Origin of the sequence: Salinigranum rubrum (genome assembly GCF_002906575.1) — an archaeon.
GTDB classification, from domain to species: Archaea; Halobacteriota; Halobacteria; order Halobacteriales; family Haloferacaceae; genus Salinigranum; species Salinigranum rubrum.
This window is the reverse complement of record NZ_CP026312.1, coordinates 57,672-112,985: the sequence shown is the minus strand read 5'-3', so window position 1 is coordinate 112,985 and position 55,314 is coordinate 57,672. Positions and strand designations below refer to the sequence as shown.

At 58.1% G+C, this 55,314-nt stretch carries 63 protein-coding genes and 3 pseudogenes; 40 read left to right on the top strand and 26 right to left on the bottom strand.

What is annotated here, in order from left to right:
• Positions 1-604 precede the first annotated feature (604 nt).
• From C2R22_RS23780 to C2R22_RS23765, 4 genes are all read right to left on the bottom strand, one after another.
• Positions 605-1,303: a carbohydrate ABC transporter permease gene (locus C2R22_RS23780; RefSeq protein WP_103428236.1), complete on the bottom strand. Its 699-nt coding sequence runs from the start codon at positions 1,301-1,303 to the stop codon at positions 605-607.
• Positions 1,304-1,459: 156 nt separating this feature from the next.
• A complete protein-coding gene (locus tag C2R22_RS23775) occupies positions 1,460-1,639 on the bottom strand; it encodes a sugar ABC transporter permease (RefSeq protein ID WP_162562655.1) in 180 nt (59 codons plus the stop codon).
• A 53-nt stretch (positions 1,640-1,692) separates the two neighbouring features.
• Complete coding sequence (locus C2R22_RS23770) at positions 1,693-2,286, bottom strand: carbohydrate ABC transporter permease (RefSeq protein WP_103428234.1); 594 nt, start codon at positions 2,284-2,286, stop codon at positions 1,693-1,695.
• 84 nt (positions 2,287-2,370) lie between these two features.
• A complete protein-coding gene (locus tag C2R22_RS23765; protein WP_103428233.1) occupies positions 2,371-3,876 on the bottom strand; it encodes an ABC transporter substrate-binding protein in 1,506 nt (501 codons plus the stop codon).
• A 96-nt stretch (positions 3,877-3,972) separates the two neighbouring features.
• On the opposite strand from C2R22_RS23765, the gene C2R22_RS23760 reads away from it, so the two are divergent.
• On the top strand, positions 3,973-4,797 hold the full coding sequence (locus C2R22_RS23760) for a sugar phosphate isomerase/epimerase family protein (protein ID WP_162562654.1): 825 nt from the start codon (positions 3,973-3,975) through the stop codon (positions 4,795-4,797).
• A 2-nt stretch (positions 4,798-4,799) separates the two neighbouring features.
• Positions 4,800-5,948 carry an ABC transporter ATP-binding protein gene (locus C2R22_RS23755; protein ID WP_103428231.1) on the top strand — a complete coding sequence of 383 codons (1,149 nt, stop codon included), beginning with the start codon at positions 4,800-4,802 and terminating at the stop codon, positions 5,946-5,948.
• Between the two features lie 805 nt (positions 5,949-6,753).
• Here C2R22_RS23755 and C2R22_RS23750 read toward each other — a convergent pair.
• Complete coding sequence (locus tag C2R22_RS23750) at positions 6,754-7,770, bottom strand: substrate-binding domain-containing protein (RefSeq protein WP_103428230.1); 1,017 nt, start codon at positions 7,768-7,770, stop codon at positions 6,754-6,756.
• A 121-nt stretch (positions 7,771-7,891) separates the two neighbouring features.
• On the opposite strand from C2R22_RS23750, the gene C2R22_RS23745 reads away from it, so the two are divergent.
• The 6 genes from C2R22_RS23745 to C2R22_RS23720 all read left to right on the top strand — a co-directional run bounded on the left by C2R22_RS23745 (position 7,892) and on the right by C2R22_RS23720 (position 13,824).
• Entirely contained in the window at positions 7,892-9,169 is a 1,278-nt protein-coding gene (locus tag C2R22_RS23745; RefSeq protein ID WP_162562653.1) for a substrate-binding domain-containing protein, read from the top strand.
• Between the two features lie 21 nt (positions 9,170-9,190).
• Complete coding sequence (locus C2R22_RS23740; protein ID WP_103428229.1) at positions 9,191-10,168, top strand: ABC transporter permease; 978 nt, start codon at positions 9,191-9,193, stop codon at positions 10,166-10,168.
• Positions 10,165-10,920, top strand: a complete 756-nt coding sequence (locus C2R22_RS23735; protein WP_103428228.1) for an ATP-binding cassette domain-containing protein — start codon at positions 10,165-10,167, stop codon at positions 10,918-10,920. Before C2R22_RS23740 ends, C2R22_RS23735 begins: the two co-directional genes overlap by 4 nt.
• Positions 10,921-11,105: 185 nt before the next feature.
• Positions 11,106-12,476: a beta-agarase gene (locus C2R22_RS23730; protein WP_103428227.1), complete on the top strand. Its 1,371-nt coding sequence runs from the start codon at positions 11,106-11,108 to the stop codon at positions 12,474-12,476.
• Positions 12,469-12,756 carry a winged helix-turn-helix domain-containing protein gene (locus C2R22_RS23725; protein WP_103428226.1) on the top strand — a complete coding sequence of 96 codons (288 nt, stop codon included), beginning with the start codon at positions 12,469-12,471 and terminating at the stop codon, positions 12,754-12,756. The genes C2R22_RS23730 and C2R22_RS23725 overlap by 8 nt, the downstream gene beginning before the upstream one ends.
• A gap of 33 nt (positions 12,757-12,789) precedes the next feature.
• Positions 12,790-13,824 carry a zinc-dependent alcohol dehydrogenase gene (locus tag C2R22_RS23720; RefSeq protein ID WP_103428225.1) on the top strand — a complete coding sequence of 345 codons (1,035 nt, stop codon included), beginning with the start codon at positions 12,790-12,792 and terminating at the stop codon, positions 13,822-13,824.
• A gap of 24 nt (positions 13,825-13,848) precedes the next feature.
• Here C2R22_RS23720 and C2R22_RS23715 read toward each other — a convergent pair whose 3' ends face one another.
• The 3 genes from C2R22_RS23715 to C2R22_RS23705 all read right to left on the bottom strand — a co-directional run bounded on the left by C2R22_RS23715 (position 13,849) and on the right by C2R22_RS23705 (position 16,170).
• Positions 13,849-14,664 carry an IclR family transcriptional regulator gene (locus C2R22_RS23715; RefSeq protein WP_103428224.1) on the bottom strand — a complete coding sequence of 272 codons (816 nt, stop codon included), beginning with the start codon at positions 14,662-14,664 and terminating at the stop codon, positions 13,849-13,851.
• A gap of 66 nt (positions 14,665-14,730) precedes the next feature.
• Positions 14,731-15,342, bottom strand: coding sequence for a DDE-type integrase/transposase/recombinase (locus C2R22_RS23710; RefSeq protein WP_103428223.1), 612 nt, complete (start codon positions 15,340-15,342; stop codon positions 14,731-14,733).
• A gap of 75 nt (positions 15,343-15,417) precedes the next feature.
• A complete protein-coding gene (locus C2R22_RS23705) occupies positions 15,418-16,170 on the bottom strand; it encodes an IS6 family transposase (RefSeq protein WP_103428222.1) in 753 nt (250 codons plus the stop codon).
• Between C2R22_RS23705 and C2R22_RS23700 the strand changes: the two genes are divergently transcribed.
• On the top strand, positions 16,157-17,329 hold the full coding sequence (locus C2R22_RS23700; RefSeq protein WP_103428221.1) for an IS701 family transposase: 1,173 nt from the start codon (positions 16,157-16,159) through the stop codon (positions 17,327-17,329). The genes C2R22_RS23705 and C2R22_RS23700 overlap by 14 nt on opposite strands.
• Before the next feature lie 217 nt (positions 17,330-17,546).
• Here C2R22_RS23700 and C2R22_RS23695 read toward each other — a convergent pair whose 3' ends face one another.
• Positions 17,547-18,545 (bottom strand): transposase, encoded by a 999-nt coding sequence (locus C2R22_RS23695; protein WP_103428220.1) that lies wholly within the window; start codon positions 18,543-18,545, stop codon positions 17,547-17,549.
• 259 nt (positions 18,546-18,804) lie between these two features.
• Entirely contained in the window at positions 18,805-19,413 is a 609-nt protein-coding gene (locus C2R22_RS25480; protein ID WP_162562652.1) for a hypothetical protein, read from the bottom strand.
• Between the two features lie 123 nt (positions 19,414-19,536).
• Between C2R22_RS25480 and C2R22_RS23690 the strand changes: the two genes are divergently transcribed.
• The 14 genes and pseudogenes from C2R22_RS23690 (at position 19,537) to C2R22_RS23630 (ending at position 27,406) form a co-directional block, all read left to right on the top strand.
• Positions 19,537-19,917, top strand: a complete 381-nt coding sequence (locus C2R22_RS23690; RefSeq protein ID WP_103428219.1) for a hypothetical protein — start codon at positions 19,537-19,539, stop codon at positions 19,915-19,917.
• Between the two features lie 82 nt (positions 19,918-19,999).
• Positions 20,000-20,440, top strand: coding sequence for a hypothetical protein (locus C2R22_RS23685; RefSeq protein ID WP_103428252.1), 441 nt, complete (start codon positions 20,000-20,002; stop codon positions 20,438-20,440).
• 105 nt (positions 20,441-20,545) lie between these two features.
• Entirely contained in the window at positions 20,546-21,037 is a 492-nt protein-coding gene (locus tag C2R22_RS23680; RefSeq protein WP_103428218.1) for a hypothetical protein, read from the top strand.
• A gap of 3 nt (positions 21,038-21,040) precedes the next feature.
• Positions 21,041-21,406: a DUF7568 family protein gene (locus C2R22_RS23675; protein ID WP_103428217.1), complete on the top strand. Its 366-nt coding sequence runs from the start codon at positions 21,041-21,043 to the stop codon at positions 21,404-21,406.
• 76 nt (positions 21,407-21,482) lie between these two features.
• Positions 21,483-21,878, top strand: coding sequence for a DUF7567 family protein (locus C2R22_RS23670; RefSeq protein WP_103428216.1), 396 nt, complete (start codon positions 21,483-21,485; stop codon positions 21,876-21,878).
• A gap of 78 nt (positions 21,879-21,956) precedes the next feature.
• Positions 21,957-22,361 (top strand): DUF6166 domain-containing protein, encoded by a 405-nt coding sequence (locus C2R22_RS23665; protein WP_103428215.1) that lies wholly within the window; start codon positions 21,957-21,959, stop codon positions 22,359-22,361.
• A 17-nt stretch (positions 22,362-22,378) separates the two neighbouring features.
• Positions 22,379-22,660: a DUF7389 domain-containing protein gene (locus C2R22_RS23660; RefSeq protein ID WP_103428214.1), complete on the top strand. Its 282-nt coding sequence runs from the start codon at positions 22,379-22,381 to the stop codon at positions 22,658-22,660.
• A gap of 37 nt (positions 22,661-22,697) precedes the next feature.
• Entirely contained in the window at positions 22,698-23,363 is a 666-nt protein-coding gene (locus C2R22_RS23655; protein ID WP_103428213.1) for an RNA polymerase subunit sigma-70, read from the top strand.
• A 2-nt stretch (positions 23,364-23,365) separates the two neighbouring features.
• Positions 23,366-24,059, top strand: a pseudogene (locus C2R22_RS23650) (nucleotidyltransferase family protein).
• Between the two features lie 122 nt (positions 24,060-24,181).
• A complete protein-coding gene (locus tag C2R22_RS26755; RefSeq protein ID WP_103428212.1) occupies positions 24,182-24,403 on the top strand; it encodes a hypothetical protein in 222 nt (73 codons plus the stop codon).
• Positions 24,404-24,556: 153 nt separating this feature from the next.
• Positions 24,557-25,971, top strand: a pseudogene (locus tag C2R22_RS23640) (ATP-binding protein).
• 78 nt (positions 25,972-26,049) lie between these two features.
• A complete protein-coding gene (locus C2R22_RS23635) occupies positions 26,050-26,733 on the top strand; it encodes a DUF6166 domain-containing protein (RefSeq protein WP_103428211.1) in 684 nt (227 codons plus the stop codon).
• Positions 26,733-26,873, top strand: coding sequence for a hypothetical protein (locus C2R22_RS25755; RefSeq protein ID WP_173862850.1), 141 nt, complete (start codon positions 26,733-26,735; stop codon positions 26,871-26,873). Before C2R22_RS23635 ends, C2R22_RS25755 begins: the two co-directional genes overlap by 1 nt.
• Positions 26,870-27,406, top strand: a complete 537-nt coding sequence (locus C2R22_RS23630; protein WP_103428210.1) for a hypothetical protein — start codon at positions 26,870-26,872, stop codon at positions 27,404-27,406. The genes C2R22_RS25755 and C2R22_RS23630 overlap by 4 nt, the downstream gene beginning before the upstream one ends.
• Before the next feature lie 174 nt (positions 27,407-27,580).
• On the opposite strand, the gene C2R22_RS23625 is transcribed toward C2R22_RS23630, so the two are convergent.
• Positions 27,581-27,925, bottom strand: coding sequence for a winged helix-turn-helix transcriptional regulator (locus C2R22_RS23625; RefSeq protein WP_103428209.1), 345 nt, complete (start codon positions 27,923-27,925; stop codon positions 27,581-27,583).
• Between the two features lie 78 nt (positions 27,926-28,003).
• On the opposite strand from C2R22_RS23625, the gene merA reads away from it, so the two are divergent.
• Entirely contained in the window at positions 28,004-29,563 is a 1,560-nt protein-coding gene (gene merA / locus C2R22_RS23620; protein WP_103428208.1) for a mercury(II) reductase, read from the top strand.
• Positions 29,564-29,566: 3 nt separating this feature from the next.
• Here the strand turns inward: merA and C2R22_RS23615 are convergent, their stop codons facing one another.
• Complete coding sequence (locus tag C2R22_RS23615) at positions 29,567-30,121, bottom strand: ArsR/SmtB family transcription factor (protein ID WP_103428207.1); 555 nt, start codon at positions 30,119-30,121, stop codon at positions 29,567-29,569.
• Positions 30,122-30,252: 131 nt separating this feature from the next.
• Here C2R22_RS23615 and C2R22_RS23610 point away from each other — a divergent pair, with 131 nt between their 5' ends.
• Positions 30,253-32,529, top strand: coding sequence for a heavy metal translocating P-type ATPase (locus C2R22_RS23610; RefSeq protein WP_103428206.1), 2,277 nt, complete (start codon positions 30,253-30,255; stop codon positions 32,527-32,529).
• Here C2R22_RS23610 and C2R22_RS23605 read toward each other — a convergent pair.
• Positions 32,526-32,732 (bottom strand): heavy-metal-associated domain-containing protein, encoded by a 207-nt coding sequence (locus C2R22_RS23605; protein ID WP_103428205.1) that lies wholly within the window; start codon positions 32,730-32,732, stop codon positions 32,526-32,528. The genes C2R22_RS23610 and C2R22_RS23605 overlap by 4 nt on opposite strands.
• Before the next feature lie 141 nt (positions 32,733-32,873).
• Here C2R22_RS23605 and C2R22_RS23600 point away from each other — a divergent pair, with 141 nt between their 5' ends.
• From C2R22_RS23600 to C2R22_RS23565, 8 genes are all read left to right on the top strand, one after another.
• Positions 32,874-33,077: a hypothetical protein gene (locus C2R22_RS23600; protein WP_103428251.1), complete on the top strand. Its 204-nt coding sequence runs from the start codon at positions 32,874-32,876 to the stop codon at positions 33,075-33,077.
• A gap of 121 nt (positions 33,078-33,198) precedes the next feature.
• Positions 33,199-34,200, top strand: a complete 1,002-nt coding sequence (locus C2R22_RS23595) for a DUF6610 family protein (protein WP_103428250.1) — start codon at positions 33,199-33,201, stop codon at positions 34,198-34,200.
• A gap of 72 nt (positions 34,201-34,272) precedes the next feature.
• Complete coding sequence (locus tag C2R22_RS23590; protein ID WP_103428204.1) at positions 34,273-34,620, top strand: hypothetical protein; 348 nt, start codon at positions 34,273-34,275, stop codon at positions 34,618-34,620.
• 88 nt (positions 34,621-34,708) lie between these two features.
• Positions 34,709-35,641 (top strand): ArdC-like ssDNA-binding domain-containing protein, encoded by a 933-nt coding sequence (locus tag C2R22_RS23585; protein ID WP_103428203.1) that lies wholly within the window; start codon positions 34,709-34,711, stop codon positions 35,639-35,641.
• Between the two features lie 116 nt (positions 35,642-35,757).
• On the top strand, positions 35,758-36,735 hold the full coding sequence (locus tag C2R22_RS23580) for an IS1595 family transposase (protein WP_103428202.1): 978 nt from the start codon (positions 35,758-35,760) through the stop codon (positions 36,733-36,735).
• A gap of 57 nt (positions 36,736-36,792) precedes the next feature.
• Positions 36,793-37,605 carry a hypothetical protein gene (locus tag C2R22_RS23575; protein ID WP_103428201.1) on the top strand — a complete coding sequence of 271 codons (813 nt, stop codon included), beginning with the start codon at positions 36,793-36,795 and terminating at the stop codon, positions 37,603-37,605.
• Between the two features lie 839 nt (positions 37,606-38,444).
• Positions 38,445-39,770 carry a Cdc6/Cdc18 family protein gene (locus C2R22_RS23570; RefSeq protein WP_103428200.1) on the top strand — a complete coding sequence of 442 codons (1,326 nt, stop codon included), beginning with the start codon at positions 38,445-38,447 and terminating at the stop codon, positions 39,768-39,770.
• Between the two features lie 336 nt (positions 39,771-40,106).
• Complete coding sequence (locus C2R22_RS23565; RefSeq protein WP_103428199.1) at positions 40,107-40,430, top strand: hypothetical protein; 324 nt, start codon at positions 40,107-40,109, stop codon at positions 40,428-40,430.
• A gap of 79 nt (positions 40,431-40,509) precedes the next feature.
• On the opposite strand, the gene C2R22_RS23560 is transcribed toward C2R22_RS23565, so the two are convergent.
• Positions 40,510-41,091 carry a DUF7509 family protein gene (locus C2R22_RS23560; RefSeq protein ID WP_394342409.1) on the bottom strand — a complete coding sequence of 194 codons (582 nt, stop codon included), beginning with the start codon at positions 41,089-41,091 and terminating at the stop codon, positions 40,510-40,512.
• An 80-nt stretch (positions 41,092-41,171) separates the two neighbouring features.
• Here C2R22_RS23560 and C2R22_RS23555 point away from each other — a divergent pair, with 80 nt between their 5' ends.
• The 4 genes from C2R22_RS23555 to C2R22_RS25475 all read left to right on the top strand — a co-directional run bounded on the left by C2R22_RS23555 (position 41,172) and on the right by C2R22_RS25475 (position 44,676).
• Positions 41,172-42,470, top strand: a complete 1,299-nt coding sequence (locus C2R22_RS23555; RefSeq protein WP_103428197.1) for an IS4 family transposase — start codon at positions 41,172-41,174, stop codon at positions 42,468-42,470.
• A gap of 224 nt (positions 42,471-42,694) precedes the next feature.
• Positions 42,695-43,087, top strand: a complete 393-nt coding sequence (locus C2R22_RS23550; RefSeq protein WP_103428196.1) for a winged helix-turn-helix domain-containing protein — start codon at positions 42,695-42,697, stop codon at positions 43,085-43,087.
• A 294-nt stretch (positions 43,088-43,381) separates the two neighbouring features.
• The gene (locus tag C2R22_RS23545) at positions 43,382-44,179 is read left to right on the top strand and encodes a ParA family protein (protein ID WP_103428195.1); all 798 of its coding nucleotides are present in this window, start codon (positions 43,382-43,384) and stop codon (positions 44,177-44,179) included.
• The gene (locus C2R22_RS25475) at positions 44,179-44,676 is read left to right on the top strand and encodes a hypothetical protein (protein WP_162562651.1); all 498 of its coding nucleotides are present in this window, start codon (positions 44,179-44,181) and stop codon (positions 44,674-44,676) included. Before C2R22_RS23545 ends, C2R22_RS25475 begins: the two co-directional genes overlap by 1 nt.
• Before the next feature lie 126 nt (positions 44,677-44,802).
• On the opposite strand, the gene C2R22_RS23535 is transcribed toward C2R22_RS25475, so the two are convergent.
• Positions 44,803-46,086, bottom strand: a complete 1,284-nt coding sequence (locus C2R22_RS23535; protein ID WP_103428249.1) for a tyrosine-type recombinase/integrase — start codon at positions 46,084-46,086, stop codon at positions 44,803-44,805.
• 563 nt (positions 46,087-46,649) lie between these two features.
• Here C2R22_RS23535 and C2R22_RS25470 point away from each other — a divergent pair.
• On the top strand, positions 46,650-47,039 hold the full coding sequence (locus tag C2R22_RS25470; RefSeq protein ID WP_162562650.1) for a hypothetical protein: 390 nt from the start codon (positions 46,650-46,652) through the stop codon (positions 47,037-47,039).
• Between the two features lie 542 nt (positions 47,040-47,581).
• Here C2R22_RS25470 and C2R22_RS25465 read toward each other — a convergent pair.
• Together C2R22_RS25465 and C2R22_RS23530 are read right to left on the bottom strand one after the other, a co-directional pair.
• A complete protein-coding gene (locus C2R22_RS25465) occupies positions 47,582-47,998 on the bottom strand; it encodes a hypothetical protein (RefSeq protein WP_162562649.1) in 417 nt (138 codons plus the stop codon).
• Between the two features lie 168 nt (positions 47,999-48,166).
• Positions 48,167-48,955 carry a hypothetical protein gene (locus C2R22_RS23530; protein ID WP_103428193.1) on the bottom strand — a complete coding sequence of 263 codons (789 nt, stop codon included), beginning with the start codon at positions 48,953-48,955 and terminating at the stop codon, positions 48,167-48,169.
• Between the two features lie 103 nt (positions 48,956-49,058).
• Between C2R22_RS23530 and C2R22_RS23525 the strand changes: the two genes are divergently transcribed.
• Positions 49,059-49,472 (top strand): CopG family ribbon-helix-helix protein, encoded by a 414-nt coding sequence (locus C2R22_RS23525; RefSeq protein ID WP_103428192.1) that lies wholly within the window; start codon positions 49,059-49,061, stop codon positions 49,470-49,472.
• Between the two features lie 56 nt (positions 49,473-49,528).
• Here C2R22_RS23525 and C2R22_RS23520 read toward each other — a convergent pair.
• Both C2R22_RS23520 and C2R22_RS25460 read right to left on the bottom strand, forming a co-directional pair.
• Positions 49,529-50,478: pseudogene (locus C2R22_RS23520) on the bottom strand (cation diffusion facilitator family transporter).
• A gap of 157 nt (positions 50,479-50,635) precedes the next feature.
• On the bottom strand, positions 50,636-50,806 hold the full coding sequence (locus C2R22_RS25460) for a cupredoxin domain-containing protein (protein WP_162562648.1): 171 nt from the start codon (positions 50,804-50,806) through the stop codon (positions 50,636-50,638).
• A 33-nt stretch (positions 50,807-50,839) separates the two neighbouring features.
• Here C2R22_RS25460 and C2R22_RS23515 point away from each other — a divergent pair, with 33 nt between their 5' ends.
• Positions 50,840-51,256: a hypothetical protein gene (locus C2R22_RS23515; protein WP_103428191.1), complete on the top strand. Its 417-nt coding sequence runs from the start codon at positions 50,840-50,842 to the stop codon at positions 51,254-51,256.
• Here C2R22_RS23515 and C2R22_RS23510 read toward each other — a convergent pair.
• The 7 genes from C2R22_RS23510 to C2R22_RS23480 form a co-directional block, all read right to left on the bottom strand.
• Positions 51,237-52,010, bottom strand: a complete 774-nt coding sequence (locus C2R22_RS23510) for a plastocyanin/azurin family copper-binding protein (RefSeq protein WP_173862849.1) — start codon at positions 52,008-52,010, stop codon at positions 51,237-51,239. The genes C2R22_RS23515 and C2R22_RS23510 overlap by 20 nt on opposite strands.
• A gap of 21 nt (positions 52,011-52,031) precedes the next feature.
• On the bottom strand, positions 52,032-52,340 hold the full coding sequence (locus tag C2R22_RS23505) for a thioredoxin family protein (protein ID WP_103428189.1): 309 nt from the start codon (positions 52,338-52,340) through the stop codon (positions 52,032-52,034).
• Between the two features lie 123 nt (positions 52,341-52,463).
• Complete coding sequence (locus C2R22_RS23500) at positions 52,464-52,817, bottom strand: SHOCT domain-containing protein (protein WP_103428188.1); 354 nt, start codon at positions 52,815-52,817, stop codon at positions 52,464-52,466.
• A 2-nt stretch (positions 52,818-52,819) separates the two neighbouring features.
• Complete coding sequence (locus C2R22_RS23495; RefSeq protein WP_103428187.1) at positions 52,820-53,239, bottom strand: DUF302 domain-containing protein; 420 nt, start codon at positions 53,237-53,239, stop codon at positions 52,820-52,822.
• A 524-nt stretch (positions 53,240-53,763) separates the two neighbouring features.
• Entirely contained in the window at positions 53,764-54,123 is a 360-nt protein-coding gene (locus C2R22_RS23490; protein WP_103428186.1) for an SHOCT domain-containing protein, read from the bottom strand.
• A gap of 58 nt (positions 54,124-54,181) precedes the next feature.
• Entirely contained in the window at positions 54,182-54,478 is a 297-nt protein-coding gene (locus C2R22_RS23485) for a hypothetical protein (RefSeq protein WP_103428185.1), read from the bottom strand.
• Positions 54,479-54,657: 179 nt separating this feature from the next.
• Entirely contained in the window at positions 54,658-55,251 is a 594-nt protein-coding gene (locus C2R22_RS23480; protein ID WP_103428184.1) for a helix-turn-helix transcriptional regulator, read from the bottom strand.
• Positions 55,252-55,314: the final 63 nt, after the last annotated feature.

The following is a 55,314-nucleotide window of genomic DNA, read 5'->3' as shown; positions in this document are numbered from 1 at the left end:
TCGACTCCCTTGGACACCCAAAATTTCAAGATATTGTTTTGTATTCTAGAGTGACAGACTAGCAAGGAGAAGTTGAATACCCACTGGAAACGCGAACTCGAGGTGTCCGCTGCCGCTTCACAAATTCCAAGTCGATCCGTTCGATAGCTTTGTTGAGGTGGTCGATTTCACGAATAGAGCATTCGAACATCAACCGTCTCACTCCTAAGTTAACACAACCGGTGGATTCGAGGTCGATGTTAATACCGTTCCGAACTTCGCACCGCGGTGCAGGGCGACCTACTGACCGTCCTGATAGCCGAAACCTCGGTTCCAGATCCACTCGAGTCTCGATGGGATTGTCACGACTTCTGACCCCGACGGTCGCGAGGCGGGAGTGTTGGACACGACGGCGTCCACACCGAGCGTAGCTGACGACATCGCGGTCCAGCGAGTGCTCGGCGCACTCGAACGGAGCGACGTACGTAGCGTGTGATAAGGACTGCTGCGACTGTTTATCGGTGCGAGCGCGCGCTGTACCGCGGTCGTCCCCGACATGACTCGTAACAATTCTTATGAGGACCGGACGGATCGGTCGAGGTCGTGAAAGACTCGCCGGAGACGGTTACTCCTTGACCGCTCCTTTGGTCAGTCCGGAGATGATGTACCGCTGGGTGAGGAGGAGGAAGACGGCGACGGGAGCGATGGTGATGACGAGTCCCGCGGAGAGTTCGTTCCACGCGATGTTGTACTGTCCGACGAACTCGGTAGTCGCGACTGACAGCGGCTTGGCCTCCCGACGGGTCAGCACCAGCGCGAAGAAGTATTCGTTCCATGTGAGAATGAAGCTGATGATGGCCGCGGCACCGATGCCGGGCTTGATGAGCGGCAGGTAGACGTAGTAGAATGTCTGGAACTCGCTCGCACCGTCTACTTCGGCGGCCTCGCCGAGGCTCTCGGGGATGTCGTCGATGAAGCCGCGCGTGAACCAGACGATGAGCGGGAGCGTAAAGACGGCGTAGACGAGTCCCAGCCAGACACTGCTGTCGAGCGCGCCGAGTGCCTGGAAGATGTTGAAGTAGGGAATGGTGGCTGCGATGGGCGGGAGCATGAAGATCGAGAGGAAAAAGAACCCTAGGTGATGGTCGAGATTCAGGGGGAAGTCGTACCGGACGATCACGTAGGTCGCCGGGATGCCGAGCAGCAGCCCCAGCCCGACCGCGATAGAAGTCGAGACGACACTGTTGACGACGTAATCGAAGTACGGGCCCTGGACGAGGATGGCTCGGTAGGCGTCGATGGTAATCGTCTCCGGAATCCACACAGGGGGAGGCGGAATGAGGCGCGAGTCGTCATCAACGAGCGCGTGACGATCCAGTAGACGGGGAACAGTGCGATGAGCGACGCGACGGCGATCAAGACGCTGCCGAGCCTGTCGACTAGGGCATCCACACTCCAGGGAAACATCGTTCTCAACATGTTATCGCGTCTCCTTGACTCGCCCGAGCAGGGCGATGAACACGTTACTCACGACGATGATGAACACTAAGAACAGGAACGACATCGCAGCCGCGTCCGCGGTGTTGAGGAACGAGAAGGCGTTCTCGTAGATGTGCATGGTGAGCGTCTTTGTCGACCCTCCTGGACCTCCTTCTGTCATGGCAAAGATCTTGTCCCCTCCCTTGAACGCCATAATGAGTCGGATGAGCGCCGTCACCACCAATACCGGATACAACTGGGGAGGATGATGTACCGGAACCGCTGGATGCGCGATGCACCGTCGATGGTGGCCGCCTCGATGAGGCTCTCGGGGATGGTCTGCAGGCCCGCATAGACGAGGACGAACACGAACGGCGTCCACTGCCAGACGTCGGCGACGACGACCGTCACCATCGCGAACTGCGGGTCGCTGAGCCACACGGGTCCGGAGATGCCGACTAGGCCCAGCAGGTAGTTTACGACGCCAAGGTCAGAACTGAAGAACCACCGGAACATCAGGCCGACGGCAAACGTGCTCAACACCATCGGCAGGAGGAGGATCGTCTGGGTGACCCGCTCGAACCGCGATACCGAGTTGTACGCGACGGCCAGCACGGTCCCAAACACCAGTTCGACCCCCACAGCGGGAACGGCGAAGGCGAGCGTCGCGGCGACCGCGTCGTAGAAGTCCGCACTCGACAACACCTTCGCGTAGTTCTCGAACCCGACGAACGCACCGCCGACTCCCTCCGAGAGACTCAACCGAAGCAGAAACACCATCGGGTAGACGATCCAGGCGACAGCGTAGATGAACGCTGGCAGGACCATCCGTACTTGAACGCCGTGCGACGCGAGACGGTCGTCAGTGAGAGCCCCGTGAGCGACGGGAATGTTCGGGTCGACATCGGTCCGTCAGTACCCCTGCTCATCGAGGAGTTGCCGCGTCTCGTTCGCGGCGTTTGAGAGTGCCTTCTGCGGTTCCATCCCCTCCGTGATGGACCGGGTCAGCCACTTCTGCATCGTGCTGGACCACTGGAAGTAGCCTTTGATCTTCGGTCGGCCGATGCCGTATTGGGTGAGACCGTCGTACAGCGCCTGGAAGAACTCGGGTGACGACCGGAACACCTCGTTCTGCGACTGCGTGAGCTGGTCATAGGCGGATTGGCGACTCGGCTGTGCGCCATAGCTCGCGCGCTCGACCTGAATCTCGGTCGACGAGAGCCACTCGATGAACTTCCACGCCGCCTGCTTCTTTTTCGAGTTCTTCGGGATCGCAAGCGACCAAGTCCCGTAGTGTGGCCGACGCAGCATCGTCCCCGACACGTCCGACCCCGGGTACGGCGCGTAGCCCACCTTCCCGACGACCGCCGATTTGTCGGGGTCGTTAGCGACTCGGGCCGTGCTCGAGAACGCCTGTCCGGTGGCGAGCCGACCCTGGATGAAGTTCTGTGTGACGTTCGTCCAATCCCAGCTCGTCACGCCGTCGGGCGTGTAGTCCGCCTCGATCAGTTGCTTGTAGTACTTCAAGGTCTCGACGCCAGTCTGGTCGTCGAACACCGGATTCCACGACTCGCTGATACCGAACGGTGCCTCCTTGATCGTCTCCCCCTCGAAGAACCGCCCGCCGCGGCTGTACAGCATGCTTTTCCACTCGACGAGCAACGACTCGTGTTCCTTCGCCATCATCGCCATCCCCCAGACGTTCTCGTCCGGGTTCGTGAGTTCCCGCCCGACGCGCTGGTAGTCCGAGAGCGTCTGCGGCGGAGAGAGTCCCGCCTCGTCGTAGAGGTCCTTGCGGTAGTAGAGTGTCAGCACGTTGGGCTGGTAGGGAATGCCCATGACGTTGCCCGCGTCGAGGTTCAGGTAGTCGTCGGGGCCACCCCACACGACGGTGTCGTTCCAGACGCGCTGGAGGAACTCCGACTGCCGGAGGCTGCTCTGTTCGAGCATCCCATTCAACGGCTGGATCCAGTCGTTGCTGACGAAGGCTGGCCAGTAGGGTACGTCGACGTCGATAACGTCGTAGCTCCCCGAAGAGCCCTTGAGCGACGTGAACTGCTTCGAGATGAGATCGCCGTACGGTGCCGTTTCGAGATTGACCGTGATACCGGTCTCCTCCTCGAACTGTGGCAGTACCTGTCGGGTCGCCTCGGCCTGAGCAGCCGCGTACTCCAGCATGTTGATGGTCGTTCCGGAGAGGTTGGTGTCACTCGAGGGGGTTCCGGTACTCGCGCCGTTAGCCTCACTTCCACCTCCGGTACTCTCGCTACTGCCGCTACTCCCACCGTCGCCCCACCCAAGACACCCGGCGAAGAGCGCGGCGGTTCCTGCAGCTCCGGTTTTCAGGAACGTTCGACGTCTTTTCGAACCGCTCTTCGAAGTACACTCTGCTGTGCGCTGGCTGTCACTCTGTCGCATGGCACAGAAGTCAGTACTTTAGCATATAAACATTTTGGTGCAACCCGATCTGTTGGCGACATTTTAAATAGAATGAGCGGACATGTAGGATTTGCCATGGTCAGCATAGGCATCAATACCTGGCTCTACGCCAGTTTCCCGGTCTGGACGCCGAGCTACACGCTCGAAAGCACGATCGATCACATCGACGCCGCTGGCTTCGACTCCATCGAGTTCGGAGCGGCATCACCCCACGCCTGGCCGCAGTACATGGACGAGGAGCGGCAGGCGTCTATCCAAGAGCGCCTCGACGCGAGCGACTTGACAGTGTCGAGCATCTGCCCGGCACTGGGTGGCGGCCCCGGTCCGAACCCGGCCAGCCCACTCGAAGTCGAACGCGAGGCGGCGCGCGAACACTACCTCGGCTGCCTCGACGTGGCCGAGGCGTTCGACAGCGACATCGTGATCTGGGTCGGCGGCTGGCGGCTCCAGGGACAGCGCTACGAGGACGCCTGGGCGAACCAGCGTGCCGTCTTGAACGACGTCCTGGAGGCCGCAGAACGGATGGAGAAGACGGTCGCCATTGAGGCGAACGCCGCGGACGTCAACCTCATCGAGACGACGCAGGACCAGCTGCGCCTGCTCGACGAGGTGGACTCTCCGAACGCTGGGGCGATGATGGACACGGCACACGCCGCCCATCGTGGCGAGTCGCCGACCATCTACGTGGAGGAGCTGGCAGACGACCTCGTCCACCTGCACCTCGCGGACACCGACCGCCTCCCTCCAGGTGAGGGGGGCCTCTCGTTCCAGGCGATGTTCGAGAAGCTGGACGATGTCGGCTACGACGGCCACTACACAGCCGAGATCTTCGGTGGACACCTCAATCCCGACGAGGCGGCACTCACCACCCGACAGAACCTCGCGGCGATGCTGGAGTGACGATGGCGTCCGTCACAGTCGACAGCATTTCGAAGGTGTACGACGACGACGGGTCGGATATCGTCGCGGTTTCCGACATGGACATCGAGATCCACGACGGCGAGTTTCTCGTCCTCGTGGGACCGTCGGGCTGTGGGAAGTCGACGACGCTCCGGTGTATCGCCGGGCTCGAATCGGTGACAGACGGCGACATCTACATCGGCGATGAGCGAGTCACAGACCAGGGGGCGAGCGAGCGCAACATCGCGATGGTGTTCCAGAACTACGCGCTATACCCTCACATGACTGCCCGTGGGAACATGTCGTTTGGTCTGAGGATGTCGACGGACTACTCCGACGCGGAGATCGAAGACCGGGTGGCGACGACGGCCTCTCTCATGGGCATCGAAAACCTCCTCGACAAGCGGCCCGGAGAACTCTCCGGTGGGCAGCAACAACGTGTTGCCCTGGGACGAGCCATCGTCCGTGATCCCGCTCTGTTCCTGATGGACGAGCCGCTCTCGAACCTCGACGCCAAGCTCCGGACAGAGATGCGGACCGAACTCCAGAGCCTCCAGGAGGAGCTGGGAACCACGACCGTCTACGTCACACACGACCAGACGGAAGCGATGACGATGGCCGACCGCATCGCCATCCTGAACGACGGAGAACTCCAGCAGATCGGGAGTCCTCTCGAGTGTTACTACCAGCCGGCCAATCAGTTCGTCGCGAGCTTCATCGGCTCGCCGTCGATGAACTTCCTCGAGGTGGCGGTCACCGAGGAAACGTTCGAACACGATGCGTTCAGCCTACCGATTCCCGCGACGCTGCGTGATACCGTCGCGGGGATGGAACGGGTCGTCCTCGGTGTTCGACCGGAAGACGTCGTGATCGAAGCCGAACCGAACGACGAGCCGGAAACCCTAGCGGCGACTGTCGACGTCGTCGAACCGATGGGCGATCTCTCGTACGTCTACCTCTCCATCAGCGACGCCGACGTGACTGCCACGGTCGAGGGGAAGCGGGTGTTCACCACCGGACAGACAGTCGCGATGCGGTTCCCGCCGGATCATCTGCACCTGTTCGATCCGACGACCGGTGACGCATTCCGAACGCAACAGGTGCCGGACGACCAGACGACGGCGAGGAGTGGAGAGGAAATCACCAGCTGACAGGGCGCTTCCACACCCACTCCAACTAACAGCGCACGGACGGCGGTGCCAGGGAACGACACCCAAGGCGACTTTTTGCGGCGAGAACACGGATGGATCGCGTTGACTGTCGTTACCAGCCACGGTTATTGCAGGCGTTTCCTCAGTGCGAAAGCGCAGAGAGGTGCCACCGGACCGAAAACCGGACTTAACACCGATAAGACAGTAGCAAATGCCCTCAGGTGACGGGACGAACGAGTCCGATGAATCGGCCGCGTTCTCCAGTGAGAAACCCAGAGTCGAATAGTAATTGATACCGTAGAACCACACGAACGACGGTGATACTTTGACGATACGTGTTTCATCAGAGATCAGAGCGGATAACTCAACAGCGAATCTCGTTCTCCCATCGGAAACAGCTCACATACTACTCAATTCCCCGCTGAAAACTCTCTGAGCGTCGCTGAGAGACGCAGAACCGGGATGACGAGTATTCCGCCGGAAGGACGAATCTCGAACACCCTGTGCGCCCCTCTGCGTGTCCCGTTACTCTGGACATGTGGGCCGTACGAGCCCCCCTGTTCGTGGGAGTGGACCTCCCACCGGTGGAACGAATCAGTTACAAGTATAATGCTGTAATCGCCTGAAACACGCAGCTGTCGCCCCTCCTACCGGTGGACCGTCGTGTTGAATCACGCCCCGTGTATCGTTCAGCTGGTGCAGATGGCTCTGTATTACGGATCTATGTGTGTAATTACTCTCTGTTGAATCAGGTACTGGACCGCGGAGGTGAGGGGAGAACGCACGCCGGGAGTGACGGGACCACTCACTCGTAGTGTGATCTGATTTCCGTCGGTGCTTCCTCCTGGAAGTATGTCGGATAGAGATCAAGAAGATTGCCGCGGTGGATTGGGAGGACGCCGGAGACGATGAACTGCGGAGTGTTGTTCGCGAGGAGCGAATTTCCGATCATGTTGGCTTCGATGTGTCCCTGTTGATACGGGAACTGCGCGCCCGTGGCCTTGATGGGGCCGTTTCGCGCGATGTTCGTCGCCGTCTCCACACTCAGGTCGGTGGTGGTGATCACGATGTCGTCCATGCCCAGGTCGAGGGCGGCTGCTGCGGCCTGCGTCCCCGGTGGGTCGCCCCAGCTGACGAACAGCCCCTCGATGTCAGGGTTGGCAACGAGCAGCTCCTGGGTGCGCTGATAGACGTCGTCGGGATCTGTGAACCCGGCCTCGGCGACGAGTTCGATACTTCCAGCAGCTTCCAGGATGTCGCGCGCCCCTCGCTCACGCTCGGACGTCACGTAGAACGGCGCGTCGAACTTGACGATGCCGACCCGTCCGGACGAGAGCGTATCGCGGAGGATCCGCCCGGCGAAGATACCGAGCCCTCTGTTGTCCGAGGAGACGGTCCCCGCGTAGTCTCGCGGGTGTTCGAACCCCCGCGGGACGTTGTCGATGAAGACGATGTCCGTTCCGGATTTGGCGACGGCGCGGTACGCGTCGGCCGTCGCGATCTGATCGATGGGGATCGAGACGAGCGCGTCGATGTCCCGTTCGGCGAGTGACTCGAGGATCTCGGCCTGATTACTCGCGTCGAACTCGGGATTGTAGACGCCCTCGATCTCGATACCGAGCTCACCGAACCGTTCTTCCAGACCCATCCGCTGGAGTCTGACGTAGTCGGTCTTGAGGTAGTGGAAGACGATGGCAGCCGTGTACTCGCCGGTACGGAGCGCCTCGACGTCTGCGGGAGTGAGTTCGACACTCTCAGCAGGTTGTGGGGCTGCACCGTTCGGCCCCTTCCCGATTGGATTCCCCGACAGGATCGTTCTCATTGTGCCCTCGTTTCTGTGGTGTACTAATAGATTTTGTGGAGGGCGGCGTGTTCGACGTCCGAAGGGTGACGTTCGGACAGGAGACGCCGTTTTCGATGGATGTTCGTGCCAGGACCGAGTGATGCACATCTACTCGCGTCACGCTCTGATACAGTCGATAATTATAAATAACTGGGCGGAACAGTACTCGTTGTGGAAGCTTAACATGAGAGATAACCACAGTCGTCGTAGGTTCATGAGAGCTCTCGGTGCAACTGGTCTCGGCGTCGGCCTCGCAGGCTGTGCGGGCAGCGGGGGCGGGAGCAACGGAGGCGGCAGCTCCGGTGAAGGCGACAGCTCCGGTGGCAGCAGCGGAAGCGACAGTTCAGGCGAGGTACTGTTCGACCTTGACGCGATCGAACCGGATGAACTCGTTGGAGAGGGACCGTTCGGTAGTGACGCTAGCCCCCCCAGTTCGGTCGAACTCACCGACGAAGAAGTCAAAGAGATTCAGGAGGGAGACTACTCCGTCGAAATCGTCTTCCAGTTCAAGCAAGACACGTGGGTCCGACTGCAAGAGAAAGCTATCAGACAACGGTGTGACGAGTTGGGGATCGAAATAACAGGCGTCCAGTATCCGGATTTCGATCCTGAACAACAGAGTAATATGCTCCAAACGGTTGCCCAGAAATCCGACGTCGACGGGATTTTCTCGATACCCGTCGATACTGCGGCGACGAAAGGAGCGTATCGCGCCGTCGCTGATGCCGGCAAAGAACTGGTTTTCATGGACAACGTCCCTGATGGATTCGAACATCCAGAGGATTATACGGGGGTGGTAGCTGCTGATAACCGGGCGATGGGATTGATCGGCGGTCGGATGTTGGAATCGCTCGTCGACGGCGGTAAGATCATCGTGCTCGAATTCGACGTGCCCTTCTACGTCGTCGACGAACGGGAAGCCGGAATGAAGAGCGTCCTCGAGCCGAACGACGACTATCAGCTCGAAACGTTCGGGTTCACCGATCCCGGAAACGTGACGTCGCTCGCACAGAACGCGCTCACTGCGAACCCCGACGCTGTCGGAGTCTGGGCGCCGTGGGTTGACCCTCCCGGTGCACAGGCGGTCCAGGCCCTCGAAGAACAGGGGATGGACATACCCCTCGTGTCCTGCGACCTGGGTCGACGGGGTGCTGTACTGATGGCAGAGCGTTCCCCGTTGAAAGGCGTTGGCTCACAGCAACCGTTCGCGCAGGGTCTCGCGGAGGTGGATATGATGGCCAAAGGGCTCCTCGGTAAAGAGACGCCACCCTACGTCGCACTGCCGTCACCGGCTGTTGCACGCCAGAACTTGTTAGAGATGTATGAAAAGATCATCCGCGAAGAGCCCCCGGAGGAAGTCACTAAGCACTTCCAGTGACGATCGACGAGAAAACCACACATGGCAATACAAGAGAAATCCACTTACGGACGGATCATCGAGAACACCGTCAGTAGAGCAGGGGAACTCGGGCTCTTAGCCGCGGCGATCGTCGTTCTGGGTGCCTTCTTCACCGTTGTAAGCCCGGTATTCCTCTCCGTTGGAAACTTCGTTAACATCATCCGGGCGACTTCGATCGTCATCGTCCTGGCGCTGGGAATGACGTACGTCATCGTGAGCGCCGAGATAGACGTGTCCATCGGCGGCATCATGGCCTTCAGTGGCGTTCTTGCGGGCTTGACTATCAACGAGTACGGTGCGGTCGCTGGCGTCCTCGTTGCGCTCGCCGTCGGTCTCACGTTCGGGATACTGAACGGTGTCATCACCGTCCGGTTCGGTATTCCGTCGTTCATCGTCACTATCGGCATGCTCGGGGTAACCCGCGGAGGAGCGTTCATCGCATCCGGTCAGTCCACGGTGATCGTGCGAAACGAGGCTGTAACGTCGGTGTTCGGCGGGAATCTTGCTGGGCTTCCGAACCTGATCATCTGGGCACTCGGGCTTTCGGTCGTTGCAGCGGTGGTTCTCTGGAAGACGAAGTTCGGGAGACACGTGTATGCGACCGGTGATTCGGAACAAGCAGCGAGGTACTCCGGTATCAACACGACCAAGGTAAAAGTTCTAACGCTAACGATGGCAGGACTCTGTGCGGGTATCGCCGGCCTCCTGTTCATCGGTCGACTCGGTGTCGCTCGGCCAGGGATGGGAGGCGGAATCGAACTGGCTGTTATCGCGGCTGTGATCATCGGTGGTACGTCGTTGTTCGGTGGTCGAGGGACGATCCTCGGGACGATCCTCGGAGCACTGCTGATCAGTGTCATCGACAACGGCCTCGTACTCCTGGGTTACGGTTCGAGCTGGCAACAGCTCATTCGAGGCATCGTGATCATCGTTGCGGTCGCGATTCGAGCCAAGGATCAAGAGGGTGGTTGGCTATGAGTGAGATAATTCGCGTCGACAACCTGTCGAAACAGTTCGGACAGGTGCAGGCACTCGAAGACGTCTCGTTCAGCATTAACGAGAACGAGGTCTTTGCTCTCCTCGGAGACAACGGTGCCGGTAAATCGACGCTGATCAAGATCCTGAGCGGCGTTCTCCAGCGAACGAGCGGTGAGATATACATCCACGGCGAACAGGTCGACCTCGAAGACTACAACGATGCCGAGGAGATGGGAATCGAAACTGTCTATCAGGACCTTGCTATTGCCCCCAACCGAACGGTTGCCGAGAACATCTACCTGGGGGACGAAATCCTGCTTGAGGGGCCACTCGGCCGCTTACTAAACTTCGTGGACGACGATCGGATGGAAGCCGGGTCACGTGAACTGCTCTCCCGACTAGAATTAGATCTGAACCCGCGGAGCGAAGTCAAGAACTTCTCCGGTGGAGAACAGCAAAGCGTCGCAATCGCGCGAGCGCTCCAATCGGATCCAGAGATCGTAATAATGGACGAGCCGACGAGCGCACTCTCTATCGAAGCAACACGACGGATACTCGAGCTCATCAAACGGCTTAGAGACCAAGGGGTGACAATCATCCTCATCAGCCACAACCTCGAAAACATCTTCGAGGTTGCCGACCGTGCCGCAGTACTTGCGTCAGGGCGCCTGATAGGCGTGGAGGACCTGGAAGGAGTAACTGACGACGAGTTAGTTGGGATGATGATGGGGAGGGAACGACGCAGCTCATAAGTTATCCGCCCTCGGCGACCAGCACGGTCGTCCGATAACCATCTGAAGGCAGACCAGTCGGCCTGATCGTCGGTCGCCGGGGATCCGCTTGACTCCGACGATACATATATCAGAAAAAATATATTAACAGCACTACCATGCCGAAGAAACCGAAGTTTTATATGAGCTCAGACTGATATAATCGTATGGTGTTAAGAGACAATAGTAACGCCAAGGAGGTGCCGGAAGACGTCGTCACAGTCGAACAGATCGATGGAACGTGGTGGTTTGTCGGTCCCGATGGTGACAGGTTCGTCACATTAGGTGTCAATCATATCGAGCCACATCTCTGGCTTGGGTCGTACAACGAAGCGGAAACCCTCGAACGCCACGGAGAGGACTTCACGACGATGTACGACACGTTCAATCCGTACGGCGATGCCGCCGAAGACTGGATCGAGACCATCGTCGAGAAAGTGACCGCACTCGGTTTCAACTCGTTCGGGCGACACGTGCAAGCGGGCGTTCCTCACCAGTACTACGCCGACGATATCTACTACGTTGCGCCGATGAATACGGCGCCCATCGCGTCGTGGAAACAGGTACAGGAGAACGCGTTCAAACTGTTCGGTCCGTTCCCAGACCCGTTCTCCGACGAGTTCGAACGTGACGTCGCGCATCGAGTCGAACAGGTCTGTCTGAAGCATCGCGCGGAAGAGAACTTGTTGGGGTACTTCTACGCTGACCTGCCGTGGTGGCAACTCCGACCGGACGAGCAGCGCGATTACGACGAGCACACGTTTATCTTCCCGTGGGCGACGGCAATCATTCAGATGGACGCCGACGCGGCCGGCAAGCAGCGCTGGGTCGAGGTCCTACAGGACGCTTACCACAGCGCAAGTGAGGCCGCAGACGTCTATAACATCGATGCAGACTCGTGGGACGACCTGGCTGAAACGAAAGACTGGTTCGATCCTACCGACGACGAGTCGGTCTACGAGGACCTGCTAACGCTGATGAGGGGTGTTGCCGACCGCTGGTACGGACTTCACGAAGAGTACATCCGCCAGTACGACGGCAAACACCTCATTCTGGGTGATAAACAGAACTTCATCCCGGAGTGGCTCTTCCCGTTCCTCGAAGAGTACGTCGACGTCACGCTCATCCAGAAGTACGAGCCCTTCGAGGCCCATCACGAGACGGTCGAGCGACTCTACGAGAAGACAGGGAACCCGATCGTCAACGGCGACGGGTCGTTCAGCATCGTCAGAGACGAACAGTCAGTGGCGGGATCGAAAGGTTATCACTTCGACACGGAAGAAGAAGTCGGCGAGGCGTACCGACAGTACGTCCGAAAGAGCCTCGAACAGCCGTACATGCTTGGCTGGCACCATTGTGGGGTCATCGAACAGTGGGACGATTCCGAGCGCGGCGACATCGAAACGAGCGAAACCGGTTTCCTGGACCCGTACGAAACCGAATACGACGTAATCACCGATCACATCGAAGAAGCGAATCGAATGGCAGCGCAGTGGCACGGAGACGTCGCTGCAGACGGAGGTGTCGAGGATGAGTAATCCCACAACCGCGCAGGATGATGTCCGTGAATCCCTCAGCCGCACGCTCGAAGATCCCGTTCAGTCGGGGATCCTGTCTGTCCTGATCCGTGCGGCAGGGTCCGAACTCAACCCGTCGCGAATCTGCAAACGGGCTGGAATCGACCTCGAAACGTTTTACGAAAACATCGACGAATTAGAAGAATCCGGTTTGGTGCAGTACACTTACATCGTGGGTAATGGACCGGTGTACGAAGTCGATCGGAGCAACCTCGCGTCAGCGATCGAAGCACTCGCGTAAGCGAATTAAGCAAACCACAACTACAACACGAACATGAAAGGAGTTGTCCTCCCCGGAGACAAAGAAGCGTACGTACAGGAGTGGGACCGTGCGTCCCTCGAAACCGACGAAGTCCGTGTCGGAATCGGCGCGGCAGCGCTCTGTCGCAGCGACATGAGCCTCTACTACGGGAACCCTCTCGTTGGGAGCAAACCCGCCGGCGAGGTGATCCCCGGCCACGAACCGGCGGGGACCATCGTCGAGGTCGGCGACAACGTCGACCACCTCTCGGAAGGAGACCGCGTCGCGATCAACTGCTTTGCGGGCTGTGAGCACTGCGAGTACTGTCAACGAGGAGAACCGAACCTCTGTCCCCACGTCGAAATTCTCGGATTCGACCGCCACGGCGGCGACGCCGAGGAGCTCGTCACTCCCGCGTCGACCTGTCACCTGATGCCCGACGAAATGAGCATGGGGGTCGGTGCCATTGCGACGGACGCGCTCGGGAACCTCTACAGTACCCTCAACGAGTGTAACGTCAACGGGACCGACACGGTCGGCATCATCGGTCTCGGTCCGATGGGTCTCGCAGGCGTCGTCAATGCCGATGCGATGGGGGCAGACGTCGTCGTGTACGAACTCGTCGACCACCGCCGCGAGAAAGGGCTCGAACTCGGGGCCGAGTACGCCATCGATCCGAGCGAGGAGGACGCCCAGGCACGCACCGACGAGATTACGAACGGCCGTGGACTCGACCTCGTCGTCGACTGCTCGGGCGCTCAACCCGGAATTGAGATGGGCTTCGGCCTCGTCAAAAAGAACGGAACGTTCGCCCAGATCGGGGAAACTGATAACGTGACGTTGAACCCCAGCGAGGATCTCATCCACAAGAAGGTCAACTACATGGGATCGTGGTACTTCCGGACGTGGGAGTGGCCGGAGATCGCCGATTTCATCGTCAACAAGATCGGAAACGACCGCGCCGGCCAGATCATCTCTCACGAGTACCCCCTCGAAGAGGAAAGCGTCCAGGAGGCGTTCAGGAAGTTCGACAATCGGGAGACTCAGAAGGTCATCTTCACCCCGTAGGTCGGTCGGAAGGCGCACAGAGCGCTAGTAGAAATCTCGGGGAATGTGAGAGCCCTCTGCAAGGGGGTCTCTCGACTCCAGCGAGAATTTCACCTCGATAAAGTTCTTCGTCTGGAGGATGAGCGACGGCAGTTCTTCTTTGAAGTGATCGTCAGACAGCAACGAGACCGGTCCAGATAGACCGACCGCACCGACGACGGCGCCTCCTTCTGGAACGACCGGGGCTCCGATGCCGCGAATCCCGGGGACGGCTTCTTCGTCCTCAAAGGCGATCCCCTCGTTCCGGATGGTTTCGAGTTCGTCGGCTAGCGCGTCCCGGTCGGTGATCGTGTTCTCCGTCTTCGCTGCGAGCGGCCGTGAGAGGAGCGCGGACCGCTGGTCGTCAGGCAACTCCGCTAGCATCGCTTTGCCTGCCGCTGAACTGTGCAGTGAGATCTGTTTTCCGACACTCAGATTTGGCGCAACCGCGTCCTCACCGTGTGCAGTGTGGATGCAATACGCGTGGTCCTGTCCCAGCGCCGTGAGATACGCAAAGTAGCTGCTCTTCTCTGCGAGCTTGTCCACCTCAGCAGCACCGATCTGATACAGCTGACTGTTGCTCTTGACGTACTCGCCCATCAACAAAAAACGGTAGCTCAGCTGATACTCGTTGCCGTGTTTGGCGACGAACCCGGACTTGACTAGCGTCGAGAGCTGTTTGTACGCGCCGCTTTTGGACATTCCCAGATACTCGGCGACCTCCGTGACTCCCGCACCGTTGAGCGCCCTCAGGGCGTTGATCACACCGACTGCCCGCTCGACCGCTCCGACCGTATCAGGGGGCTGTCGGTTGTCATTCATGGATGAGGGAGGATGAAACGGGAGACCACTTAGGTATTCGGGAGTCCAAACAGGAGGGTGTCAAGGTTAGAGCGACGCATTGTGAAGAGCAGCGAAGGCTCTGAGCCACGATCTCGTTGAGCTGGCGGTGCTTCGATAGGGAAATCGGTGCCAGAAGCGCCTGGTTCGGTACTTGAACAGACCGAACCAGGCTTCGATGAGTGACCGATTTCCCCACGTTTCACGCTCGTAGTCGCAGTCGAGGCGTTCGAGCGGCCAGTCGTACCAGGGGCCGCGGTCGGCCCGCACCAGCGGGCGACCGCGGCACTGTTTGAGCACCTCTTTGAGAAACAGCAATGCGTCGAGGCTTGAGCGGCCGGGCGAAACGTCGACGGCTAGGACCTCTAACGTCTCACAATCGACTGCCGCCCAGACGTAGTACTCCTCGCCGTCGATTTCGATCTTCGTCTCGTCGACGGCGACTTCCTGGCGAGGCTGGCAGTCCGGCTCGAACAAGTGCTTCAACCGATGAAACCACTGTCTGATTGCTTCGTAGGACCGGTCAACGAACGGTTCGATTCGTCGGTACGACAGGCCAGCGTGATACAGAAATGCCGCGAGGACACGCCGCTCCGTCGGCGTGTCCTCACGCGAAAATACTTCCTGCTGGCGTGCCTTCTCAACCATGCGGTCGAGCATCTTCTGATCACCCAACAGACTGCTCGACCGCGTCTTCCTTCACGCTAAGGTTGACACCCTCCCAAACAGGCACCGCTAACTTAGGCAGACGTTCCAGACCCAGGCGAACTGCCGAAGCCAGTTGTTTGTGGTGACAACGTCGTTACCGGTGAATGACGCGTAGAACGTGTCAATGCGGCGTTTCAGTTCCTGAATCCACCGTTCGATGCGGTTTCTCACGCTGTGGCGACGAATGATGCGAGTGACACCGATTCTGGTGAAGACGGGGCCGTAGCTGGCCCCGTCTGTCACCACGATTGGCGGGGCTCGCCCATACAACTCGGCGATTTCGGCCAGAAATCGTCGAGTTGTGAGGTAGTTTCTCGACGGTGCGACCGACGCGTGGATGAGGTGACGCGTCTCCGGATCAACCGCGGTAAACAGCGTGAACTCTTGGCCACGCTGTTTGATTGCGGTCTCGTCCATCAACAGCACAGCCGGCAGGTCGGCGGCGGGCCGCCGACCAGCCTCTCCGAGTCGTTGTCCGAACTTCTGAACCCACTTCCACACCGCCACGTCCGACCGTTCAACGCCGATCCATCCGAGAACGCGCGCAACCTTTCGGAAGCTCACCCCGAAATTGTACAGCAGGATCGCCAGCTCAACGAGGTGGCGATCCGTCCGCTCCCGCTCGAAAAACTCAATCTCGTCTAAGACTTCGGTTAATTCGGGGAGGTTGGTTTTCATCAACTCCAACAGGAGCCAAACCTCCCCAACCTTTTCGCTAAGTTCTTGACTTCGCACGTTTATCTCGACCAGTCGCGTAGAGGGGCTGATGCTGCCGATCACGTCGTTTCTCTCCTGTACGTCTCCAATTGACGAGCTAGAGTGTCTCTCGTATCACCAGAAGCATCACGCGAAAACCTACGTCACAGGTCTTGTTGCGGCCAGCAACAAGACCGTGGACGGCATCGCTACCTACGTTCTTCCGGCGAAAAGTGAACGCGCGCTCAACAAGTTCCTCACCGAGTACGATTGGGACGAAGATCGCCTCAACAGAGAACGATTGGAGCTACTCCAAACAGAGAACGAAACACGCTGGAGCAGTGACGGTGTCGTCGTCATCGACGACACCTTCACCCACAAAACCGGCAAACAAATCCCGAACGCGGGGAAGTTCTACGATCACTCCACGCGTGGGTACATCTGGGGACAAAACCTCGTTTACGCCATCTACGCCGACAAGAAAACCACCTACCCGCTGTGTTTTCGGCTGTACGAGAAAGACAGCAAGACACGCGTCGAGTTAGCGACGGAACTCGTCGACGAATGCATCGAGATAGGTGTCCCGGCGGACACCTATCTCTTCGACATTCCGTACTGTTCGGGCGAATTCGTCGCCCATCTCGAAAGCTACGGCAAAGAGTGGGTGTCTGCAATCAAAAGCGACCGGAACGTCACCTACGCAGGCGAACGGATGCGCGTCGATGCGCTGGCCGAGCGCATCGACACGCAGCCACGAACCGTCGACGGTGAGGTCTACCACATTTGGACGAAGAAGCTGGACGTCTCGAAACTCGGGGAGGTGAAGGTACTCATCACGGAGAAAGAATCAGACGACGAAGACGGTGAACTGAGCGTCAAGTACATCGTGAGCAATAAGATCGACGCGCCAGCGAGCCATCTCATCGCGTTGTACGCGATGCGATGGCGGATCGAGACGTTCTTCAGAGACACGAAGCAGGACCTCGGTTTGGGAGACTGCGAGATGCGCAGCCACGCAGGTGTCAGTCGGCACTGGCACCTGCTGATGCTCGCCTACAGTCTCCTGAAGCTCGGTGCTGCACAAAGCGCTCTGGGAACGGTGCTCTCACGAGCGACGTCGCTTCGAGCTGATCTCAAACGCTCGTTCCGTGAAGCCGTTCAAAACCTCTTGTCGTGGGCGCTTTCGAGCCCTACCCGAAGTATCGACGAACTCATGCAGGAAGTCGAAGGCCTGTTCATATAGGTGCGAAGTCAAGTAAGTTAGCACTGCCTCCAAACAGGGCACTGTGTCTTGCCCGAAGCACTGAGGCGACTCCGGACTGCTGGAGCAGGGTCCTCACTGTAGTCTTGTGGAACCAACTGCTCCATTGAAAATGCTGTACAAGAGTCGGATCCCAGCGTTTGACCGAGTTTCTTGAGGATGTTGAGTACGAACAAAAGAGCGTGTCATAGAATTCTCCTCATGCCCTGAGCATCTCCCGGCCCGGGTTGTCACCTCGTTCGTCGTTAGTGATTGCGACGACGAGTCGCAGGCACAGCGCCAGAAACACTTGCGCTCGCGCGTGAACGCGGCCTCGGGCGCGGACGTGCCCGAGGCCGCAGTCCTTGACCGCATCGTTCGTTCGCTCAACCTGTGTCCGGCGGTTGTACGTCTCCTCTAAGACCGATTGCTTCAGCTGAAGATCCTCGCTGTGTTCCTCTATTTGATCTTCAACCCTGTACTCGATATCGAGCGGTTCATCGGTGTTTCGCGGATTGTACGGCGCAACGGGCACGATTCCTGCGTCCAGCAGGAAGTCGTGCCACTCGAGTGTGTCGTAGGCACTGTCGCCAATCATCCAGATCGGAGTGTCGACGGCGAGCGCGTCACGTGTGACGCGCATCGCCGTCTCTTCTGAGGCTTGTTTCGCCTGTGTAAATTCCGCTGCGATAGGGATCTTCGCTCCCGTCGAGACGATCGTACAGCCGAAGCCGTAGTAGTGCTCTTCAGCCGTCGAATCGTAGTTCCATGACGCTTCATCATTCCATTGAATCGCCTCGACGTGAGTTGAATCAATTCGATAGGTAGAGTCGAGCAGGCCCCGGACGGCGGCCTGCTCGACAAGACGGTCGAAAACATCGTCACAGACCTGTTCGAGGTCAGTGAGGAAGCGATCGACCGCGTCTCGCGACGGCGGTCGATCGAAGCCACAACAGCGCCAGACGAGTGGATTCTGCAGTTCGCGCGTGATTGGACGAGTACCGTAGACGTTCTCGTAGTAGCAGTGCAGAAAGCCTCGGAAGAGTTCTGGTGGCTTGTGTACTCGTGTTCGCCCCCTGCAAGCGGGGGCGAACACGTCGTACTCAAGCAGAAATTCGAACTCAAGATGTTCAAACAACGGGACGGTCTTGGTCGCCGCGACATTCAAGAAGTCGTCGACCGAAGCTACGTTTTGCAGGGCTTGGGTTTTGTTGGACACATTTCCCTCGCCCTGCCACCTCGTACGTGACGCTTTCTATGACACGCTCCAAGTAGTAATGGGGACTCTGGAGGCCCAATCTTCCATAGGGTTTCTGATGAAGTATATCCAATTGCGACAGTTGGTGGGAATGGTGGAGATGGAACAATCTATGCAACTGCTCTTTATTGGGCTGAAGACTGTCATTCAATGATTGTTTGAGGAACCGATCTTTATATAATATCATAATTAACCCATCATTGTTTAACTATTTAGCACATTACGTTTCCCTTCGTGTATCTTCCACTACATTTATATCATATTCACAAGTATATTTTTTTCCATTGTATTTTAAAGTGGCTCGAATTGACCGAGGTGTATTCTCCACTACCTCGTGAAATTTCACCTCAGGCTCTGCAATCACTTTTCCGCTCTGATTTAGAAGAATAATATAATTAACTGTGATTGACCACGAGTCAGCGTTATTGTTAATTCCAACCTGTATGCCTTTTGTACTACTATTTATACGACTATCCAATATTGATTTTAAATAGTCAGACACAAATCTCGGACATTCAGTTTCAGCCCATTGTTCAAACGAGTCATAAATATAAGTAAATTCGTCACTATTGGTACTATTTGCCGATGGAATTCTACGAAAACCGATAACTGTCGTTTGTGATCCAGAAGTATCACTGTACTTTTGTTTCGCCTCAACATTAGCTGTTATCGTCTCATTTTGAGCGTCTCCTTGGGTAGGGGGATTACTCTGATATTCCGGGGTAGAATTCGCATCGTTAAATGCAGACATTCTGTCCAAACATCCCGTACTTATCAATATCACTCCTCCAAAAACAGATTTGATAATTTTCCGTCTATCAAAAGCCATATTATTCCTAATTTGTTCTCCGAATATAATACTTTCGCCGCACGAATCTCGCATAACCTTGGCTGTTGATTTTGTTACCCCAAAGGGGTTCGGGGGCAGGAAATACGCCCTCAAGAACTAACAATGGCAACGCTCCAAGCAGCGACGACGTCGACCGGCGCGACCGTAACCGATGCACAGGCAGTCCGCCAGCTCTGCGAATCACATTGCTTCGGGACCCTGAATTGGGAAGTAGACGAAGAAGGAGAGCTCATCATCTGGGGCTACGACGCCTTCGAGATCTACGAGACTCGTGAGGATGGGCTTCCGGACTACGAAGGTGGTCTCATCACTCACGAGTTCCTCCGAAAGCTGGCCAACTATCTCGAACCCGGTGAAGAACTCGACATCCAGACCGCGGGGTATACGAAATGCCGGTTCCCGGTACTGGCAAAGCGATACGTGGTTCGCGACGGCGAGGTCCTCCACGCGGACCTCAGCACCCTCAATCCGATAGAGGAGTAGCTGAAAATCAGTCTCCCCGCAAGATGTGAGGATCCTGTTTTTCGAGGGCTGAATGACTGAGCCCTCAGGGCTTCGTGATTCAATGTCTGAACAACCATCGAACGATCCGTTTGAGGAGTGTGAGCTGAGCCCCGACGCGATCCTCGGCACTCACACCTTCGAAGACGTACTATTCACAGACGAGACGGAAACACCCGTGAATGTGTTGACCGGTGAGATGCCAGCACATTCGCAAGCAAGCGTCGACGAAGCTCGAGCCTTCGCCGCCGGAATCGACAGTGACACACCGCACATCGCACTCCCGGCATCAGTCGAAGCGCAAATCGAAACAGCAAGCAAACCGTACACAGCTGCTGCCTTCTTCCACTTCAAGGCGACCGGGTCGCTCAAGCGACATCGTGTGTACCACGCCGCCTACAACTCGGATACGTTCTCAGTTGATTTCAAGGCCGACTACGAGAGCGGAGACCTGACGATCAGCGTCGAGGAGGAGGACTGCCAGTCGGAGTTCGAGAACGTCTAGCCAGCATCGTCAGTACTATTTTTTGAGCGCCGGCGATGGGTGCCGGCGCATCACGTAGCGAGGCAGTGTGCAGTCGCGTGCGTCGGCAGACGAAGGTGAAAACCGATGCATATGGTCATTTACACTCTGGTAGAGGCATCGACGCGAGACGACGCAGTGGCCACCGGCAAAGCAGTGTTCGACCGACTGGTGGGCGCAGACCCGCATTCCCCCGCCGTGTTCGACTACTACGTGACCTTCGACGAGGAGAACACGACGGTCGCAGGCAAAGCGCGGTGGGGCGATTTACCGGCTGCAGCCCCCGTCGACTCAAACGATGGGCAGGACCTACTCGAACGAGGGTGGGAAGCGACGAAAGAAGAGTTCGAGCGTAATCTCGAACGCGTGAAGGAAGCCATCGACGAACTCTCCGACGAGGAGATCATGCGCGATGAGAACCTCTCTCGGCACGCGTTCCACCAAGTCGGTGCGTACGACGGGGCGTCGGTGTTCCTGTACGACCAGCACGCGACTGGCATCCGGCATCGCGGACAGCTGGATCGGCTCCTCGAAGAGAGTGAAGACCTCTGGATCGTCCCCGCCGACGTCCACTTCTAACCGATGCCCCGAATCACCAACTGGACACGACAGAGTCGCACCCCGTCGCTTGCGTATCGAAACACCGAGACTGGAGCCCGAGCCGTTCTCCATCGTGCACCGGACTCCTACCAGTACAAGTGGCGAGCAGCAATCCTCGTCGACGGCTATCCGGTCTGGTCACGTGGCTTCGAGACGAAGCAGGCGACAGCCTTTCGGGACGCCCTTCGAGACAGACCACTCCCTGAGCTGACCTGCCCTGAGTGCCCGAACGACGACGTTCTCGTCGGCGAGAAGGCAGCAGACGGGCCGAAAGTCCAGCGATGGTTCGACTGCCTCGACTGTGGCTACGAAGCTCGTTCGAAGATCGTCTACGGCGCTGAGCGCTGAACCCACAAGACGTCGAGGGGTAGCGTTTTTCTGGGTCCAGAAGGGGTGGCCCGATTCACATGGGCCAGATCTACAGATGAGTCTGGACGTCATTGACCGCCACAGCGAAGCACTGTTCGAGTTCCTCTGGTGTCCCGTCTGCGGGCACAAGGTGTTCAGCCACATCCCCTTCGAGGGCGTGTTTTGCAAGAACTGCAACACACAGATGGAACTCCAAGAATCGCAAGAGGATCGTGGCTACGAGGAAGCTGTCCTCGTCTGCTTCGATACCGACACAGCCTGGAACCTCCACGTCGACGAAAAACTTCGTCGCGACCTGCCTGACGGGTCGGCGAGGGTAAAGATCCTCGGCGCACCAGGTGCCTACGAGGTCGACTGGTGGAGTCCGGAACCTAGCGAGGACTGGGAACCGGTCGAGCGCGGTGAGTTCGACGACATCGAAGAACCTGCTGAGGTGTCTCACTTGGCGTGAGGAGAGAGGTTCGTTGGGTAGTTTTTCACCCCCTGAGGGGTGCGGGGGTGTTCGAACGAGCACCCCGCGAACAGAACTATGAGTTGGACAAGTGATCCACAGCCAGCTGGAACGTCACACACTTCGGATGAGACCGACGTCATCTACGTCGGCTACCGACAGCGAGGCCGCGCAATCGTCGAAAAGTATCCTGGTCGCGAACCGCTGACCCCAGATCGGAGTCTCGAGCTGGCGAACCACAGTCCCTCGGGCTTCGAATGGGGGTACACGGGGAGTGGCCCGGCGCAACTCGCGCTCGCCCTCCTGCTCGATTACACCGACGACGAGGACGTCGCACTGGCGGAGTACATGGCGTTCAAGAACGAAGTCGTGAGCCGATTGGAGTGTAGTGGTCCCAAACAGCGCTGGCGACTCACAGGACACGAGATAGATACGGCCCTTCGTGAGACAGTCGACGAACCAGTCGCACCGTCCGTCAACTAACAGTGAGAGGGAAATCCATGCCAGAACCCACCCAGCAGTCCCGTACAAACGCAGAATCGACCGAGAACAGTGCGCGACAGACTCCTACTGAATACGTCGAGCGAAGCGATGTTGGCGTCTCACTTACGGTGAAGCTGACTCGCGGCACTGGGACCCGCGACCAGGATAAGGTCACAGCCAAAGTGAAGGCGAAAACGCTCGAAGAGGCCCGCGAGGACATGGAAACCCTCCGCGAGTACATCCACGACCTCGCCAAGGACGCTCGCCAAATCCAGCCAGCAGACCTACACGAAGAGTAATTCTTTTGGGTGTTGCACAGAATTGTGTAAGCATAGGATGTACGAAGTATGCGGTGAGAAGGAACTCAAGGTCATCCTCGCGCTTGATCCGGGGGATTCCATCTCCGGCGTCGCGCGAAAGATCGACGAGAACCGGGAGACGATTCGGCGCGTCGTGAACCGTATTGAAGCAGCGGGCTACGTCGCGTACGATGATGGCCTCCACCTCATCGATCAGACGCTCCGCGACGTCGGTCTCGAGTTCCTGACGGCGGCAGCAGCCACCTCGCCGCCATCGATCTCGGAGGCGTACGTCCTCCCGCAGTTCGCTGGCATGGACTACGCGTTCACCGCCATCGATGCGGTCTATGTCTGGACTCGCGGTGGCTACCAGGTCGCTCGCGACCCGGCGGACTATCCGCTGTTCATCGCCGTCCACGAGTCCGACCTCAACGCCTGGACGTCGTTCTTCGACCGATTCGGGATCCCGACTGCGGAAGAGCGTCAGCCAGCTGACGACCTCGATGGCGCCATCCAGGTCGTTCTGGAGCCACGGCCACAGATCGACGCCGAGATGGTCGACGGACGGCCCGTCATCCCGCTTCAGGAAACCGTGACGTTCGCAAACGAGTACTACGCGACCTTCGAGTCGGCACTCGATATGCTCGGCCGGATGTACGACGACGTCGACACTGATGCGGCCTACCGCATGGAGCCAGCCTGAACATGAGTCAAGAAGACCGAAGCGAGGCACTCATCGAAGTGCTCGAAGAATTAGAGCAGTCAGACATCGGGTTCGTTCTCGTTGGGGGCTACGCGATCAGTCAGTTCGAGACGCGGTTCTCGACCGACCTCGACCTCGTCATCGCCCCAGACGACTACGACGAAGTCGTTGCCTTTCTCGAAGCGCGCGGCTTCGAACGACAGGCCGATCTCGAAGTACCCCCAGAGGAAACCATCTATAATCGGGAAATCGAACTCTTCGAGCGCACTGAGGGGCTTCCTCACCCGGTCGGCGTAGATATCCTCGTGAATGGCCTCGGCTGCCGACAGGCCGAAGCAGAGTGGTCGTTCGACTATCTGCACACGCACAGTTCCCCGACGACGATTTCACGGCACTCGGTCGACGACGGCACGAACAGCCGACGGGGAAGTACTCGTAGCGGCCAAACTCCATAGTGGTCGGAAAACGGATCTCGCTGATGTCCTCGCTGCGATCCCGTCGATCGACCTCGACATGGTCGAGACGCACCTGCATCGCGGCGATGCTGATGCCCTTCGTCAACAGCTCAGCGAGGCACAAGCGTTCATCGAAGAGGGCGGGCTCGATCACCGGTTCAAGAGTATGTTCGGCCAATCATCGGCCTCGGCCGAGGATATCGAGACGCTCCTCGAATTCCTCAAGCGACAACAGGAGTGAAATAGCGCTCACTGCGACAGCAACAGCGGCGGTATCTGTGAGTGGCCGTCGCCGAAGTTGAGCTAGAAACGGAGTGAGCAGTGCTGTTTGTCGTCTCCTTGAGGGGGCGGAGGCGAACACCAGTGAGCGACTCATCAGATCAATCTGCAGAATCGGGTGGCCTAACACCAGAGCAGCGACTCGAACCGCCAAACTCGCGACTCATCAACGCGGGGATCGTGACGATTCACGATATGGAGACGCTACGAGCGTGTGTCGCTTACGAGAACGCAAATCAACAGCGTGTTCGGATTCTCCGCCGGCTTGAACAGCGGGCCAGCGAAATCCGCTCACAGGACAACTGACGGGGGATTCGGGGAATGTCTGTCGGAGTCTCAGTGGGTGAAGGATCGAATGAGTGACTCACCGTCTTAGTGGCCAAGATATTATAGTCCAAACTATTATAGTCTAGTTTCTAACTTCGGAGCACATATGTATCTCCCACAACGACTGGAGGTATGGACCAGTTCGTCAATCGTATCGATGAACTCGAACGGTTGCAGACCCTGTATGAGAGTGGCGCTGCAGAACTCGCAATTATCTATGGGCGCCGCCAGATCGGCAAGAGCGAACTCGTCCGCCAATCGATTGCCGACCGTGACGATGCTGTGTACTATCAGGCAGTCCAAGGGACAGCGACGACACAGCTCAGGCGATTCGTCGAGGCCGCAGCAACAGCCTATCCAGACATCACGGCCGTCAAGGAAGAGTGGGAACCGCTCTTAACGTACCTCACCGACAGAGACGCCGTCATCGTCATCGACGAATTCCCGTACCTCATCGAATCGAACGAGGGGCTTCCCTCGGTCATCCAACACCTGTGGGATACAGCTGTCGACGAGAGTCAGGCAACGCTCGTCCTCACAGGCTCTGCAATCGGCATGATTCATACCCACGTCCTCGATGGCGGTGCGCCACTCTACGGCCGGGTGTCACAGACACCGAATGGCCGACTCGAACTCACGCAGCTCCCGTTTCGCTCCATCCAAGAGTTCGTGCCGACGTACGATCCCGAAGAACGGGTGTTCGTCTATGGCGTCTTCGGCGGCACACCCCGATATCTCAACCCTCTCGATCCATCACAGAGCCTCGGAGAGAACATCACACGGTTGCTGTGTGACCCGGATGGCCCACTCCACGACGAGCCCGAAACCGTCCTCCAGATGGAACTCAGCGAGGTGAACACGTATTTCTCGGTGCTGGAATCGATGGCCAGCGGGAACCGCAGTCGAAACGAGATCGCCCAAGGAGCCGGAATCGAGAGCACCAACACGTCGTACTACTTCGACCGGCTGGAAACCCTCCAGATCATCGAGAAACACCATCCAGCACTCGCCAATCCGGCGCGCAGTAAGCGGACCCGATACCAGATCCGGGACCCCGTGTTCCGGTTTTACTTCCGGTATCTCTACGGCCGCGGGGGCAGTACGAACTCTACGGCGAGAACGCCTACGAGGACCTCATCGAACCGGAATTACCCGAGTTCGTCAGCGAAACGTTCGAATCGCTCTGCCACCAGGCAGTGCCGGCGCTCTATGCAGACTACCAGCTCACGCAGGTGCCAAGCCAATGGTGGTATAAGGGTCGCGAGATAGACGTCGTCGCACCAACTGACGAGTCAATGCTGATTGCTGGGGAGGCAAAGTTCACCAACACTCCTCTCGGCTATGACGTGCTCGCGGATCTCGAAGACGACGTGGAGCACATCGACTGGACGCCCACGACAGGTGGAGAGTCGACGTATGAATTCGCCTTGTTCAGCCGGTCTGGGTTCAAACGCTCCGTCGAAGAAGCCGCAGACGAGCGTGATGACCTCCGCCTCTTCGATCTATCCGATATCGTTGCCGTTCTCGAGCGTGGCGACGACCGCTGACGCTGAGGGACCTACCAGCCGGGATGGTTTTTCGACCCCCGAAAGGGTGCGGGGAATCCGAAGTCCCGCGTTCAACCGATGGAGACAGATTCGACCACCCATCCACGAGTAGTACAGGACGAGAGAGAACGATGCCAAGCGACAGGAGACCACGTCGAGTACGTCGGTATGCGCGTCGACGGAACGCCGGTGGTACTGAACCTCACCGAACACGAGCGCCTCTCCCCCGACCGAAGCCTCGACCTCGTGCGCCATAGTCCGGCGGGATTCGACTGGGGCTACACCGGAAGCGGCCCAGCGCAACTCGCCTGTGCGCTCCTTCTCGATTACACCGACGACGAGAGCGTCGCCCACCAGTACTACATCCAGTTCCGCGACGCGGTCGTGAGTCAGCTGGTGTGTGATGGCCCGGCCGACTGCTGGCATCTCACGGGAGCGGACATCGATGCTGCACTCAGTGCGTTCCAGGATCACCACACCCTCACGCCGGATGGTGGGAAGCCGTCGCCGTCGCTGCCAGCGAATTGGAGTGCCGTGAGCCGGGCAGATCGGACAGTCTTCCAACGCCGGGATATCGACCACTACGTCGTCCTCGCCGAAGGGAGCGAGGAGTGGTTGATCATCCTCTGCGCGCAGGGTGACCGGGCGTATCCCGCCCCGCTCGATCATCGAACCCTGCCGGTCGGAACTACTCCTGCTCCCGCCGTGCAGGAACTGGTCACTGAGAGCAACAACCTCGTCGAGCCGGAGGAAGAAGCCTGATGGAGGCCCTTCGCCTCTCCCGAAGCGCATTCCAGCTCATCGGACGCGCTGTCGAGGCGCTGGAGCGCATCGGCCGGGAACTCAAACGATACAACGACCGGCACGAGCGAACAGCGGAGGAAGACACCGACGACTCATGACCAGCGAAGCGACTCTCGGCGAGTTCAAGGTCGAGAAGCCGTCCGGTGAGTCCCGCTCGCCCTCACTTGAAGAACGCCTTCTCACTCCGATCTCACCGTCCGTCGGACTACGGCTGATTCCCGGTCGAGGTGATTCACTCTATCTCCAGAACCGAGGCACGGAGCGGTACCTCTTCCGTGACGAACACGACCGGTGGTTCGTTCTCCAACCGTCCGCAAAAGACTCAGAAGCGGCGTTCGTCCGCTGGGTGTATCTCCCGGACGACAAACCCGAACGATTGGCGCGGGCAGCGCTTCGTCGACGGACGGTGATCGGTTACGACTACGTTCGCCGGGCGGCTGCTCCCTCTCCGGTTAGATCGACGGTGACGGCAATGTTCGCTGCGGAACGCTGGCCCGAGACGACCTACGAGTGTGGATCGTGCGAGGCGCTGTTCGACACGGCACGAGGCCACGCCCTCCACTGCTGGGACGCCCATCCGTGGGTGCCGAATCCTGAACAGGTGCGCCGTCGACGCCAAGTCGACGAGTGAGTTCGAGAGTCGAAGACAGGTGTCGGGACCGTTCAGGAGATTAACCAACAACGCTGGATTCTTGGGTAGGATGTTGGTTAAGTGGATTGTTTTTGCGCCCGTGAGAGGGGCGCAGGGCGCGTGACGAGAGTGATTCCAAGAGGCAATAAGCTGAAGCTCGAACTCCCTCGTATCTCAGCTGTTCTCTGTTGCCCACTCAAGTAACGGTTCCAGGCGTGTTCGAACCTCGTCGCCGTCGTCCGTCAGCGCATACTCGACACGTGGCGGGATTTCGTTGTACTGCGTCCGTGAAACGAGGCCCGCCTCCTCGAATTCGTCGAGGCGTTTCGAGATCGTGGACGTACTCGCCGTCGGGAGGTGCTCCTCGATCTCCGCGAACCGCAGTGCATCGTGTGCGCCGATGATGCTGACGAGTTGCATCGCGTATTTCCGGCTCAACGTGTTGATCACTCCTGTGAGCGGGCAGTAGCACGTCCCGTCGACGTCGCACGCGGGCGCCGATGAAGTAGTATCTGCCATAGCTTCGTGGCCTCCAACCTACTCTATAGCTTCGGACTCTACAGTATAATAACTTCCCGTCGTAAAGTATAGACACAAATGACTCACACGTCCGACTATGATCTCGTGATCCTCGGCGGCGGAGCCGCTGCCTTCGCCGCCATCACCGAAGCGAGCCGGAGAGATCTCTCGACGGCGATAGTGAACGCGGGACTACCAATCGGCGGGACCTGCGTGAACGTCGGCTGTGTCCCGAGCAAGCATCTGCTCGCCGTCGCCGAGAGCGGCGCTGCAGCGTCGGAGAATCCCTTCGATGCCGTCACATATCCCGAGGCACCGACCATCGACTGGGTCGATGCACTCGACGGGACCGATGACCTCGTCGAGCGGTTCCGGCAGCAGAACTACGTCGACGTCGCCGAGCACTTCGAGACCGACATCTACGAGGGCTACGGCCAACTGGTCGACAGCGAGGGACGCAGTCCCTCGGGCAACCGGAATGCAACGCGTTCCGGTGACGACACGACCATCGAGGTTGTCGACGGTCCCGACAAAGGGACCCGAATCACCGGCGAGAAGGCTCTCGTCGCGACGGGGAGTTCGCCCTGGGCACCGCCCATCGACGGCCTCGAGGAGGTCGAGTACTACACTAGCGAAACTATCCTTGAGGAACGCGACCTCCCCGAGAGTATCGTGATGCTCGGCGGTGGGTACATTGCCCTCGAGTGGGGACAGATTCTTCACCGCGTCGGCGTCGACGTGACGATCCTCCAGCGCTCCGAGCGCGTCCTCTCGGATATGGAAGGCCAACTCGGTCGGGAGCTCCAGCGGGCCCTCCGCGAGGAGGGTATCGACATCGTGACCGGCAACGACTTCAAACGAGTTCGGACCGCAGCGACCGACGGCAGCTCCCAGCCGAGCCAGCAGGACGTCACGGTGGAGACCGTCGTCGATGGCGAGGAGCGAGCGGTCACCGCCGAGGCGCTGTTCGTCGCAACTGGAGTCCAGCCCAATAGCGAAAATATCGGTCTAGAGAGGGTGGGCGTCAAGACAGAGCCAGACGGGGCGATCCGCGTCGACGAGTACTTCCAGACCACAAATCCCGACATCTACGCGGCGGGCGACGTAATCGGCGAGCCCGAACTGGAGACGGTCGCCGCCAAGGAGGGCAACCACGCCGTCAAGAACGCCTTCGGCAGCGCGGAGCTACGCTCCGTGGGCCGTTCGAGCGGGCAGAGCCCGCGAGAAGACAACGAAGGTGTCACCATCGACTACGACACCGTCCCGGCGGTCGTCTTCACCAGCCCAGAGGTCGCAGCCGTCGGGACGACAGAGCGCGAGTATATGAACGAACATGGCATCTGTTCCTGCCGGACAGTTCAGATGGAGGACGTACCGCGGGCGAAAGCCGTCAGCAACACGGATGGGCTCGTCCAGGTCGTCAAACACCACGAGACCGACGAGATCGTCGGCGTCCACATGGTCGGGCCTCGTGCCGCAGACATGATCATGGAAGCGACGTTGGCGGTGAAGTTCGGGCTGACCGTCGACGACATCATCGATACGGTTCACCCCTTCCCGACGTTCTCCGAGGCGTTCAAACACGCCTGTCAGGCGTTCCGCCGGGATACGTCGACAATGAGTTGCTGTATCGAGTGAGCCTTAGTCGTCGGTCGAGAACACGTCGTCCAGCGTGCCGCTCTCGCCCAACTCAATGAGGGCACGGTTCAGGAGTTCGCGAACGATGAACTCCTCGTAGTGCTGGGTGTCGCAGTACTCGCAGGGCTTCATTTCGCGGGCGACCGCCTCGATCTCAGTACCGTGTTTCGTATACAGCGTCTCGATGAGGGATGCCAACTCCTCGGACGTGGTGGACTGCGCCCCCGCGAGGGTTTCGTCTGCTTCCTCCGGGAGCTCATAGGAGAAGACCCGCGTGTTCGACTTGTAGAATTTCCGCGTTCCGCCGCCAGCTTCCTCGAGCCGGGCGATCTCGACCATCCCCGCATCCTTCAGGACGTTCACGTGGTGACGCACCGTCGTCTCGGCCTTCTCCTCACCGCGACGATGCAGTTCGGCGTGAATCTCCTCGATCGTCATTTCCTCAGCAGCGAGCATATCGAGGATCTTCGCCCGGACGTCGTTCTCCAACGCCTTCGCTTTCTCCGGGGCCGTCGTCACGACTTCGCGGATCGGCACGTCGGATTCGAGGAGCGCCATTCTTGTGAGGACGTAGGGGAACGACGATAGTAAGAGTAACGCCACACTCTCGACAGTAGTCTTAGTTATTCGATACCGCTATAACTCTAGTCGTAATGGTTATCCACTTCGCTGGGTAACTAGCGACCACGATGGGAACGACACACGAACAATTCAACGTCGGGGGAATGTCCTGCTCCTTCTGTGCCGAGAGTATCAAGAAGGCCTACAGCCGGACCGACGGCGTCGAAGATGTCGACGTGAGTCTCGCCCACGAGGAGGTCCTCGTCCGGTACGACGACGATATCCTGAGCGAGATCGAGGTGAAGGACACGCTCCGGGATCTCGGCTATACCATCCGCGATCCGGACAAAGCGAAGCGATACGAACAGCAGCAGGCCGAACTCGTCGACGGGAAGCGCCGCCTCCTCCTCGCCGGCGGCGCATCCATCGTCGTTGCCGCGCTGATGGGCTGGATGATTCTCGTGATGGGACGCTTCGAGTCGGCATCTCTCGTGATGGATCTGGTCACACTTGTGCTGGCGCTCGCAGCGATGTTCGGGCCTGGCCGCTACATCAAAAAGAAAGCCTTCCAGAGCCTCCGCCGGGGGATCCTCAACCAGCACGTCCTCCTGGAGGCAGGCGCGTTCGCGGGGCTCCTCGGTGGGTTGCTCGGCCTGTTCGTCTTCCCGAGCTTCCCGACCGTCCACTTCTTCGCCGTCTCCGTGTTCATCACCACCTACCACATCCTCTCGGAGTACACCAGCCTCACCGTGCGGACGCGGGCCTCACAGGCCGTTCAGAGCCTCCTCGACCTCCAGCCGGACACCGCCCGTCGCGTCGACGAGGACGGCAACGTCAAGGAGGTCCCCGTTGACGACCTCGACATCGGTGATCGCGTCCGCGTCAAGCCCGGCGAGAGTATACCCGTCGATGGGACAATCGTCGAGGGTGAATCAACGGTCGACGAGTCGGTCGCCACCGGCGAGTCGATCCCCGAGGAGAAGATCGCCGGCGACCAGGTGATCGGTGGCAGCGTCAACGAGACCGGCACGCTGCTTATCGAGGTGACCGCAATTGGGGAGGACGCGTTCCTCAATCAAGTGGCCCGCGAGATCGAGGAAGCGCGGGCGATGAAGCCCGGCATCATCCAGCTCGCCGACCGCGTGCTCAAGTACTTCGTTCCGGGCGTCCTGACGATTGCCGCGCTCTCGTTCCTCTTCTGGCTGGTCGCACCGCTCGCGTGGGGCGGTGGTCCGAACGTCCAGCGGGGGGCCTTCGCAGCGCTGGCGGTCCTCGTCCTCGGCTATCCGTGTGCGCTTGGGATGGCAACACCCCTTGCCCTAATCCGGGGCGGCGGGAAGGCCGCGACCCGCGGCATCCTGATGCGGTCGGGCAACGCCTTCCAGATCTTCCCCGACGTCGACCATGTTGTGCTCGACAAAACCGGTACCATCACCGTCGGCGAACCCGCCGTCAGTGAGGTCGTCGCGTTCGACACCGACGAGGTGGATGTACTCACGACTGCGGCCAGTGCAGAGGCCTTCTCCGAGCATCCGCTCGCCGATGCGATCCTCGAGTTCGCCGACGAGCAAGATGTCGAGTACGCTGACCCCGATGATTTCGACTCTGTGACCGGCAAGGGCGTCCGGGCAACCGTGGCCAGCGACGACGTGCTGCTCGGGAAACCGGGATGGCTCAGCGACGAGGGAATCGACCTGTCGAAGAGGGCCGACGACATTGAGCGACTCCAGGGCCGCGGCCTCACCGTCTCTGGGGTCGTCCGAGGCGGTGACCTAATCGGCCTGATCGGCATCGGCGACGAAATCAAAGCCGACGCCGCCGAGACCATCCGGCGGATGCGCGACGCCGGCATTACGCCCGTGATGATAACCGGGGACAACCAACGCACCGCGAACACGGTTGCTGACGAGGTCGGCATCGATCGTGTGATGGCCGACGTACTGCCCGACGAGAAGCGGGAGGAAATCGGTCGCCTGCAGGAAGCCCGCCACCGGGTGGCGATGGTCGGCGACGGCATCAACGACGCGCCGGCACTCACGCAGGCGGACATCGGGATCGCCATCGGCGCCGGGACCGACATCGCCATCGAATCGGCAGACATCGTCCTGATGGGCGACCGGCTCGGTGGCGTAATGGACGCCTACGAGATTGGCAAAGAGAGCTATCGGAAGACCCGCCAGAATCTCGCGACAGCCTTCGCGTTCAACGGGATCGGCGTCGCCGCGGCGACGACCGGGCTCGTTCACCCCGTGTTCGCGATGCTCGCGATGGTGCTGTCCGTCTCGGCCGTCCTGGCCAACAGCTTCGCTGGCCAGCTCCTCTCCGGCGAGAGCGTCAACACCGAGTTCGCTCTTGAAAAAGGTACAGACGGCGACGTGAGAGACGGCCGAGCAGCAGCCGATTAAGCCACGACGTCGTACCCGGCCTGTTCGATTGCCGCGGTCACATCGTCATCGGAGACCCCATCCTCGAGGACCACATCGACCGTATTCGCTTCGTGGTCAGCATCGACTCGACTCACACCATCGAGGTTCTGTAAGGCAGTCTCCACGTTCCGTTCACACCCGTTACACGACATCCCGGTGACGGAGATCGTCTTTCGCTCCATACCTGCAGATAAACGCTCGCAGGGGATGACCATTACGGTAGCCATTGTATCGATATCAATTCTATTAGAGGTGGGCGATATCGTACGGAGAGTTGTTTGTGTCGGCCCACAAGGGGTGGAGGCTCTTCGGGATGGGGACAGCTGACGACAGAGAGTAACGAGTTTCCACCAGAGAAACCACTGGAAGCACCGAACACGCGCCTGATCAAGGCTGGTATTGCGACAATCTCTGATATGGAGACACTCCGGGAGTGTGTTGCCTACGAAAACGCCCACAAGAACCGGACGCAGATTCTACGCCGGCTCAAGTGGAAGGCTGAAGAGCTACGTGAGGACGACGAGTAAGCTCTGTTCTTAACCAACATCTCCGCGTGGAGTTCCTCTTTGTTGGTTAACAGGCTGTGCCTCGGTTTTTCGGGCCCCTGAACGGGTGCGGGGCAGCCAGCAGCGGCCTCGCGATCCAATCATGTCCCCCGATCTGAGCTCCAGCTCCACCACGGCGAGTGAAATCGCTGCCGTCAGACAAGCAGACCATGTGGCGTTCTTGCATCGAGCTCCCTTTGTCGCCGACGCGTTGGCCCTTGGTTTCCTTCCCGGCTTTCGTGAGGACTGTGGGTATCAAGAGACCCAGTACCAGAACCTCACCCTCCCCGTCGGGATGCTCGATAACGACTTTCGAAATCCCGACCTGACTCGATACGTCGACCGGTTTTTCGAACACGAGCCGCGAGTCGGCGTCATTGGGGACGCATACGAGCCCGACGATGTCGATGAATACGTCGCTGCCGCTCGCGAAATCCAAGCGAGCTACCCCAACGCAGAGCTCGTCATCGTGCCCAAGTGCAGGGAGGTGATCGAGATGATCCCTGACGATATCGTGCTCGGGTACTCTCGGGGCTACGCTGATCGGCTGGCCCACGAGTTCTCCGAGCCGACCGACTGGCGTGGCCGACGCGTCCACATCCTCGGGGGGAGCCCACCGAAGCAGCTTGACGTCATTCAGCAGTTGACCCGACCGACGCTCACGAATGACCCACCCGCAGACATCGTCGGCGTTGACTGGAACGGACTCCACCGTGGCGCGCAGTTTGGAGAGTTCTGGACAGCTGCCGGATGGGACGACAGCGGCCGGGACGCTGACCACGTCACGGTTCGAAAGACCGTTCGTCACAGCCTTGGTCGACTCCGAGAGTTCTGGCAGGAACACGGCGTCTGGCCAGATTCGACACCGCAAGATGCCGGTCTAGATGTAGAGTACGAGGGGCCATCACCGAGTGATCTCGATGGTGCTGCCTGTACTGGATGCGGAGCGAATGTCTGGAGAACCCATCGTGGTCCCTTTGTTGCCGAGTACGATACGGGAGCAGTCTGTGGATACTGCAGCTACGACTGCTACTTTTCGCATCGCCATCGAAACCAACTCGAGGAAATAGCCGGCGAGCAGAGCGTCTACTTCCCACCGGCGTGACTTGGAGAGTGTTTTTCGAGCCCCCGAGAGGGCGAAGGCTCCATCGAGAGTCTTCGTCCAGAGGTGAATCAAGTGAGTCAGCGACAGCATGCGAACGACGTCTCGGTCGATGAGATTCCAATCGATATTTCGAACACACAGTCCGGGGAAATCGATCCAGGTGAGGTTCCTGCGGAGATCGAATCCATCACCCGTGGACTGGCGAGTGAACAGGCGCCGACGAATCCACTCGTCGTTCTCAAAGCGGCTCGCTGGTGGTACATCCACGGCAAAGGTGGGTCAGATCCCGCGTTTCGGTGGGCCATCGAGTGGGCGCGACACCTCGCAACAGACACGCCGAGCGACGTCGAGCGGTTCGACGCGTATCTCGAATATCTCGTTACAGTCGGGTTCGCGGACGAACCATACGAACTCCGGTAACTCTCAAGGGGAGCTGTTTTTTTGCGCCCCGAAGGGTGCGGTGCGTTCTGAATTGACGCGGTTGCGGTGAACTCGGTTCAGTGAAATCATGGCTACGACCAGTAACTCGTCGGTCTCCTTCGACGAGACCGACACGCGATCCGACGAGATGAACAGCACTATCGAACAGTGGGTCGACGACCTCGTCGCCGGCGTCGACGACGCGCAGGCCAGCGAGGAGTTCCAGGAGTGGCTCGATGTCCAGAGTCGTTTCCACGATTATTCCTACCGAAATACTCTCCTGATCAAGCGCCAGTGTCCCGAGGCGTCCCGCGTGGCAGGTTATCGGACATGGCAAGAAGACTTTGACCGGCACGTCCAGGAGGGAGAAAGCGCGATCTGGATCTGGGCACCGATCATCACGAAACAGTGCCCGGAGTGCGAGAACTCACCGAGCTACCACGAGAACAGTGACTGTGACTACGACCAGACACCACCCGAGGAGTGGTCGAAGGGGCTCGTTGGGTTCAGACCCGCACCGGTGTTCGACATCTCCCAGACCGACGGAGAGCCGCTTCCGGAACTCGATACGGAAGCGACCGGCGACGCCGACGACCTCGTCGATCGGTTGACCGATGCCGCGGATGAGCTTGGTGTGACGGTTCGGATCGTTCCGGAAGCGGAGTGGGCGCACGGTGAGGCAAAAGGTATCTGCGAGCAGCTCAGTCTCGTCGATTTGCAGCCACGCGTCGAGGTCCGCGACCGAGAGAACGACGCCGACCTTGCGCGGACGCTGATCCACGAGTACGCCCACGCCCTGCTCCACTTCGACATCGACGACGACACCGAGCGGTCGAAACGCGAAGTCGAGGCCGAAGCCGTCGCGTACGTCGTCGGGCGGTACTGTGGGTTAGATACCAGCAGGTCGGCGTTCTACCTCGCTGCCTGGGAGTCGGATGATCCCGAAGTCGTTCGAGAACGTCTCGGGCGAATCAGCCGAACGGCAGCGGAACTCATCGACGTTCTCGAAGACGGCGCCTGAACCGTTAACCAACGCCAGGTTCTGAGTCACAATTTCGTTGGTTAATTTTCTCCGCTCTTATGTAGAGCTGAGGAACGACCGTGTAGTTACGGTGAACGAGCCGAAATCACGAGGTTATGCCTCAGACTCAGCCAGCGTTCGGTGGAATGCTTCGCCAGCTCGTTGATCTTGGATTGTTCGAGTTGGACACCGAGCCGCTCGATGCTCTCATCGAGCGGCGACTCAAGGAGTTCTGGGAGTATACCACGTGTCCTCGCTGCGGCCACCCCAGCATTCACACGTGGGGATCGTCCGATCGCGTTATCTGCCGAGATTGCGATTTTAAACCCGTCTACACCTATGGAACGCCTTTCCACGAGAAGCACCTCACCACCGGAGAGGTGCTTCTCGCGTACCTCCTCTATGCAGACACGTTGCTCAGTATCTCGCAAATCGCGGTTGTCCTCGACAGGGCGTACAAGACCGTCTATTACGCGATTCGAGAGGTGGAAGCCGCGGTCACGCGCGGCTTCCCCCTCGTCTGGGAGCAGTTTCAACACTCCATCTCGGGCCCAACGCAAATCGACGAATCGAGCACGGTGTGTTCAGGCTACAAAGGCCAAGACCCGCCGCGGAACAGCCGGTACCGCGGCGGGTCGTCCCGATCGGGGCGCTCACGATGGAAAGGTCGTCACGGCGACCAGATAACGCTCGTCGCGGCGTGCCGCGACGTGCTTCGGGTGATTCGCGGCCATCTTGGAATCAGCTACCAGGGAGACCTCGAACCGGTACTGCAAGAGGCTGAAGACCTCTCCCAGCCGCTGGGAGAGGTCTGGACTGACGGACTCCAAGCGTACCGAGAAATGGAGTACGACCACCGAACCGTTATCCACGACGAACGGTACGTTTCGGCCGACGGCGTTCACATCAACCAAGTTGAGTGCCTCTTCTCGCTAGTCAAACCGTGGCTGCGGAAGTTTCGCGGCCTGTCCAAGCAGGGCTTGGAACAGGCCGCTCACACATTCGGTATCGTTCGGTCAGTGAATCTCGTCGGCGCATCCCTCGAAATCGTCGTCGATTGCCTTGCTACGGGGTCACTCCTGAGTTCTACATAAGAGCGAGTCTTTCAGCGCCCGCCGAGGGGCGGAGGCGCAGTCCCGTCTCCACGAATCATGAGTGAACCGTATCTGTCCGCTGTCCTCGACGAGGCAGAACGAGTTGTAGAACAGCACGACCAGATCGCTCGGTCAACGGACCATCCAGCACACGAATATCTGCGGTACGCAGTCCTTCGACTGCTCGAAGGTGTGGCTGACGAGACGACTGCGGCCGTCCCGCAGATCGACGGCGTGACCGTCGGGTATGGAGGAGACGAGGCGATGTTCGACAGCTGGGGTGACGACGTCGAGTGGTGGGAGACGGTGCCGCCTCGAGATGGGTGTACCCGCTTCCGGATCTTCTACCCCAACGAGCACGAGGTTGTTCCCCGAGTGATCGTCGACGTGATGGCCGCACTCGGCGCGTGGCGCGTCTGGGCTGGGAACGCTGCGGCCTGTGGCTCCTACGACCATCGCGAGTGCCACGAAGTCCACTACCTGTTGCCGGAAGGCCATCCGATCGAAGGTATCCTTCAGGATCGGCTCCACGGCCATGACGTCGCGCCGGACGGTGGACGGAGTGGCGACGTTCGCGACAGAATGGTCGTCACGAAGCACTCGAGCCAGCGTGCGGACCTCGAACCGCGAACCCGACGCGCCGTCGACGAAGCGATGGCGGTCTCGCTGCTCGAAAAAGGTGGTCGATACGAGGTACAGTCAGCCTCGGGGAGCTGGTACGAAGTCGACGTGATCAGCGAGTCTTGTACCTGTCCGGACTGGCAGCAGCGGACGCCCGAGGGCGGGTGTAAACACATGCGTCGAGTGAACCACGAAATCAAGCAGGGACGCGTCCCACGCCCGGACGGCCGACTACCGTCGAATCAGTAGCCAACGACACACCCACCACCATTTCACCAATTAAGGGGAGGGAGCAAAGTCTTCGGATTGACGTTGGAAACCCCACCCACCACTGTTTCACCAATTCCACACCCTGCTGGATGGTCGATCATCTACAGCTTAGTGGGACACCCACCACCGTTTCGAGAATTCACTCGCTCGTGCTGACCATTATTCTCTTAGCCTGAAAAGCCTCGATTGATCCCAAATGAGAGGTAGAACTGTACACCACCGTTTCAGGGACAGCAACAGTACGTTCCATCATTGGTCGTTCAGACGGCGACAGACGAGAATTGAGCATATAGAAACACGGAACAAGCAACCGCTCGCATCGGTCATAGTCATCAACGTGGTCTCGATATCTCTCCACAGACACATGGATCATACGGAGAGAACTCAAATATGGAGGGACCCACACCACCATTTCAGCAATTCTACGACGCGAGAGAAACCCGAGATTTTCAGGAGGAAGTAAATAAGACGCTTAGAATATAAACCCTGGAAAACTGTCCACCTAAAACTCACTAAAACAGTGATAGAGTGAGTCTTCTACTACCTTTACTACTACTAGACGAAAACGTTATAATATATAATATAACTTGGTCTGACGATGTTCTAGCTGAAACAGCCCCTACGTGAACTGGATCGCGTGTTTTCGGAGAGTACGGTGGATCACGTCCCTGTCTAACCCCCTCCCTCTTTCACACGAGAATTGATGAAATGGTGGTGGGGGTGTCCCCGCCTCTTTCTGCTGGAACCCCACTATTGGAGACATTCGAGACATTGATGAAACGGGGGTTTTATGATATCTTGCTTAGACGGTTCTGGGTATGACCCAATTCTCGAACACCTCGCCTATTTTCCAACGAGAGGAAGTTCTCCGCGAAGAACACCATCCCGACGACCTTCCAGAACGGACGGATGAGATGGAGGATCTCCACATGTCGCTCGCCCCTGCTGCACGGGGGGTTGGTGCCAACAACGTGTTCCTTCACGGAAAGGCCGGCCAGGGAAAAACTGCTGCTGCGAAAGCAAAACTCTCCGAACTTCAGGAGCACGCCGAACACGAATCCGATCACCTTGACCTCACGACCGCGTATGTCTCCTGTGAATCCCACGATCTTTCTACGTCCTACAAAGCCGCGTCCCGTATCTATCAAGAACTCACCGGCAATAGCCGGCCGACAGGGTATGCAACTGATGTTGTGATGGACATGATGTTCGAGGCGATGAATGATATCGGTGGCACGATTATTATCGTCCTCGACGAAATCGACACACTCGGCGATGACGACCGGATTCTCTATAGTCTCCCTCGAGCCCGAGCCCAAGACTACGTTGAAGACCACGTTTTTCCCAGTATAATCGGAATCAGTAACGACCTCCAGTGGCGGGATAATCTCAGTCCGAAGGTCAAGAGTTCACTCTACGATGATTCTGTCCTCTTTTCGCCGTATAATGCGACGCAGCTCCAGCAAATTCTGCGCCGGCGCGCAGCTAAGGCCTTCCGCGATACGGAACTCATCCCCGTCGAAGAGCTTGACACCGACGCGAAGCAGAGAGGGAGTATCGTGGAGATCGACCAATCCGGACAGGAGTATCTGTTTCGGAGTGATGTTCTGACCGATGACGTAATCCCGCTTATTGCTGCACTTTCGGCACAAGATACAGGGGACGCTCGTCAGGCGATCAAATATCTTCGGAAGGCCGGTGAATTGGCCGATAAACATGGTGATGACGTGGTGAGCGCAGATCATGCTCGTGAAGCTCAGGCGCTCGTAGAACGCGAAGCCGTTGTTGAAGCCATGCGTGAGATGACGACACAGGCTCACCTCGCCCTCGCAGCCCTCACAGCACTTGAACTCTCCGGCGATGCTCCCGTCCGGGCTAAGCCGATCTACGGTGTGTACAAGAGCATTGCCTCGAAAATCGATGCCGACAAACTCGGCCAACGTCGGTTCAAAGATCACCTCCGCGAACTCGATATGCAGGGTATCGCAGATGGCGAAAAAGTGACTGCGGGTTCGATAGGCGGTCCGGCGTGGGAGTACCAGTTACAAGTTGATACTGAGATTGCCGTCGAGGTTCTCAAAGATACAGCCCGATTCGCCGATATCGATTTCCAGCGAATTAGTTCCGACCGACCGAATCCATAGTCCTGCAGAGAGTGGTTGTTGCCTCGCCCTTACCGAGCTACACCTCCACCGCTTCAGGAACTCTGGTTAGGTGTGAAACAGGTTTGCCCTCGTACCAAATCTCCCCACCACTGTTTCAGCAATTCTTGTAGAACGCTCAAGTATTGTTTCTGCTGGGTCCACTAATTCACCCACCCCACCGTTTCATAAATTTTGTTATGAAAATCTGCCGTGGTGATATTCTTGTTTCTCACTCCATCGTCGTGACTGTGTTCGGACTGGTTGGTTGTCAGCTGTCTGGTTTCGTGATTAACCAACAAATCAAAGGCAATTGCGAACCTGTTGGTTAATACAATCATGTCGTACACACCGCCCACACCACCTCGAGGACTCCCAGCCGATATTGTCGAACAACTCGATGATTTCTCACCGGACTTGCTTCGTCACGCTGCCCGCTACGCAGAAGAGCTCGCTGAGCATCGTGAGCGGGAAGCTCGTCTCGCGGAAGAAGACAGCACAGACGAGAGTGAAGAACGACCCGAGGACCTTCCGGACGATGTGCCAACGAAAGCGACGATCACGATCAAGGACATCAATGATAACCGCTACTACTATTGGCAGTGGCGGGATGGAGATAGGGTGCGATCCAAATATAAAGGCCCAGTCAATCCAGACGAGTAGCTGGCATTATAAGCCACGACTGATCTGTAGTCGCTCTCAACAGAGAAGACGGAGTCCAGCGCTCTAACTGTGAATGGGATCAATCGAGTCGATCCAGCGAGCCATAGAGTTCCTCGTTCTGAATGTGGGTGCAGAACTGCGCACACAGCCGACAGCAGTCCGTTGCGTCGGTGAACGTTCGGACGCTGGCGTCCCAGCGTGCGTTGACTGCCCCGAGCATCGCGCTCCGCACTGACGGTTCGGTCGCGACCATCACTCGGCGCGTGCGTTCCGGGGGCGTCGCATCGGCCGCCGGCCCGTGCATCCCGTCGGTCGATAGCAGCTCTTCGAGGACGCTCCCGATCTCAATCCCGACGCCGAGATTATCCCCGACTTGGGGAGCGATGAAGATCGTCGCATTACTCGCCTTCGCGAAGGCGATGCTCTGGGTCGCAGCGTCGATTTCGTCGAGGTCAATTCCGACGTCGATTGCGAGGAAGGCGTTGAAACCACGGTCGCGGAGACAGTCACGTGTCTCTTGGAGAAGGCGCAATACCTCGTCTTCAGCGTACTCACCGCTGGTCTCGTCCCACGTTGCAAACGAAGGAGCGTCGGTCTCGACATCGGCATCCGTCGGCAGTAGTGCGTCGACGTCGAACGTTCGGTAGGGTCCCATCACCATCCGTGTTCGGTTAAGACGTTGAATCGAGAGACGGCACTCTATTGGCGAAGTTATCGGTGTAGACCGCGTGGGGAGAGAATGTGTTCAATACGCTCTCCCCGAATCTCATACGACGCCGACTCACTTCCCTGTTTCCAGCCGAGCTTATCGAAGACATCGCGCGCGAGCGCGATGTCGTCCAACGCAACCGGAAGATCGACATCACGACGCTCGTCTGGACGCTCATCTTGGGCTTCGCCGTCGACGGCGAAGCCCGCACTATCGCCGGATTTCAACGTGCGTACTCCGCAGCGACCAACCAGACGCTCTCCCGATCCAGCTTCTACGATCGGTTCACGCCAGCACTTGCTGCGTTGCTGAGCGACCTCCTCGAGCACACTCTCGAGGAGGTCGCGGTTCCCCACACCATCGCTCCACGGTTCGAGCTGTTCCGTGAGGTGCTGATCGCCGATGCAACCGTGTTCAGGTTGCATCGGCTCCTCAGCGAATTTCCAGCGACTCACTCGGATCAATCCGGTGCGAAGCTTCATCTCGTGCATAACACGACGACGCAGACGATCGAGCAGTTCCAGCTCACCGACGAATGCACCCACGAGAGCAGCCAGCTCCGCACGGGGAGCTGGCTGCGAGGCCGGTTGTTGCTGTTCGATCTCGGATTCTACAGTTTCCGTCGCTTTGCGTTGATCGAAGAGAACAGCGGCTTCTTCGTGACACGGCTGAAGTCGAACGCGAATCCACTAATCGTGGGCAAGCGACGGAAATGGCGCGGGCGCGCCATTTCCTTACCAGGGCGTCGCCTCCAAGAGGTTCTGGGCGATCTCACACGGGAGATAATCGATGTGACCGTGGAGATCTCGTTCAAACGGCGAGCGTACGCTGGGAAGCAGTCAACCGATACGATGGAGTTTCGCGTCGTCGGTGTCCGCAACGAGGACACCGACGACTACCATCTGTACGTGACGAACCTCCCCGATGAGTTCACCCCGAGCCAAGTTGCGGCTCTGTACGGGTTGCGGTGGGAGGTAGAGCTGCTGTTCCGGGAACTGAAATCGCTGTATGGGTTGGAGAAGTTCCAGACGAGTGATCCAGCGATCGTCCACCTGTTAGTGGTGGCGGATCTGCTGACGCTGACAGTCAGCAGAGCCTTACTCGGCGTGTTTCAAGAGTTGTTCCCAGAGACCGTGTTCCCCCGTGAACGCTGGGCGAAGACCTTCCGGTCTCTCGCCCAGCTCATCCTCGAAGACCTCGCCCAGTCGTTTGGCCACCCACCGCCGAATCTGTCGGAGTTGATGTTTCATGGTGCTCGGCAGCCAGAGAAGTCACGCCTCTTACTCAGCGAACGAGTGGCTGAAGCCTTCATGAGGCGATCCAGTGCTTAACCGAACACCGATGGTCCCATCACATAGACCAGAAACTGCTCACGTCGAACTGGTGACAGGGCTTCCGAGTCACCGACGGCCTGAGAGAGATTGTCGATAATCCGGTCCCGCATTCGAGCCGACGATTCGGTGAGTTAGTATATAAATATCGGTGTTCTCAGTCATTCTCTAGTAGATAACGACTAAGTACGTGGCAGCTCAACTGTTGAGCTGAGGCACTCGAAATGTCCGAAGCCGATCGCCACCGCGCAGACGAGGTTCGCCAGCCGGAGCCACCGCTCCCCGAAGAGAGCGGACTAACACTCGAAGAGTACCTCGCGATGCAGCAGGCGATCGGTCATCCGACGCGGTTTCGTATCCTGCGAACGCTTGTCGCCAACGACGAGCTAAGCGCTTCCGATCTAAAAACCGCAGTTGATGTTGAGCCCCACAACTTCCACTACCACTTGGATGAACTGGTTGATGTTGGGCTGATCGATAAGCGTCAGCGACGGACTGCTGACAGTCAGGGTTTCTACACGTACTACCGACCGACAGCGATGGGACGAGGTATCCTTGAATACGGCGTTGAGGAGCTGATGCGCCGTGAGCGCGAATTCAACGATGCCTATTCGTGAGTCGGCACTGGATACTCTTTCAGCAAGAATATCTTCCTAGTTCTCTGTGTTCAGCTAAAGGTGCAAGCCGATAGACTGCAGACGAGCTGAACTGGAGCGACCTGTTTCCTATTCGAATTGGAAACTACGGAGCAGAGCCTCAGAAAACAGCCGCTCTCGAATACTATTTTGCTCGACGGCGGAACGTAACGGCGCACAGCTCGTGGCTTCCTATCTCAGATACGCAAGATACCTCAGATATGTCTGACAAACTGTTATGGGCTCTCAGTTAGATGCCTCAGATACGGCAGACAGATGACTGAGGTAATTGCGATATCTAACCAGGCGGGAGGCGTCGGGAAGACAACGACTGCGATCAACTTGTCCGGCGCGTTGAACGAGCTTGGTCACGAGGTTCTCTTGATTGACGCTGACCCACAGGGTACCGCTACCGAGGGTGTGGGATTCCGAGACCTATACAACAAAAAAATCCCCTCGCTCCATCAGGTGATGGTCGACCCATCACGGACGGACGAAATCAACGATATCATTCAGGAGCACCCAGAGTTTGACGTCATCCCGTCGAACAAAGCGATGGATGCTCTGAAGGATATGCTGTTGACTCAGGTCGCGAACAGCGAGATGCGGCTAAAAATCGCCTTGAACGAACTAGACAAGGACTACAGCTTCATTATCATCGATTGCCCACCTGACCTTTCGCAAATACTGGACAACGCGCTGTTGGCAGCTGAGAACGTGTTGATTCCAGTTGAACCGACCCGCCGGAGCATCCGCGCGATCGAGAAGATGAACGAGGAGATTGACTACTTGGAGTCGAGTTTCCCCGGTCAGATAGATCAGATACAGATTCAAGGTATCGTAGTGAACTCTGTTGAGGGGAATCCGAACAACGACACCAAAGAGATGCTTGAGTTCTTCAGTGATGCTCCATATCCTGTGTTTGAGGTTCCGGATCGGGTGGCAATTCGTCGTGCATGGAACAACGGCGTCTCGATATTCCAGCATGAAGATCCGGCGAAGATAGATGACGCCCGTGATGCATACTTACGGATTGCCGAGCAGTTGGCTGCTGAAATGGAGGTGACGGCTTGATGTCTGACGATCTTGAGGATCGGAAGAAAGAAACGTGGGGAATGGACGAGGTTCGGTCGACTGGAGCTAGTTCAGAAAGCCAAGACACGTCAGATACAGCAGACACTGAAGATACCTCTGGTAAGTCAGATGGTAAAGATACATCAGACACACCAGAGGGTTCAGACGCTTCAATTGCTGTAGATAGCAAAGACGCTTCAGACGATTTAGATACAACAGACGCCTCAGATACATCAGATATTGCAACGGGTGAAACAGTACGACAGATGGCGATTGACGCAGAAAAGAAAGGGTTCGCAGTTCGTGATCTACACAATGTGAATGTCTATCTGTATGAGGAGATCTATCGAGAGATGGTCACCACGTTTAAGAAATTGGATTCGGACTATTTCCAAGAACACGGGGATGAACTTTCGAAAAACAAGGAGTTTTTCAATGCTGTCTTCCGTGCGGGGTTACAGAGTCCCCAGCTCCGTGAGGAACTTGATCTGAAGTGAGGTTCATCGCTGATCTGCTACTGCTCCGTGGAGAGAAATCGGTAGAAACAGTATAATCTATGTCACTCGCAGAAGTATTGATCTCTTTGTTAAGACGTCTTGAATTGTGTCTTCATCAACGATACGCTATTCGAATGCAGTAGCGAGTTGCTCGCGCATATACTGTCGACGGAGTTTCCGGGCACGTGTCTCCGAGAGATAGTTCTGTAAGACGACGTCGGCGCTGGCGCTCCCCTGCTCGGCGGCGATCTCGTCGAGGCTGCCGAGAACGACGTCGAGTGAAGCGGAGTAGGCGTCGTACCAGTATCTTCGCCCCATTTTCGGCGCGGGCGACACGCCATCGATCTCGTCGGGCAGCCCTGCTTGATCAGCCAGCCGCGTAAACCGGTTCCAGACCGTCCACCGTGAGATGGGGCCACCTGAGGCGTGTGGCGAGGGAAACAGGTAGCCATCCCAGTCGTCGCGATCGGCGAACGCTGCGAGCCGATCCTCGAGAACCTCCTGCCCGTACAGCAGCGACACCTCCCCAGGTCCGTTCTTGCGCTCCTCGAACGCGATATACGGCACTTCGTCGTCGACGACGTCGAGGACGAACTGACGGGTGTGAAGGTGGGCGACCTCGTTCGGACGGAGGCCCCACGCGCAGAGTGCGAGAACCAGGAGACGCTCTTCCGGCCCGTCAGCCGCTTGGTAGAGCGCGCGAACGTGTTCAGTGGCGAGACACGGTGTATCGGCGTCGCCCTCACCGTTCGACCAGTCGAACTCGTCATCAAGGCCGTCAGCCGGATTCACGGCAGCCCATTTCCGCCGGACGAGGTGAGCGTACCAGTTCGAGACGACGAGATGAATCCGGCGTTTGGTCTGGCCGCCTTCGAGCTCGTCGTGGAGGCGGTCGAACGCCGCCCAGCACGCATCCACTGCCTCGTACGCGGGAACGTCGCTCTCGCGAGCGACGGCCGTCACGAGGTCGTCCGTGTCGTTCTCGTCGCTGTAGGCGCTGACGTATCGGTTTAACCGATAGCGAAGCGTGTCGATCGACGAGTCGGAGAGTCCTTTCCGCTCTCGACGAGAATCGAGAAAGGATTCGAGGGCTTCGATGGTTCGGTCGTGATCGGTCGCCCAGTCGTAGCCCGTCTCTTCGGATTCGAGTTCGAGCTCCTCCTGCCAGAACTCTCCGAACGTCATATCGTGGTACTCTCGAAGCGCGTAGAGAAGCGGGCGGAAGTCATGGCCGCGGAGCCAGCTGTGGGTCGGCTTTTCTCGTTTGGGATCGAGGTCGTCGTCTTCCATCACTGGCGCGACGACTGCCCGGTAGGCGTCGACGAGTTCCTGGCGGTCGAGCAGCGTCCAAGAGATGTCGTCGACGCCTCCCCTGTCGGTGTCAGTCGTCGGTGCTGTCGTGTCACTCACGGTGGACACACCACCGTTTCCGGAATTCGTCGCGTTGAGACGGGGAGTAGAGGCCTCGCTGAGTGGCTTCGGAATTCTAAGACTGGCATATTCGTCTGGTAGCGCATTTCTCACAGCTATACTATATGTTTTGGGTCCACACGGACCCCTAGAGTCTGTGAGAACACCGACGAAAGGCACAGAAATATGCTCCCAACGAATAAACCGTATGTCGCTACATTGATTCCGGATCGAATTCCACCCAGAGGTTGGCAGTTTGGATTTCTATAAACCACTAATTCAACAACAAGTTTAGGTTGCGACGTATCGTCTCGAAGTTGCTCAGTCACTCTCTTGCCAGCGACAGCTCATAAATAACGAATCCAATGAGGTTGCTTGATTCAGCCTTGTTTGGAGAACGATTTTAACCAGTCATCTAATATATCAATGCACGTAGAGTGGTTCCTGCCCCCACCCTATCCACACGCCGATCCGTACTCGGTTGTCTCGCTAGTACCATCGCATTAGCTGGGTGTACCTCCCCCGCGCAACCGGGTGGAGAATCAACACCGTCACTGCCGCTATTGGAAGAATCAGTCACATGCTCAGAAGACCTTTCAGTTAGTTTTTATGCGGTAAATGACTTAGCACTCTGGAACGCTGGTGAATTACTTTGGGGTGGGACGATTCCTGCAACTGATTCGACGTACTTTTTCGTCGGGTTTGTTGATGGAAGTGTCGCTGGCGTAGCCACTGAACAAGGGGGAGATGAAGATAGTATCGAGGTTGATGGCGGTCGTATCCCGCTTGACCAGACGTATCGTGGAACCCATATGGCGAAAATCATCGTGTTCCAAGATTCGAATCAGGACGGGAAATTCGATAGTGAAACCGACCGCCCCTGTAGTGACGGCACTGAATTAGTAGCAACGACGACCCGAGAAATTGATTTCTCAAAGGTGGGAAATAACTAGTGTTGTATTATCAACTCATGAGACGACTTCTCATAAACCGTCTGGTCGGCTTTTCTTTCGTTGCTCTACTTGGTGGTCTCTTCATTACAATTTTTGTCTGGGGAGACCCATATCTTTGGCCGTTCATTAAAATAGGAAGACGAACGTCCTTCTTCCTCGGATGCAGAACCCTTGTTTGCATTCCGATAGTCTGGACCCTCGGAATAGTCTATACGTATGTATTTTCTGTCATACTAGGTGCGATTTTCCACATGGTACTAACCGAATCATCTACCAAACAGTAACAACAATTGGAAGTGGACAAGGGGATCCGCCCGGGTTCCTCTTTGGGTTTGTGTGGGCACCACTCTATCTCGTTGCCTACGGCATTCTGACGGCGATAGAATACTGGCTTCGTGGTCGTAGGTTTCCGCAGACCGGCACAATTGGATAATTGGGAGAACTGGTGGTCTCTCTTTAGACGAATATCGGATGGGACTATATCGTGCCGGTGACGGCGATGAATCTTGCTGGAGAACGGAAAGAGGACGCTCCAAACAGGTTTAGAACACTCTTTGGGCTAAACGACCACAGAGGTGTGCTATAGTCCCAATCGCAAGGAAGCCCCCGGCAAAGGCGAGGAATATGAGCCACGTCGGAGAGTCAGTACTCGGGGGCAATACGAGGTGATACCCGATTAAATACATCAAGAGCCCACCAACCGGTCCTAACGAGAGGAGAACTGCCGTTCTGATGTCTTGACCGTTTACTGACGCATAGAAGGCACTCGCCCCGACGACGAGGAGGACACCTCCCATCACATACGCAGGTAGTTCTCCAAGTGATTGACCAGCCGTTTCGTACAGGAATCGTTCAGTCCCGAATGTTACTAGCGTTACAACTCCCAAAATTGCAGAGAGCCTACGATAGCCGATTCGAGGGGGCTTACCTGCCTTGTGGAGGTTGTTCAGGGCGTTCACATATCGAAAATTTTACTCATGTGGCTATATGCTTTCGGGTCATCCAGACTGAATCTCAAGGTCGCCGGTATAGTCAAACCACTAATTTTCAATCTGAATAACGATGGGATAAGGGCAGTCTGTAGGTTCCGTCCTGTGCCACGTTGAGAAATCCCGCAGAACGACTCATTAGAAGACGCCCAGAACGAATCCGACTCCCATCACGATGAGGATTGCCGCCGTGAACGCTGGCAGATACTCCGCGTAGTCTTCAAGCCGGTCCTCGTAGCGCTGGTAGCCAGCCACGAGTAACAGCGTCACACCGACGAGTGACGTAATGACGGCCAGCGAGTAGAGGAGCATCAGTTCGAGGCAGTAGGTCGAGCCGGTACAGATGGCGATGATGTCGAACTCCTCGTTGTGCGTAAAACCGAGAGCGAACGCGAGTGCTGCCATCCCGAAGAGCCCACGATCCGATGTCTCCTCGAGGTGGTCGTGGGAGTGTGAATGATCGGACTGGCCCACAAACGGTACTATCCACCGAACTCGAGCAATCCACCCTCGGCTCTCGTCGCCGCTGTGGGTATGTCCGTGGTCGTAGGTGTGACCGTGGTCGTGGTCGTCATGCTCGTGGTGGTCACTATGATCGTCACCGTGATCTGGTGCGGTGTGATCGTGTCCATTGAAATATTGCCAGATTCCGAGGGCGATGAGTAGCGTCCCGGCGACGTAGTTCATCCAGGGAATCTGGGTGAGCCCGAGATACGAGAGCGCCCAGAAGTACACGACCACCATCGCGATACTACTGATGAGATGTCCGATACCGAGGATGAGGCTCGATGCGGCGCCGTAGAACCACTTATTCGGTTTGTCGAGCGCGTAACTCGCGGCAATTGCCCACCCGTGGCCCGGGGCGAGGCCGTGAGTGAGACCGAGAACACTTGCCCCGAGTGCGAGGCCGAGAACGCCGTTCGCCATGTACTCGAAAAGAGAGCAAGATCGCTTATACCGGTTGTTAATACCGAATCGGGGGAGCCGTCATACTCGGAACTCTTGTGCGAGGATGACGAACGACTAGTCCATGCGGACGAGTTTCAATATCCCGGATGCGGTCGTCGAGGAGTTCGATCGAGTATGGCAGGATGAAGGCCTCGACAATCGGTCGCGAGCAGTTCGTGAAGCGATGCAAGAGTACATCGAGGCTCACTCCCGGCTTGAAGAGTTGACCGGGGAGGTGGTTGCGCTCGTCGCCTTCGACTACCGTCATCCGGACGTTATCGAAGACCTGCACGGTGTGCAGCACGAGTACCAGGACATCATCCTCAATACGAGCCACACCCATCAGGGCGAATGGTGCCTCGAATCCCTGTTCTGTCGTGGCCCTGTCGAACGGGTGCGAGAACTGAGCTATCGACTTCGTGATTTCGACGAGGTCAACCGAGTGAAAATTATGGTCATCCGCGACAGCGACACGACCAAACACCACGTCCAGTAGCGACTCGAAACCGTATCAACCTGCCCGCAGTCGTTCCCCGGGCTGCTTTCGTTTCGTCAGTGGACGTGGGAGTTGAGATGAGTCCGACGGTCACCATATGCCGGGCTCAATTCGATGGTCGCGTGATCAACCCCGTACTCCTCGAGGACGTGATGAATCTCCTTGGTAACTGTCTCGGCTTCACGCATCGTCTCGACCGACGTTTCGACGTGTGCCGTCGCGACCGTGATCTGACTACAGATCTGCCACGCGTGCCAGTCATCAATGTGGTCGACCCCGTCGATGGCTTCGATCTCGTCCCGGACGTGCTCGGGATCGAACGGCGTTTTCATGAAGAAGATTGCGCCGCTTCCACGCAGAACCTTCCCGGCCGACCACAGGACGATGCCAGCGATGAGCGCAGCGGCAATCGGATCGATGATCGTGATTCCGGTGGCTTCGACGACGACCACGGAGACGATGACGGCGACCGACCCGCCGGCGTCGCCGAGTAGATGATAGAACGCCCCCTTCTCGTTGAGACTCATCTCCCCACCCTGGAGGATGAACACGCTGCCGACATTCACTGCTAACCCCCAAGTGCAATCACAAGTGTTGGTACAGTTCCAATCTCGATGGGAATGAGAAAACGCTGATAGGATTCCCAGAGGATGTATCCCACCATCGGGATGAGCAAGACACCGTTGAGGAAGGCAGCTAGCGGTTCGAGTCGATGGAGCCCGTACGACCACCACTCTGACCCCTCGTATCGGTCCGCGACGTAGGAGGCTGTAAACGCCATCACGTACGCGAGCGCGTCGAACAGCATGTGGACGGCGTCGCTGATGAGCGCGACCGATCCAAAGAGGAGCCCTCCAGCGAGTTCGGCGGCGAACCCCAGGAGGTTGATGCCGGAGACCAGCGCTAGCTTGCGACTGCTCGCTGATCCGCCGTGGTCGTGATCATGCGAGTGTCCGTTCTCATCGCTAGCGTGCTCGTGATGGGCGACGCCACCCTTGTCAGACATCCGTGGTACTCCGTACCCGATCACTTCTTATTAATCTCTATATCATAGATGGAGCGGTAATTCCGAAATGAATAACAAAAATTCCGATGTGAGTTAATAATATCTCTACTCTAGTTGCGTGGTTCACTTTCGTCAGTGATCAGGTCAGTCAAACCCGTCACGTGACGACGATGCCGCCGTCGATCTCCATGTAGGGGTGGCCGTAGCCACAGTAGGTCAGGCAGCTCAGCGTGTAATCACCACGTCGTGTCGCCCCGAGTTGACGAACAACAGGTCTGGTGGCACTCTGCGGGAGCGCGACCGGGTGCATCATCATGCCATCACCCATGTGAACCTGTCCGGAGGGCATGATCGCGAGGCTGTGGTCGGGGTACTGTTCGTTTGCTTCCTCCAGCAGTGCGTGAAAGTCGCCGTCGGCCGGAGGCGGGATACGCTACTCGTTTCGCTCTTCGAGCGCTTCGTGGTCTGGGAGGGCCTCGCGGATCGACGATGGAAGGGACCGGACGGCTTGACTCGAGAGGGTATTGAACGAAACGACGCGAAGAACATCGTTCCGTTGCAGGCTGACACGTTCCTGTTCCTCGCCGGATTCATCAACGATGACGAAGCCCCAGTGGTAGGCTCCGACGTAGATCGTCCTGTCGACGCCGCCGCCACTGCCAGGGAGATTCCCGACGCATCCCGAGAGACCGACGATGCCAGCTCCAAGCGCCGTCAGGAACTTTCGCCGCTGTACTGTCGGAGACATGATAGTGCTATCATGGCTCCTCGCGGCTGAGTTTCGCGCGACGTTCCTCGAACTCCGCTTCGTCGATCTCGCCTCGTGCGTATCGGCGGTGGAGGGTTTCTGTCGCAGAATCGCCATTCCCGGGAGGTGAGTCCTCCCGACCCAGTGCCCAGTAGAGGAGTCCACCTACCAGCCCGAGCAGTCCGAGTGCCCCGCCAACGAACGGCAGCCCGCCGAACCAGCCACCGCTCCGGCCGTTCATCATACCGCCGTTTCGACCGCTCATCATCCCAGGACCAGACCCCATCCCTGGGCCCATCATTCCGCCACCGGAGTTCTCATCTCCTCCGGTGCTGGATCCATACGCTATCGCGCCCTGTTCGATGATTGCGTCACTCTCGGGCACGCCGCCGTCCGGTATCGAACTCGATTCGGCTGCCCCGCCGGGGCTGCCGACGACGATGCGACCGACCATCCCGACCGACTTGTGCGGGATGCAGTAGTAGTCGTACGTGCCCGGTTCTTCGAACGTGTGTTCGAACGCTCCCGACGAGATGACCCCGCTATCGAATGCGCTGGCGTTGGATGGAATCCGGTTCTCGTAGGCGGTCGCTGAGTGTGCCCCGGCCGCTATCTCGAAACGGACGGTCGTGCCAGGGTCGACGTGGAGTCCGATCGGGTCGAAGTAGTTGTTCCCCATCCTGACGACGGGCGTCTCCTGTGCATCGACTGGTCGGGTGAGTCCCGCAGTCGCGACTGTGCCGGCCTCGAGCGCTCCCAGAAACTGGCGTCTACTGTAGGTCATTATCTGATTGTTTGGTTTCCGTCATCTGCGGACGATGCTGGCGAGCCGTTGCGCGAGCCCGGTGGATGGCTGCTCTGCGCGTTCGATAGCCGCCTCCAGTTCGTCTCGCTCGACGATGCCGATGAACTCGTCAGTCTGATTTCCGTTCGCGTACACGAGTGTCGTGGGCGTCTTTCGGACACCGTACTTCTCGGCCGTCTCCAGATCGGTCTGGATGTCGACCTCGCGGAACTCGACGTCCGGATACGCGTCCTCGATGCCCTCGTTCTTCTCTCGCTGCGTTGCACACGCCCCGCAGGTCTCCTGCGTGAAGAGGAGTACTTCGGTCATAGTAGCTAGTACAGTATTGTAATTTTTTCACATTTCTATTTATGTCCGAAAGCCGTGAGGGCCACATATTTCGGATTCCAAGGAAGCGTGCGGAAGCAACCCCGGAGTTGGTGGCCGACCCGATTACTCAGAGCGTTCGAGCTTGTTCTGACGCGTCTCGAACTCTTCCTCGGTGAGATCACCACGAGCGTACGCCATACGCAGCTCCTCCATCGCGGGGTTTCGAGACGTCTGGCTTTCATTCGCTCGTCGGAAGACGAGGTATCCCCCACCGAGCAGGACGAGGAGGAAGACCAATGGGACGAGCATCCCGACGAGTGGCCACCAGCCGCTGGTCGTCCCGTATCCGCCCATCATTCCACCGTAGCCCATCATCCCGCCGAACCCCATCCCCATCGTGAGCAAGGGGAGGACGATGATCGCCCCGAGGATGAGCAGGACGATAGTCGTGGTGTCGAGTTGATTCGATGAAGACATCGTTACTCAACCCCTGAGACCGTTCCCAACTCGTCTGAGACCGTCGCGATGACGCGCTCGAATCGGTCGTGCACGTCAACCGCGATCTCGTCGAGGTCTGGATTCTCCGTGATTCCGACCAGTTGTTGGGGGTCGACGGCGCTCACGACGACGTCACCGCCATCTGTCTCGTAGACGATGACGTTACACGGGAGCAGGGCCCCCAATTCTGGCTCTTCGGTGAGCCCCTCGTGGGCGAGTGGAGGGTTACACGCCCCGAGAATTCGGTATTGGTCGACGTCGACATCGAGTTTTTCCTTCAGGGTTGTTTTGACGTTGATGTCACACAGGAGTCCGAACCCTTCGTCCTGTAGTGCGGTCGTGGCTGCGGTTACGACATCGTCGAACGGTGCATCAATCGTTGTGGTAATGGTATACGTCATCGGTCTATTGGGTGTTTTTGATTTCCAAGCTCGTGATGAGCTTCGTTGCTTCCTCTTTGGTCAATCCACCACCGCCAGACGCATCTGAGGCGGTGAATGCACGGAGTCGCCGGCGTTCAGTAGCCTGTCTGCGCTGTTTTCGTGAGTCGATTCGGGCTGTGTGTTGCGAGTCGTTCATTATGGTGGTGGTCGGTCTTGTCGTGGCGCGCGTTTCGAGTCAGTCCGTGACTGGAGTCGACGCAGATCGAGTTCTGTTCAGATCGCTCGAGTCATCCCTGATAGATCGGAGAGATCGTTGTCGTCGGGGTAGTTCAATCCCTTGTCATATTTTGTGTGTCTGTTCCCCTTCTTCACAATACTATGGACGGTTGCTGGAGGCATAACCGGCCGAGTCCGTTTGCTGACCCAGCAAATCGCTCCGTCGTTTAAGCGGACTCTCTCGTTGTCCTGTCCTCCTGCGAATCCACGCCCGCGATACGAATCCGCGTGGGAGACACGGAAAAGCATGTGAGGGGTGGAAGGACTCACTGTGTGAGCGAGCTTCGACGGGACTCGAACTCCTCGTCCGAGAGTTCACCCCGCGCGTAGCGCTTGCGGAGTTCGGCGAGTGCAGTATCTTGCCCAGAGGACGGTTCCTCGCGGTTAGTTCCGTACACGAGTAACAGGATGAGGCCGATCAGGAGGAGCGGCCAGAGGAACATCCCGCCGCCGAGCATCCCGAAGCCGCCGAGTCCGCCCATACCGCCCCAGCCGCCCCCCATCATGCCGCCGCCGTAGCCTCCGCCCATCGCGGCGGCCGTGCCGGTCGTCGCGACCAGCAGCGGGACGGCGAATATTGTTAGTCGACGAGCAGTGCGTCCGAGGTTAGTGGTGAGTTGCGTCATTGTCGTGTATTGGGTAGTCGCGGTGTTCTGTCGAAGCGATCGAAACGGTCAGGGCCTCTCAGCAGTGGCCCTGCCCGTACATCCCGCCGTTGTAGTCGTCGTCAGCCATGTCCTGGGCCATCTCGTCGACGGTCACACCCATGTGCGATTCCATCCACTCGACGCTACCAGGGCCCATGTGCTCGGTCATCTGCGCCTCCATCCAGGCCGCCCAGTCGTCGGCAGTCCCATTGTACGGGGGCGTGTCGTCAGCAGCCGTGTCGGTGCCGTGTGCGCTGACCGCGGGAACGGCAACCGCGAGTCCGATGATCGCGAGCGCCACGAGCAGCCAGCGGCCGAGTTCGAAGTTGGTCATTGTCTTTCTCCTCGGTTGGTCGTAGGACCGCTCGGGAGTTATCACGATGGGTATGAACCCGCGCAGGAGAACGTCCGAGAACGTGTATAGGGCGTTCTAATCGTTTTTCAGGGATAGAATCGTTCATCCGTGCCGAATTCGTCGGTACTCGGCTCCCTCCTCGGACGCTGTACCGGTGATCAATGCTCCTGGTTCTGATGCAGATCGTCGCTCGGGTAGATCCGATACGTCCGTCCTTGTCGCTCGCGATACAGCAACCCACGCTTTTCCAGGGCACTGACCGTCTGGCTTACCTTGCTCTTCGAGAAGTCCGAGCGATCCCGCAGTTCGATCTGCGTGATGCCGGGCGAGGAGAGCACCGGCTCGAGGATGCGGCGTTCGTCTTCCGGTAGGAGGTCTAACACGCGAGTCTGTGGCTGGGACTCCGGATTGATAGCTCCGTTCGGCTGCACTGCCCCCTCTGGTGATTCGGCGCTCTCGCGAGCGGTTGCGCTCGCCAGCTCGTCCTGTGAGCGGTCGGGTGCATTTGTGCCGGTGAGGTCGTCCCGAACCACGAGATACCCCCCACCGATGACCGCCGAGACGAGGAGGGTTCCGAGGACGTACCAGAGCGGATTCGTTCCGTGAACCGCCCCCATCGACATCCCCATCATCGATCCCATCTCCTCGAATGCTTGCTGTTGCTGGTACGCATCCCAGCTGAGCGCACCGCCGACGATGAGAACGGCAGCGACGAGGAAACCGACCACCGTATCGGCTCGCCGTCGATTCATCCCTCCCACCTCGATCTAGCGTGATACTCGTTCATGCCCGAGAGTTGGTGAGACTTCGCTGTA

Coding starts and splice junctions, on each gene's coding strand:
- C2R22_RS23775 (WP_162562655.1), bottom strand. CDS start 1,639: ATGACAGAAGGAGGTCCAGGAGGGTCGACAAAGACGCTCACCATGCAC.
- C2R22_RS23770 (WP_103428234.1), bottom strand. CDS start 2,286: ATGGTCCTGCCAGCGTTCATCTACGCTGTCGCCTGGATCGTCTACCCG.
- C2R22_RS23765 (WP_103428233.1), bottom strand. CDS start 3,876: ATGCGACAGAGTGACAGCCAGCGCACAGCAGAGTGTACTTCGAAGAGC.
- C2R22_RS23760 (WP_162562654.1), top strand. CDS start 3,973: ATGGTCAGCATAGGCATCAATACCTGGCTCTACGCCAGTTTCCCGGTC.
- C2R22_RS23755 (WP_103428231.1), top strand. CDS start 4,800: ATGGCGTCCGTCACAGTCGACAGCATTTCGAAGGTGTACGACGACGAC.
- C2R22_RS23750 (WP_103428230.1), bottom strand. CDS start 7,770: ATGAGAACGATCCTGTCGGGGAATCCAATCGGGAAGGGGCCGAACGGT.
- C2R22_RS23745 (WP_162562653.1), top strand. CDS start 7,892: ATGCACATCTACTCGCGTCACGCTCTGATACAGTCGATAATTATAAAT.
- C2R22_RS23740 (WP_103428229.1), top strand. CDS start 9,191: ATGGCAATACAAGAGAAATCCACTTACGGACGGATCATCGAGAACACC.
- C2R22_RS23735 (WP_103428228.1), top strand. CDS start 10,165: ATGAGTGAGATAATTCGCGTCGACAACCTGTCGAAACAGTTCGGACAG.
- C2R22_RS23730 (WP_103428227.1), top strand. CDS start 11,106: ATGGTGTTAAGAGACAATAGTAACGCCAAGGAGGTGCCGGAAGACGTC.
- C2R22_RS23725 (WP_103428226.1), top strand. CDS start 12,469: ATGAGTAATCCCACAACCGCGCAGGATGATGTCCGTGAATCCCTCAGC.
- C2R22_RS23720 (WP_103428225.1), top strand. CDS start 12,790: ATGAAAGGAGTTGTCCTCCCCGGAGACAAAGAAGCGTACGTACAGGAG.
- C2R22_RS23715 (WP_103428224.1), bottom strand. CDS start 14,664: ATGAATGACAACCGACAGCCCCCTGATACGGTCGGAGCGGTCGAGCGG.
- C2R22_RS23710 (WP_103428223.1), bottom strand. CDS start 15,342: ATGCTCGACCGCATGGTTGAGAAGGCACGCCAGCAGGAAGTATTTTCG.
- C2R22_RS23700 (WP_103428221.1), top strand. CDS start 16,157: ATGCTGCCGATCACGTCGTTTCTCTCCTGTACGTCTCCAATTGACGAG.
- C2R22_RS25480 (WP_162562652.1), bottom strand. CDS start 19,413: ATGGCTTTTGATAGACGGAAAATTATCAAATCTGTTTTTGGAGGAGTG.
- C2R22_RS23690 (WP_103428219.1), top strand. CDS start 19,537: ATGGCAACGCTCCAAGCAGCGACGACGTCGACCGGCGCGACCGTAACC.
- C2R22_RS23685 (WP_103428252.1), top strand. CDS start 20,000: ATGTCTGAACAACCATCGAACGATCCGTTTGAGGAGTGTGAGCTGAGC.
- C2R22_RS23680 (WP_103428218.1), top strand. CDS start 20,546: ATGCATATGGTCATTTACACTCTGGTAGAGGCATCGACGCGAGACGAC.
- C2R22_RS23675 (WP_103428217.1), top strand. CDS start 21,041: ATGCCCCGAATCACCAACTGGACACGACAGAGTCGCACCCCGTCGCTT.
- C2R22_RS23670 (WP_103428216.1), top strand. CDS start 21,483: ATGAGTCTGGACGTCATTGACCGCCACAGCGAAGCACTGTTCGAGTTC.
- C2R22_RS23665 (WP_103428215.1), top strand. CDS start 21,957: ATGAGTTGGACAAGTGATCCACAGCCAGCTGGAACGTCACACACTTCG.
- C2R22_RS23660 (WP_103428214.1), top strand. CDS start 22,379: ATGCCAGAACCCACCCAGCAGTCCCGTACAAACGCAGAATCGACCGAG.
- C2R22_RS23655 (WP_103428213.1), top strand. CDS start 22,698: ATGTACGAAGTATGCGGTGAGAAGGAACTCAAGGTCATCCTCGCGCTT.
- C2R22_RS23635 (WP_103428211.1), top strand. CDS start 26,050: ATGGAGACAGATTCGACCACCCATCCACGAGTAGTACAGGACGAGAGA.
- C2R22_RS25755 (WP_173862850.1), top strand. CDS start 26,733: ATGGAGGCCCTTCGCCTCTCCCGAAGCGCATTCCAGCTCATCGGACGC.
- C2R22_RS23630 (WP_103428210.1), top strand. CDS start 26,870: ATGACCAGCGAAGCGACTCTCGGCGAGTTCAAGGTCGAGAAGCCGTCC.
- C2R22_RS23625 (WP_103428209.1), bottom strand. CDS start 27,925: ATGGCAGATACTACTTCATCGGCGCCCGCGTGCGACGTCGACGGGACG.
- merA (WP_103428208.1), top strand. CDS start 28,004: ATGACTCACACGTCCGACTATGATCTCGTGATCCTCGGCGGCGGAGCC.
- C2R22_RS23615 (WP_103428207.1), bottom strand. CDS start 30,121: ATGGCGCTCCTCGAATCCGACGTGCCGATCCGCGAAGTCGTGACGACG.
- C2R22_RS23610 (WP_103428206.1), top strand. CDS start 30,253: ATGGGAACGACACACGAACAATTCAACGTCGGGGGAATGTCCTGCTCC.
- C2R22_RS23605 (WP_103428205.1), bottom strand. CDS start 32,732: ATGGAGCGAAAGACGATCTCCGTCACCGGGATGTCGTGTAACGGGTGT.
- C2R22_RS23595 (WP_103428250.1), top strand. CDS start 33,199: ATGTCCCCCGATCTGAGCTCCAGCTCCACCACGGCGAGTGAAATCGCT.
- C2R22_RS23585 (WP_103428203.1), top strand. CDS start 34,709: ATGGCTACGACCAGTAACTCGTCGGTCTCCTTCGACGAGACCGACACG.
- C2R22_RS23580 (WP_103428202.1), top strand. CDS start 35,758: ATGCCTCAGACTCAGCCAGCGTTCGGTGGAATGCTTCGCCAGCTCGTT.
- C2R22_RS23575 (WP_103428201.1), top strand. CDS start 36,793: ATGAGTGAACCGTATCTGTCCGCTGTCCTCGACGAGGCAGAACGAGTT.
- C2R22_RS23570 (WP_103428200.1), top strand. CDS start 38,445: ATGACCCAATTCTCGAACACCTCGCCTATTTTCCAACGAGAGGAAGTT.
- C2R22_RS23565 (WP_103428199.1), top strand. CDS start 40,107: ATGTCGTACACACCGCCCACACCACCTCGAGGACTCCCAGCCGATATT.
- C2R22_RS23560 (WP_394342409.1), bottom strand. CDS start 41,091: ATGGTGATGGGACCCTACCGAACGTTCGACGTCGACGCACTACTGCCG.
- C2R22_RS23550 (WP_103428196.1), top strand. CDS start 42,695: ATGTCCGAAGCCGATCGCCACCGCGCAGACGAGGTTCGCCAGCCGGAG.
- C2R22_RS23545 (WP_103428195.1), top strand. CDS start 43,382: ATGACTGAGGTAATTGCGATATCTAACCAGGCGGGAGGCGTCGGGAAG.
- C2R22_RS25475 (WP_162562651.1), top strand. CDS start 44,179: ATGTCTGACGATCTTGAGGATCGGAAGAAAGAAACGTGGGGAATGGAC.
- C2R22_RS23530 (WP_103428193.1), bottom strand. CDS start 48,955: ATGGCGAACGGCGTTCTCGGCCTCGCACTCGGGGCAAGTGTTCTCGGT.
- C2R22_RS23525 (WP_103428192.1), top strand. CDS start 49,059: ATGCGGACGAGTTTCAATATCCCGGATGCGGTCGTCGAGGAGTTCGAT.
- C2R22_RS25460 (WP_162562648.1), bottom strand. CDS start 50,806: ATGGGTGATGGCATGATGATGCACCCGGTCGCGCTCCCGCAGAGTGCC.
- C2R22_RS23510 (WP_173862849.1), bottom strand. CDS start 52,010: ATGACCTACAGTAGACGCCAGTTTCTGGGAGCGCTCGAGGCCGGCACA.
- C2R22_RS23505 (WP_103428189.1), bottom strand. CDS start 52,340: ATGACCGAAGTACTCCTCTTCACGCAGGAGACCTGCGGGGCGTGTGCA.
- C2R22_RS23500 (WP_103428188.1), bottom strand. CDS start 52,817: ATGTCTTCATCGAATCAACTCGACACCACGACTATCGTCCTGCTCATC.
- C2R22_RS23495 (WP_103428187.1), bottom strand. CDS start 53,239: ATGACGTATACCATTACCACAACGATTGATGCACCGTTCGACGATGTC.
- C2R22_RS23490 (WP_103428186.1), bottom strand. CDS start 54,123: ATGACGCAACTCACCACTAACCTCGGACGCACTGCTCGTCGACTAACA.
- C2R22_RS23485 (WP_103428185.1), bottom strand. CDS start 54,478: ATGACCAACTTCGAACTCGGCCGCTGGCTGCTCGTGGCGCTCGCGATC.
- C2R22_RS23480 (WP_103428184.1), bottom strand. CDS start 55,251: ATGAATCGACGGCGAGCCGATACGGTGGTCGGTTTCCTCGTCGCTGCC.